We start from the raw sequence: 55,246 nt of genomic DNA, 5'->3' as shown, positions 1-55,246 counted from the left end.
GCCCGGACGGCGGCCGAGCTCGCGCAGTTCCACGGCCCAGGGGTCGGCGGCAGGGCGCCGGGCGTCGGGGGACGCGGCGCCGGGGCGGCGGTCGGCAGGTGCGGCAGGCATGTCGGTACTCGCGGTCGTCAGGGTGGGAGGGGATCCGGCCGGGCACGGACACCGGTGGTCGGACCAGCAACCGAGACTACCCGATCCCGCGCCGACGCCGTCCGGCCCTGGCGGGGTGCTGGAACGGCCACCCTCCACGGGCCCTCCGCCTGCGCGTGCGAGGCGTGGGGGAAGGGTGGCCCTCCTACGGCTCCCGCAGCGTCTCGCGGGCCTTCTCCACCGAGCGCAGCATCCGCTCGAGGGTGGTGCCGAAGTCGGCCAGCCGGGTGTCGACGTACTCGTCGACCTCGGCGCGCATCCGGTTGACCTCGGCGACGGTCTGCGCGCCGAGCTCGTCGGAGCGGGCGACCGCGCCGCGGTAGACCTCGGTCTCGCTGACCAGCCGCTCGTGCTCGGCCTGCGCGGCGGCGAGCACCTCGGCGTGCTGGGCCTGCGCGTCGGCGAGCACCGCCTCGTGGTGCGCCTGCGCCTCGGCGATCAGCCGGTCGGCCTCCGCCTCGGCCCGGGTCAGCAGGTCCTCGGCCTCGGCCTGGGCGCGGGCGAGCAGCTCGTCGCGCTGCCGCCGGGCGGTCCCGAGGACCTCCTCGCGCTGGCGGCGGGCCGAGGCGACCAGCCGGTCGGCCTCCTCGCGGGTGCGGCCGGTGAGCTGCTCGGCCTCGGCCTGCGCCTGCTCGAGGATCTCGGTGCGCTGCTCGACGATCGCGCCGGCCGCGTGCACCTCCTCGGGCAGGTTCTCCCGCAGGTCGTCGAGCAGGTCGAGCACCTGGTCGCGCGGCACCATGCACGAGCCGGACATGGGCACGCTGCGGGCGCTCTCGATGAGCCGGCTGAGCTCGTCGACGGTCTCGTAGAGCCGGTACACGACCTCGGTCACGGCTGCGCCCCGTCGTCGCGCTTGGCCAGCAGCCGCTCGAGGACCGCCTTGGGCACCAGCCGGGAGACGTCGCCGCCGAAGGTGGCGATCTGCTTGACCAGGCTGGAGGACAGGTGGCCGACCTGCGGCGCGGTGGGCACGAACAGCGTCTCGACGCCGGCCAGCTCGCGGTTCATCTGCGCCATCTGCAGCTCGTACTCGAAGTCGCCGACCGCGCGCAGGCCCTTGACCACCACCGGGATGTCGTGGCTGCGGCAGTAGTCGACGAGCAGGCCGCTGAAGCTGTCGACGACGACGTTGGGCAGCTCGGCGACCGCCTCGCGCAGCAGCTCCATGCGCTCGTCGACGGAGAACAGCCCGGCCTTGCCGGGGTTGACCAGGACGGCGACCACGAGCTCGTCGTACAGCGCCGCGGCCCGGGTGATGACGTCGACGTGGCCGTTGGTGACCGGGTCGAACGACCCGGGACAGACCGCTCGCCTCACGGGAGGCGACCGTACCGGAGCACGGCCTCCCCGTAGCGGCGGTCGCGGATCCCGGTGAGGGGTGTCGGCCACTCCCAGGGCTCCTCGCGGGAGGAGCGCTCGACGACGACGACCGCGTCCGGGGCGAGCCACTCCCCCGTGACCAGCGCGCTCAGCACGCCGCGCACCTCGTCGGCCCGGACGGCGTAGGGCGGGTCGGCGAGCACGAGGTCGAAGCGGGCCGGCGGCGCGCCGCCGACGACGGTGGGCACCGACCCCGCGACCACCCGTGCGCCGGGCAGGCCGACGGCGGCGACGTTGGCGCGCAGCACCGGCAGCACGCGCGGGCCGTTCTCGACGAGCACCACCTGCGCGGCCCCGCGGGACAGCGCCTCCAGCCCGAGCGCGCCGGAGCCGGCGTAGAGGTCGAGGACGGCGGCGCCGTCGAGGTCGAGCAGGGTGCCGAGGCTGTTGAACAGCCCCTCGCGGGCGCGGTCGCCGGTGGGGCGCACCCCGCTGGGCGGCACCTTCAGCCGCCGCCCTCCGGCCGCCCCGGAGATCAGCCGCGTCATGCCTTCTCGAGGTAGCCCGCGCGCTCGTCGGTGGCCAGGGCGGCGACCTCGGCGGCGAGGCCGGGGTGGTCGGCCAGCCCGCGCTCGGTGGCCAGCAGCGCGGTGGCCTCGGCGCGGGCGGTGGCGATGAGCTCCTCGTCCTCGAGCAGGGACAGCAGCTTGACGGTGGAGCGCCGCCCGGACTGCGCGGCGCCGAGGACGTCGCCCTCGCGGCGGGTCTCGAGGTCCACGCGGGCGAGCTCGAAGCCGTCGGAGGTGCCGGCGACGGCGGCCAGCCGCTGCCCGGTCGCCGTCGTCTCGCGGGCCTCGGTGACCAGCAGGCACAGGCCGCGGTGCTTCCCGCGGGCCACCCGGCCGCGCAGCTGGTGCAGCTGGCTGACGCCGAACCGGTCGGCGTCCATGACCACCATCACGGTGGCGTTGGGCACGTCGACGCCGACCTCGACGACGGTGGTGGCGACGAGGACGTCGACCTCGCGGGCGGCGAAGGCCCGCATGGTCGCCTCCTTCGCCTCGGGCGTCATGCGGCCGTGCAGCACCGCCAGCCGCAGCCCGGCGAGCGGCCCCTCGCTCAGCGCCTCGGCGACGTCGAGGACCGCCAGCGGCGGGCGCCGGTCGTCGCCGCCGCTCTCCTGCGGGGCGTCGGCCTCGTCGGGCTCGTCCTCGCTGCCGGTGTCCTCGTCGCCGATCCGCGGGCAGACGACGTAGGCCTGCCGGCCGGCGGCGACCTCCTCGCGCAGCCGCTCCCACGCGCGGTCGAGCCAGGTGGGCTTGTCGCTGACGGGGACCACCGAGCTGGCCACCCCGCCGCGGCCGCTGGGCAGCTGCCGCAGCACGGAGGTCTCCAGGTCGCCGTAGACGGTCATGGCGACGGTGCGCGGGATCGGCGTGGCGGTCATGACCAGCACGTGCGGCGGCCGGTTGCCCTTGGCGCGCAGCGCGTCGCGCTGCTCCACGCCGAAGCGGTGCTGCTCGTCCACGACGACCAGGCCGAGGTCGGCGAACTCGACGCCCTCCTGCAGCAGCGCGTGGGTGCCGACGACGATCCCGGCGCTGCCGTCGGCCACCGCGGCGCGGGCGGCGCGGCGGGGCGCGGCCTTGAGCGAGCCGGTGAGCAGCACGACCTTCGTGCCCGCGGGGTCGCCGTCCAGCTCTCCGGCGCGGGCCAGCGGGCCGAGCATGCCTGCGATGCTGCGGGCGTGCTGCGCGGCGAGGACCTCGGTGGGCGCCAGCAGCGCGGCCTGCCCGCCGGCGTCGACCACCTGCGCCATGGCCCGCAGCGCGACGACGGTCTTGCCGGAGCCGACCTCGCCCTGCAGCAGCCGGTGCATGGGGTGGTCGCGGGCGAGCTCGGCGGCGAGCTCCTCCCCCACCTGCCGCTGCCCCTCGGTCAGCTCGAAGGGCAGCGCGGCGTCGACGGCGTCGAGGAGTCCGCCGTCGCGGCGCGGGCGGGCGGTGCCCGGCTCCAGCGCCGCGGCCCGCCGGCGGGCGCCGAGGACCAGCTGCAGGACCAGCGCCTCGTCCCACTTGAGGCGCTCCTCGGCGCGCTCGACGTCCTCGTCGCTGGTGGGGCGGTGCACGTCGAGCAGGGCGGCGGGGAGGCTGAGCAGCCCGTGGCGGCGGCGCAGGTCCTCCGGCAGCGGGTCCTCGACGAACCCGAAGCCGCCGGAGGCGTCGAGCAGCAGCCGCACCGACTTCTGGATGACCCAGCTGGAGACGTCCTTGCTCGCCGGGTAGATCGGGATGAGCGCGCGGGCCCAGTCCTCGTCGTCGTCGCCGGTGATCAGGTGGAAGTCCGGGTGGGCGAACTGCTTGGTCCGGCGGTACTCGCCGACCGTGCCGGCGAACAGCCCCCAGGCGCCCTCCTCGAGCTTCCCGAACCTGCGGTTGAAGAAGACCAGCTGCATCTCACCGGCGCCGTCGCCGACGGTGACCTCGGTGAGCGTGCCGGGCCGGTTGCGCATCCGCCGGCTGGTCACGCGCCGGACCTGGGCGAGCACGGTCACGCGGTCGCCGACCTGCAGGTCGTCGAGCCGGGTCATCTCGCCGCGGCGGGCGTAGCGGCGCGGGTAGTGGCGCAGCAGGTCGCGGACGGTGCGCAGCCCCAGCGACTCGGCCATCGCCTTGGCCGTCTTGGCGCCGAGCACGCGCGCGAGGTCGGTGTCGAGGGTCACCGCCATCGGGCTACTCCACCCCCACCTGCAGGGGCAGGACCGCGCCGGCGTCGTAGCGGACGACCTCGACGGTCGGGTGGACGGCGGCCAGGTGCGCGCAGACGGCGTCACCGAGCGCGGCGTCCGGCCCGACGACGAGGGTGGCCATCTCGCCGCCGGCCGACAGCAGCCGGTCGAGCAGGTCGCAGGCCACCGCGGCGAGGTCGCGCCCGACCACCACGACGTCGCCCTCCGCCGAGCCCAGCGCGTCGCCGGGCCGGCAGAACCCGGCGCTGGTGAGCGCCTCCTGCTCGGCGACGGTGACCTCGGCCCAGCGGGTGGCCGCAGCGGCCTCGGCCATGGCGATGACGTCGTCGCCGAAGCGGCGGGCGGGGTCGGCCACGGCGATGGCCGCCAGGCCCTGGACCGGCGAGCGGGTGGGGACGACGGCGACGTCGCGGCCGGCCTGGCGGGCCCGTTCGGCCGCGCGGGCGGCGACCGGGGTCAGCGCGGGGTCGTTGGGCAGGACGACGACGTCGCCGGCGGCCGAGACGAGCAGCTCGTCGAGCAGCTCGTCCTCGTCGACGCCGTCGGGCCCGCAGGCGACCACGCGGACGCCCTCCCCGGAGAACAGCTGCGCCAGGCCCTCCCCCGGCACGACCGCGACGACGGCGCGGCGGCCGGGCACCGGGGCGGCGGGGCGGACGGGCGCCAGCGGGGTGACGGTGATCCGGTGCGGCCGGCCGGCCTCGATGCCGGCCTCGATGGCGCCGCCGACGTCGCTGGTGTGCACGTGCACGTTCCACTGCCGGCCGGTGGGGGTGTCGACGCCGACGAGGACGAGGCTGTCGCCGAGGGCGGCCAGCCGGGTCTGCAGGACGGTGACGGCGGCCTCGTCGGTGTCGGCGAGCAGGTACTGCACCTCGCTGCCGGGGCCCGGCGGCGGCTGGTGCGGCACGTCGGCGGGGTCGGCGGGGTGCGCCGGGCGGGGCACCAGCGGCGGTCGGGCGGGCTCGACGCCGGTGACGGTGGCGACCAGGGCGTCGAGGACGAGGCACAGGCCGGCGCCGCCGGCGTCGACCACGCCGGCGTCGCGCAGCGCGTCGAGCTGGCCGGGGGTGGCCTCCAGGGCCGTGCGGGCGCCGTCGGCCGCGGCGGTGACGACGTCGGCCAGGGCGGTGCGACCCTCGGCGACGCAGGCCACGGCGCACTCGGCTCCGGCGCGGGCGACGGTGAGGAAGGTGCCCTCCTCCGGGTCGGCGACCGCGGAGTAGGCGGTGTCGGCGGCCTTCTGCAGCGCCGCGGCCAGCGCGGGGCCGTCGGCGGGCTCCTGGCCGGCGAGCTGGTCGGACAGGCCGCGCACCAGCTGGGCGAGGATCGTGCCGCTGTTGCCGCGGGCGCCGAGGACCGCGCCGCGGGTGAGCGCGGTCCAGGCCGGCTCGCGCCCCCCGGCGGCGTCGAGCTCGGCGACCGCCGCCTGCGCGGTGAGGAGCAGGTTGGTGCCGGTGTCGCCGTCGGGCACGGGGAAGACGTTGAGGTCGTCGAGGCTGCGCCGTCCCGCGGACAGCGCGGCGACCGCGGCCCGGCACCAGCGACCGACCGCGGCGTCGTCCAGCGCCTGCAGCACGGCCGGAGGGTACCCGCGGGAACGGACGGACCCGGTCCCGTGGCGGAGCCGCTCCCCGTCCTCCCCCGACCTCGGCGACGGTTCCGCGGAGGAGCGGTTATGCTGGACGACGGTCTCGCGGTCGCCTCCTGTGCGCCGCCGTCTGAAAATCGATTCTCTGGGAGTGATCCACCGTGGCTGCCGTGTGCGATGTCTGTGGCAAGGGGCCCGGTTTCGGTATGTCGGTGTCGCACTCGCACCGCCGCACGCCGCGCCGTTGGAACCCGAACATCCAGTCGGTGCGGGCGCTCGTCGCCCCCGGCAACCGCAAGCGGATCAACGCCTGCACCTCGTGCATCCGCGCGGGCAAGGTCGTCCGCGCCTGATCGCCGGGCCTCCTGACCGGAGGCCGCCGCTCGCGAAGGACCCCGGAGGTCGCCGACCTCCGGGGTCCTTCGCGTGCGCGAGGGTCAGCGGGCGCCGATCCCGCGGGCGCGCGCCGCGGTGACCACCAGGTCCACCACCGTCCCCAGCGGCAGGGCCGTCCCGTCGACGACGAGGTGGTAGTGCCGGGCCGCCGCGGGGTCGCACCGGTAGAAGTGCCGGACGTAGGCCTCGCGGGTGGTGTCGTTGGCCTGGAGCTCCCGCCGGAGCTCCTCCTCGGGGCGGCCGTAGCGCGCCACCGCCGCCCGGAGGCGGGCCTCCGGCGGGCCGTCGAGCCGCACGTGGAGGGCGTCGGGCCGGTCGCGCAGCACCAGCGCCCCGCCGCGGCCGAGCACCACCCCGCCGGCGCCGTCGGCGATCTCGCGCAGCACCCGCTCGGTGTGCTCGCGGTAGGCCCGCTCGTCGGGCTGCGTGGTCGACGGCATGACGCCGCCGACCGGGTCGGGCATGGCCCCCAGCGAGGCCACCAGCCGCCACAGGCCGCGCACGACGCGCTCGTCGTTGGCCTCGGCGTCGTCCTGGGAGACGCCGAGCCGGCCGGCCACCTGCGCCGGGATCGCCCGGTCGTGGAAGGCCAGGCCGAGCCGCTCGGCGACGGCGGGACCGACCTCGGGGCCGCCCGCGCCGTAGGACGCGGAGATCGTCACGACGCCCACGGGCGCTCCTCCTCGTCGATCCGCCGGCCGAGGAACACCGCCCCGGCCTCACCGGCGTAGATGCCGTACCCCGGGACGGGCGTGTACCCCATCGCCGAGTACAGCGCGAGCGCCTCGGGCTGCCGGTCGCCGGAGTTGAGCACGACCGAGCGGTGGCCCGACTCGCGAGCGGAGCCCTCGAGCGCGGTGACGAGCACCTGGGCCAGGCCGCGCCGGCGGAAGCGCGGCACGACGTACACGCGCTTGACCTCCGCGACGGTGGGGTCGTCGCCTCCGGTGTGCCGGCGCCAGGCGCCGCAGCCGGCCGGCTCGCCGTCGACCTCGGCGACGAGGAACAGCCCGGCCGGCGGGACGAACTCGGCGGGGTCGACGACGGCGCCGTCCGGGCCGCCGTAGCGCTCCACGTACTCCTGCTGCACCCGGCCGACGAGGTCGCGGGCCAGCGGGTCGTCGTAGGGCACCGCGCGCAGCCGCGCGACCGACCCGTCGCGCAGCCGCACCTCAGCCGAAGTGGACATGCCCGGTCCCCTCCGCACCGACCGCTCCCGCGACCGCGGCCGCGGGCTCCCCGCTGACGGACACGCCCGGTTCCCCCTCCTCGACCCGCCCGATCGGCACCCACCCCTCCGGCAGCGCCGCGGACGGCGGGAAGGTCGCCAGCAGGGCGTGGTCCTCCCCGCCGGTGAGCACCCAGGCCAGCGGGTCGGCGCCGAGGGCCGCCGCCACCTGCTGCAGCGGACCGGGCGGCTCCAGGGTCGCACGCACCAGCGCGGCCCGGTCGACGTCCAGGACGACGCCGCTGTCGGCGGCCAGGTGCCCGGCGTCGGCGAGCAGGCCGTCGCTGACGTCGCACATGGCGGTCGCCCCGGCGTCGGCCGCGGCCGGCCCGGCGAGGTAGGGCGGGGTGGGGCGGCGGTGCGCGGTCACGGCGGCCAGGGGGCTGCTGAAGCCGCGGCGCAGCACGGCCAGCCCGCACGCCGACCAGCCCAGCCGCCCGGCGACGGCGAGCACGTCCCCGGGCCGCGCCCCCGAGCGCAGCACCGGCGCCCGGCCGCCGAGGTCGCCCAGCGCGGTGACCGACAGGACGACGGCGGCGCTGTCGGGGGCGGAGGCCACGGTGTCCCCGCCGACGACGGCGGCGCCCAGCGGCGCGCACTCGGCGGCCATCCCGGCGGCCACGCCCTCCAGCCACGAGGTGGGCGTGTCCGCGGGGCAGGCCAGCCCGACCAGCAGCGCGGTGGCGACCCCGCCCATCGCGGCGACGTCGGCGAGGTTCGCGGCGGCGGCCTTGTGCCCGACGTCCTCGGCCGAGGACCAGTCCCGGCGGAAGTGGCGGCCCTCGACGAGCACGTCGGTGGTGGCGACCACCCGGCCGTCGGGCACCCGCAGCACCGCGGCGTCGTCACCGGGGCCGACCTGCGCGACCCGCGCTGCGCCGGCGCGGGCGACCACCCGGGCGATGACGCCGAACTCCCCCACGACCCGCACGCTGTCGGCGGGGTCCTCGCGCGGCACCAGCGGACGGGGCCGTGTCACAGGCCACCCCGGGTCGCTGGGGTACGTTGCGCTCCGGTCCGTCTGCCGGTGGCAGGCAGCCACCCGCAGAGCCGTCCGAGGAAGGTCGTCCCGTGGTCCACGCCTACATCCTGATCCAGACCGAGGTCGGCAAGGCCGCCCAGGTGGCGTCCACGATCAGCGAGATCGCCGGCGTGACCAAGGCCGAGGACGTCACCGGCCCCTACGACGTCATCGTCCGCGCCGAGGCCGAGACCGTCGACGAGCTGGGTCGCCTGGTGGTCGCCCGCGTCCAGTCGGTCGACGGCATCACGCGCACGCTGACCTGCCCCGTCGTCAACATCTGAGCCGCTGAGCGAGGACACCCCCGCCCCGGACCCGGCGCCGGCGCCCGCGCGCGACCCGCTGCGCCGGCTGGCGCTGATCGCGACCGCCGTCGTCGTGCCGGTGCTCGTGGCGCTGCTGGTCCTGGTCCGGGTGGTCGGCGGCGACGACGAGGGCGACGAGCCGGTCGCCGACGTCAGCGGCGCCCCGACGCAGCAGCGCGCCGAGGACCTCCCGGTGCTGCCGGTCGAGGTCCCGCCGCCGACGCCGGAGGCCGACGCGCACTGCCCAGCGCTGATGTCCGGCCTCCCCCTCGACCTGACCGGGGAGCCGCAGCGGCTGGTCGACTCCGACACCCCCTACGCCGCCGCCTGGGGCGACCCGCCGATCGTGCTGGTGTGCGGCGTGCCGCAGCCCGCGGGCCTGGTCCCCGGCGAGGGGCTGCTGCAGATCGACCAGGTCACCTGGTTCGTCGAGCAGACCGAGGAGGCCACGACCTGGACCGCGGTCGACCGCGCCGCCTACGTGCAGGTGACCCTGCCGCCCGACGTCGACAGCGCCCCGGTCACCGTGCTCAGCGGCGTCATCGCCGACACGCTGCCGCCGCGCTGAGGCCGCTCAGGCGGCCGGGAGCCGCTCCAGCTGGGCCCGGACGGCGTCGTGCACCTCGCCGCCCGCGGCCTGCTCCGTGGCCGCCACGGCGGTCACCCCGACGCTGAACACCCCGTGCGCGCACCAGGCGAACGCCGCCGGGCCCGACAGCCCGGTCGCGGGGTCGACCTCGGCCACGGTGAGCAGGCTGCAGCCCTCGGGCAGCGACGACGGGTCGTGCTGCAGCACGCCCTCGTAGAGCTCGGCGTCGTTGCCGGCGAGGTCGCGCGCGTAGGCGGCGGCGCCGGCGGGGTCGGCGAACTGGTCGAGGAAGACGCTGGTGAGCGGGCCGGTCGTGGCGCCCCAGAAGCGCTCCCAGCCGTGCCGGTAGCCGTACTCGCGCAGCACCGCGCGCTCGCGGGCGGGGTCGTCGGAGTAGGTGGCCACGTCGTCGACGGTCTTGGCGCCGGCGGGGGGCTGCAGGTCGGCGTCGGCGATCCGCGGGAGGCCGGAGGGCACCTCGTCGAGCAGCAGCTCCCCGAGCTCCTCGACGCTCTCCGGCGTGGCCGGGGCGGGCGCGGGGGTGGCGCTGGTCGGCGTGCAGCCGATGGCCGGCACGAGCGACACCAGCCCGGCGAGGACGGCCGCGAGCCGGCCCGGGGTCACCGGGGTGTCCGCTGGTCCCCCGGCCGGCCCGCACGGGTCAGTGCGGAGGCGACCAGCCGGTCCACCAGCTCGGGGTAGGACACCCCGCTGGCCGCCCACATCCGCGGGAACATCGAGATGGGCGTGAAGCCCGGCATGGTGTTGACCTCGTTGACCACCAGCCGCTCACGGCCGTCGGGGCCGGTGCCGAGGAAGAAGTCCACCCGCGCCAGGCCCTCGCAGTCCAGGGCGAGGTAGGCGCGGCGGGAGGCCTCCTGCACCTTCCGCGTCTGCTCGGGCGTGAGGTCGGCCGGGACGTCGAACTCGACGGCGTCCTCGAGGTACTTGGCGTCGAAGTCGTACCAGTCGGTGCCCGGCTTGAGCCGGATCTCGGCCGGCAGGCTGGCCTCCGGCGGCCCGCCGGCGCGGCCGGCGAGCACGCCGCACTCGATCTCCCGGCCGGGCACGGCGGCCTCGACGACGACCTTCGGGTCGACGGCGGCCGCGGTGGCCACCGCCTCGGGGAGCTGCGCCCAGTCGGTGACCCGGGTGATGCCGATGCTGGACCCGGCACGCGAGGGCTTGACGAACACCGGCAGGCCCAGCCGCTCGCGGTCGGCGGCCGTGAGCAGGCCGGGGTCGGCCGACAGGGCACCCTCGGCGTCGCGGAGCACCACGTGGTCGCCCTGCGGCAGCCCGGCGGCGGCCAGGAGCTTCTTGGTGAACTCCTTGTCCATCGACGCGGCGCTGGCGAACACGCCCGACCCCACGTAGGGCAGCCCGCTCATCTCCAGCAGCCCCTGGATGGTGCCGTCCTCGCCGTAGGCGCCGTGCAGCACCGGGAAGACGACGTCGACCTCGGTGAGCGCCGGGCCGATCGCGGCGGCCGGCTCCAGCACGGCCAGCCCGCGCCCGGCGGGGTCGCCGACCAGCGACACCGCCGTCCCGCCGGTGACCTCGGGCAGCCGGCCGCCGTCGATGGCCAGCTGCTGGCCCTCGTCGGGGAGCACCCAGCGGCCGTCCCGGGCGATGCCGACGGGGACCACCTCGTAGCGCTCCCGGTCCAGCGCCGCCATCACGCTGCCGGCGCTGACGCAGGAGATGGCGTGCTCGGCGCTGCGCCCCCCGAACACGACCGCGACGCGCACCTTGCCCGTTCCGCTCATCGCGGCCGACCCTAGTCGACGGTCCCCGCGCGTCCTCCGGCTCCCGCGGGGCCGGCGTCCGCGTGGTGTGGGAACCTCGTCGGCGATGCGGGAGAACGCGGCCCCTCCGGTGGACCCCCGACCTCCGGCGACGACGGCGCACCAGGGGGACGGCGTTGCGCGCAGGCACCCGCTCCCGCTGCGGCTGGCCGGCGCGGCGGTGCACGCCTACACGGCGCTGGGCTCGGTGCTGGCGCTGCTGTTCGTGCTGGCCGCGATCGAGGGCGAGGTCGAGGCCGCGCTGTGGATCGGGCTGGCCGCGCTGGTGGTCGACGGCACCGACGGGATGCTGGCCCGCCGCGCGCGGGTCAAGGAGACGATCCCCTGGTTTGACGGCGCGCTGCTGGACAACATCGTTGACTACCTGACCTACGTCTTCGCCCCCGTCGTCCTGCTGTGGACCACCGGCGCGCTGCCGCACGGGCCGGCCGGCTGGGTGCTGGCCGCGCTGCCGCTGCTGGCGTCGAGCTACCAGTTCTGCCGGGTCGACGCGAAGACCGACGACCACACGTTCCTGGGCTTCCCCAGCTACTGGAACGTCGTCGCGTTCTACGCGGTCGTGCTGGACCTGTCGCAGGTGGCCGTGGCCGTGGTGCTCGTCGTCTGCTCGGTGCTGGTGTTCGTGCCGGTGCGCTACCTCTACCCGTCGCGGACCGAGGCGTTCTGGCAGGTGAGCATGGCGCTGACCGCCGTCTGGTTCGTGTCCTACGCCGTGCTGGTGGCCCAGCTGCCCGACCCGAACCCGTTCGTCGTCGCGCTGTCGTTCGTCTACGTCGTGTACTACCTGGCCTTCAGCGGCTGGCTCACCGCCCGCGCCGCCCACCGCCGCCGCCGGGACGCCCGCACCGCCCGGTGACGTGCCGGAACGGCCCTCCTGCGGGGGCCCGCGCCGAGCGGAGCGGGGCGTGGGGGTCCTCCTAGAAGGGGGCTCGGAGGACCAGCTCGACGTTGCGGTCGGCGGGCGTGCCGGCCAGCGGCGAGCCCAGGCCCGCGTACGGCACGTTGGCGGCCAGCTCGCGGTGCAGCGCCGCCAGCGCGGCGGGGTCCCCGGCGGCCGGGTCGTCGGCGGCCGGCGGCCGGGCGGGGCTGTCGTGGTCGACCATCGTGCAGACCAGCGAGAGGGTGCCGTCGCCGTTGTCGAGCAGCTCGACCAGCCGGGCCTGCCCGGGCCAGTCGACGACGGCGCACGTGGTCACCTCCCACAGCCCGCGCCCCGGCTCGTGCGGGTGCGCCCACGGCCGCACCTCGCTGACGTGCGTGTGCCCGTTGAGCCACAGCACGACGTTCGGGTACCGGTGCAGCAGCGCGAGCAGCTCGGGCGCGCCCAGCGCGGTGTCGCCCGTGGCCGGCTGCCCGCCGAGGGCGTCGGCGCGGGTGAGCGTGCCCGACCCGTGGTGCGAGAGCAGGACCACCAGCCGGTCGGCGTTGCCGGTGGCCACCCGCCCGCCGTCGGGACCGGGCGCCGACGACGACACCTCGCGCAGCCGCTCCTCCAGCCACCGCGCCTGCGCCGCGTCCACCGAGCCCGCGGCGCCGCCGGTGACCCGGGTGGTGTCCAGGCAGACGACGCGCACGCCGGGCAGCCCGTCCCAGGCGTAGTAGGCGGTGCCGTCGCGCAGGTTCTCCTCGGTGAACCCGTGGCCGGTCGGCGTCCCGCCGTCGGAGAGGTGCGCGGCGACGAAGGACCGGCGGTCGATGAAGCGGCGGTCGGCCACCGGCGTCACCGGGCGGGAGGTGGCGGTGGTGAAGACCTCGGAGCGGTGCGTGAACAGGTGCAGCGCGTCGTCCAGCGGCAGGGCGGGGTCGACGTCGACCGGCTTGCGCCCGGCGCCGAGGACGGCGGCCAGCGCGGGCGTGGGGACGCCGACGCCCTGGATGAGCGCCTCGTGGTTGCCGTGGCAGCCCAGCCACGGCAGCCGCAGCCCCTCGGCGGCGAAGGCGGCGAACGCCGCCTCCAGCAGCCCGGGGCGGGCGGGGAAGCCGAACCGCTCGTGGTGGACGCCGCCGTCGTCGTCGGGCCGCCAGAACAGGTCGTGCGGCCACCCGGAGGCCTGCACGCCGTCGTAGGCGGTCAGCCCGGCGCCGGGTGAGACCACTCCCCCGCGGAGGACGGCCAGGTACAGCTCCAGCTCGTTCCACTGCGCGTTGTCGATGGCGTCGCCGGTGGTGACCACCACCTGCAGCGGCTGCCCGGTCCGCGGCGCGCCGGCCAGGCCGTTGAGGGTGCGCACCAGCGCGTCGACGGCGTGCGCGGTCAGCGCCTCCTGCGGCCGGTGCATGGGCACGAGGGCGCGCATCCGCGGGTCGGCCTCGAAGCGGTGGAAGAACTCGAAGCGGGCCGGCGAGCAGACGTCGGCCAGCTGCAGGTCGGTGACGTGGGCGAGGCAGGCGACCGCCCGCACGCCCCGGCGCGGCGGCTCCCACGACGGCCCCACCAGCTCGCGGCGCACCCGGTGCGGCTCCCCGGCCGCCCAGGCGAGCGCCCGGTAGTCGCCGTCCCGGCCGGCGTGCAGCACGGGGCCGGCGGCGAGGACGCGGTCGAGGGTGGTGCGGCTCATCCCGTCAGACGGCGTCGAGCGCGGTGGTGAGGTCGGCGACGACGTCATCGGTGTCCTCGATGCCGCAGGAGAAGCGCAGGAAGCCCGCCGGGACCGCGTCCCCGCCCCACTGCGCCCGCCGGTCGACGGTGCTGTGCACGCCCCCGAAGCTGGTCGCCGCCGTCCACAGCCGGCTCGCGGCGAGGAAGCGCGACACCGCGGCCTCGTCGGCGAGCTCGGCCGAGACGACGCCGACCGGCCGCAGCATCTGCCGGGTGGCGAGCTCGTGCGAGGGGTCCGAGGCCAGCCAGGGCCACCGGACGCCGGTCACCGCCGGGTGGCCGGCGAGGACCTCGGCCACCGCCGCGGCGGTCTCCGCCTGGCGGGCCAGCCGCAGGTCCAGCGTGCTCATCGACCGGTGCCCGAGCCACGCGTCGAACGCGCCGGGCGTGCTGCCGGTGTGGTCACGCCAGCCCTTGAGCCGGTCGAACACCTCGCCGGAGGTGGTGCTCACGTGACCGAGCAGCAGGTCGCTGTGCCCGGTGAGCGCCTTGGTGTCGGCGCCCACGGTGAGGTCGGCGCCGAGCGCCAGCGGCCGCTGGCCGAGCGGGGTGGCGGTGGTGTTGTCGACGGCGAGCAGCGCGCCGGCCGCCCGCGTCGCGCGGGCCACCGCGGCGACGTCGCAGACGTCGAGGTGCGGGTTGCTCGGCGTCTCGAGGAGGACCATCCGGGCGCCGTCGAGGTCCCCGCGGGCGGCGACGTCGCCGATCCCGGTGGTGGGCACGTACTCCACCCGGACGCCGAGCCGCTCGAGCTCGTCGCGGGCGAGCAGCCGGGTCGCGTAGTAGCCGTCGGCGGGCAGCACGAGGCGGTCGCCGGCCGACACCAGCGCGGTCACCGCGGCGGTGACCGCGGCCATGCCGGTGGAGAACGCGAGGCACCGGCCGCCGTCGAGCTCGCCGACGGCGTCCTCGAAGGCGCGGAACGTGGGGTGCTCGGTGCGGGCGTAGGCGTCGGCGCCGTCGGCGCGCGGTGGGCGGTCGCCGAGGTGGAAGGGGGCGGCGAACACCGGCGAGGGGCGCAGCGGGGTGCCCGGAACCGGCGGGGCGTCGCCCGCCCGGACCGAGCGGGTGCCGTCGCCCCACCCGGCAGGGAGCGTCGTCACTCCGGCTCGGCCCGGGGGTGCGTCGTCACTCCGGCTTCGCTTCCCGACTCATGATCTCCTTCACCATCTGCGCGGCCGGCACGCCCTCGTGGCAGACCCGCACGACCGCCTCGGTCACCGGCACGTCCACGCCGTGCGCGCGGGCCAGGTCCAGCACCGGGCGGCAGCTCTTGACCCCCTCGGCGGTCTGCCGGGTGGTGGCCTGCACCTCCTCCAGCGACAGGCCCCGCCCCAGCTTCTCCCCGAACGTGCGGTTGCGCGACAGCGGCGAGCTGCAGGTGGCCACGAGGTCGCCCAGCCCCGCCAGCCCGGCGAAGGTCGAGGGCTCCGCGCCCAGGGCCACGCCCAGGCGGGTGGTCTCGGCCAGGCCGCGGGTGATCAGGGAGGCCCGGGTGTTGTCGCCGAAGCCCATCCCCTCGGCGATGCCGCACGCCAGCGCGATGACGTTCTTCACCGCGCCCCCGAGCTCGCAGCCGACGAGGTCGGAGTTGGTGTACGGCCGGAAGTAGACGGTGTGGCAGGCGGCCTGCAGCGCCGCGGCGCGGTCGGCGTCGGTGCAGGCGATGACGGTGGCGGCCGGCTGCTCCTCGGCGATCTCCCGCGCCAGGTTCGGCCCCGACAGCGCCGCCACCCGGTCCGGGCCGGCGCCGGTGACCTCGCAGATGACCTCGCTCATCCGCTTGGTCGTGCCGAGCTCGACGCCCTTCATCAGCGACAGCAGCGTCGCGTCCGCAGGGAGCAGCGGCGTCCACTCGAGCAGGTTGGCGCGCAGCGACTGCGAGGGGACGGCGAGCACCACGACGTCGGCGCCGTCGAGGGCCTCGGCGGCGTCGGGGGTCGCCGTCAGCGCGCGGGGCAGCGGCACCCCGGGCAGGTACTCGGCGTTCTCCCCCGTCTCGGCGATCGCCCGGGCCAGCTCCGGCCGGCGGGCGTGCAGGGACACCGTGCAGCCGGCGTCGGCGAGCACCTTGGCGAAGGTGGTGCCCCAGGAACCGGCGCCCAGGACGGCGGCGCGGGTGCCCCGCCCGAGGCGGTCCAGCTCGCTCACGCAGCGCTCCCCGGGAGGTCGCCGGGCAGCGACCGCCCCGGCCGGGGGGCGAACGAGGCGGGGGCCGGCTCACCCCGGAGACCGGACAGCAGGTCGCGCACCCGGCCCATGATGAGGTCGGTGGTCTCCCGGAGCAGGTCCGGGGTCAGCGGGCGGCCGGCGCGGACCTCCGCCCGCAGCGCGGACAGGTCGACCGGCTCCCCGACGGCGTAGTCGGCGGGCGCCCGGAGGCGCAGGTGCAGCTCCTTCGTGTGGTAGTCGTGCACCCGGTGCGGGCCCCACTGGGCCACCGGCAGCACCACCGCGTCGGTGGTCAGCGCCAGGCGCGCGACGCCGGTGCGCGCCTGCATCGGCCACCAGTCGGGGTCGCGGGTCACCGAGCCCTCGGGGTAGATCACGACGACGTTGCCCGCCTCCAGGTCGGCCGCCGCGGCGGCCAGGGAGCCGAGGGCGTCGGCGGAGCCGCGCGCCACGGGGATCTGCCCGGCGTGCCGGAGGATCTTCCCGACCACGCCCTTGAACACCGCCTGCTTGGCCAGGAAGTGCGGTACGCGCCCGTTGTCGTAGACCAGCCGCGCGCAGGCCAGCGGGTCCAGCACCGACACGTGGTTGGCCACCAGCAGCACCGGGCCGGTGCGCGGCAGCCGGTCGCCGTCCCGGTAGCGCAGCCGGAACAGCAGCGAGGTGAGCGGGTAGATCAGCAGGACCGCCAGCTTCAGCGACCACGGCAGCCGGCCGCGCTCGTGCAGCGCGCGCCGCTGTACCGCAGTGGTCCGGGAGGACTGCTCCTCGGTCACCGGCACCCCTCCGCTCGGTCGTGACGACCGGCACATGATCGACCCTCCGGCCGGTCCGGGTGCGCACCGGGGTCCTCCGGCGTCCGCGGCGGGCCGTGGCGGTGTGCTCACATGGTGCCCGTGCGGTGGTCCCTGGTCGTCCCGGCGAAGCGGCTGTCCGCGGCCAAGACCCGCCTGGTGCCGCTGACCGGCGGCGGTCCCGGGCTGCACGCGGACCTCGTGCTGGCGCTGCTGGCCGACACGGTCGCCGCGGCCCGCGCCTGCCCCGCGGTGGCCGACGTCGTCGTGGTGACCGACGAGGACCGCGCGGCCGCCACCGTCCGGGCGCTCGGCGCGCGCACGGTGCCCGACGAGCCCGACCGCGGGCTCAACCCGGCGCTCGCCCACGGGGCCCGGGCCAGCGGCGGGCACGCCGTCGCCGCCCTGTCGTCGGACCTGCCGGCGCTGCGGCCGGCGGAGCTGGCCGCCGCCCTGGCCGCGGCCGAGGCGGCGCCGCGCTGCTTCGTCGCCGACGCCGCGGGCACCGGCACCACCCTGCTCACGGCGGCCGGTGTGCCCCTGGACCCGCGGTTCGGCCGGGACTCCGCCGCCGCGCACGCCGCCGCCGGTGCGGTGCCGCTGGACGGCGACTGGCCGGGCCTGCGCCGCGACGTCGACACGCCCGCCGACCTGGCCGCGGCCGCGGGCCTCGGCGTCGGGACGGCGACGGCGGCGCTGCTGCCGCGGCTCCCGCGCCCGGCCGCCTGACGGGGACCGCGCACGGGCGGCGGCCGTCCCCGTGCGTGGGGCACGATGAGCGCCGTGGCAGCCGAGACGACGTCGCCGATCACCGGTCCCGAGACGCCCGCCCCCGCGGATCAGCCCCCGCTGCCCGCGGACCGCTTCCTCAACCGGGAGCTGTCCTGGCTGGACTTCAACGCGCGGGTGCTCGAGCTGGCGGAGGACGCGTCCATGCCGCTGCTCGAGCGGGTCAAGTTCCTGGCGATCTTCGCGGGCAACCTCGACGAGTTCTACATGGTGCGCATCGCCGGGCTGAAGCGGCGGCTGAGCACCGGGCTGACCGTGCGCTCGCCCGACGGGCTGACCATCCGCGAGCAGCTGGCCCGGGTCACCGAGCGCACCCAGGAGCTGGTGCACCGGCACGCCGAGTGCTTCGAGCGGGACGTCACGCCGCGGCTGGAGGCCGAGGGCATCCGGATCGTGCACTGGGACGACCTCGCCGAGACCGAGACGCGGCGGCTGCGCGAGTACTTCCGCGACCAGGTGTTCCCGGTGCTCACCCCGCTGGCCGTCGACCCGGCGCACCCGTTCCCCTACATCAGCGGCCTGTCGCTCAACCTCGCCGTCGTGGTGCGCGACCCGGAGACCGGCGCGCCGCGGTTCGCCCGGCTCAAGGTGCCCAACAACGTGCCGCGGTTCGTGCCGGTGGGGCCGGTCGACTCCCAGGCGACGTTCCTGCCCCTCGAGGACCTCATCGCCGCGCACCTGTCGCTGCTGTTCCCGGGCCTCGACGTGATCGACCACCACCTGTTCCGGGTCACCCGCAACGCCGACCTCGAGGTGGAGGAGGACCGCGACGAGGACCTGCTGCAGGCCCTCGAGCGGGAGCTCGCCCGCCGCCGGTTCGGCCCCGCGGTCCGGCTCGAGGTCACCGAGACGATGGACCCGCAGATCCTCGACGTCCTCGTCTCCGAGCTCGAGGTCAGCCCGCAGGACGTCGTCACCGTGCCCGGGCTGCTGGACCTGGCCTCGCTGTGGGCGCTGTACGACATCGACCGCCCCGAGCTCAAGGACGAGCCGTTCGTTCCGGCCACCCACCCGCGGCTGTCCGAGGGCGAGACGCCCAAGAGCGTGTTCGCAACGCTGCGCGAGGGCGACGTGCTGGTCCACCACCCGTACCACTCGTTCGCCACGAGCGTGCAGCGCTTCATCGAGCAGGCCGCCGAGGACCCGCACGTGCTGGCGATCAAGCAGACGCTGTACCGGACCTCCGGGGACTCCCCGATCGTCAACGCGCTGATCACCGCCGCGGAGCTCGGCAAGCAGGTGGTCGTCCTCGTCGAGATCAAGGCGCGCTTCGACGAGGAGGCCAACATCACCTGGGCCCGGTCGCTGGAACGGGCCGGCTGCCACGTCGTCTACGGCCTGGTGGGCCTGAAGACGCACTGCAAGACGGCGCTGGTGGTGCGCCGCGAGAACGGCGTCATCCGCCGCTACGTGCACATCGGCACCGGCAACTACAACCCGAAGACGGCGCGGCAGTACGAGGACCTCGGCATCCTCACCGCCGACCCGCGGGTGGGCGCCGACCTCACCGACCTGTTCAACGTGCTCACCGGCTACTCGCGGCAGACCACCTACCGGCAGCTGATGGTGGCGCCGCACGGGGTCCGCGCCGGACTGGTGGAGAAGATCCGCCGGGAGGCGCGGCACGCCTCCGAGGGCCGTTCGGCGGGCATCCGGTTCAAGGTGAACTCGCTGGTCGACGAGCGGGTCATCGACGCCCTCTACGAGGCCTCCCGCGCCGGGGTCCCGGTCGAGCTGTTCATCCGCGGCATCTGCGCGCTGCGCCCGGGTGTGCCCGGGCTGAGCGAGACGATCCGGGTGCGCTCGATCGTCGGCCGCTTCCTCGAGCACTCGCGGGTCATGGCGTTCGACAACGCGGGCGAGCCGGAGTGGTGGCTCGGCAGCGCCGACCTCATGCACCGCAACCTCGACCGCCGGGTCGAGGTGCTGCTGCGCGTGTGCGACGACACCGCCCAGCGGGAGCTGCAGGCGGTGTTCGACGCCGCCATGGCCCCCGGTGTGCGCTGCTGGGAGCTCGGCTCCGAGGGCCAGTGGACCCGCACCGGGACCCGGGACTACCAGGCCGCCCTCATGCACCGGGTGATCGAGCATGCCGGCTGAGCGGACGGCGGTCGTCGCGGCCGCGGGCGGGGTGGTGTGGCGGCCGGCCGCCGACAGCGGGGTCGAGACCGTCCTCGTGCACCGGCCGCGGTACGACGACTGGTCGCTGCCCAAGGGCAAGCTCGACGCCGGGGAGAACGCCCTCTCCGCCGCGGTGCGGGAGGTCGTCGAGGAGACCGGACTGCAGGTGGCGCTCGGCCGCCGCAGCCTGCGCACCCGCTACGAGGTCGCCGCCGGGCCCAAGCACGTGGACTACTGGCTCATGCGGGCGGTCGGCACCGAGCAGCCGTTCGAGCCCAACGACGAGGTCGACGAGCTGCGCTGGCTGCCGCTGGACGACGCCGCCGCGCTGGTCACCCACGAGCACGACCGGCGGGTGCTGGCCGACCTCGCCCGCGACGACGTCCCGCGGGGGCCGTCGCTGCTGCTGGTGCGCCACGCCAAGGCCGGCAGCCGCAGCGACTGGGACGGCCCCGACGACGAGCGGCCGCTGGAGTCCAAGGGGTGGCGGCAGGCGCGGCAGCTGGCCGACGTCCTGCCGGCGTTCAGGCCGGTCGAGCTGCTCAGCGCCGCCCGCGTGCGCTGCCGGCAGACCCTGGAGCCGCTGGCCGAGCGGACCGGCCTGCCCGTGCGCGACCTGCCGGAGCTCGGCGAGGAGGAGTTCACCGCCGACCCGCAGGCCGGCCTGGCCGTCGTCGAGCGGCTGCTGGAGCCGCGGGAGGGCGCCGGGGTCACGGTGGTGTGCAGCCAGGGCGGGGCCATCCCGTCGGTGCTGATGAGCCTCGGCGTCCGCTGGGAGGGCGTCGCCGGGCGGCTGCACCCGCCGGCGGCCAAGGGCAGCGTGTGGGCGCTGGGCGGCCGGCCCGGAGCGCTGCTGGCCGACTACTACCGCGACCTCGGCCCGGACCCCGACGCCCCCGAGTAGGGGCGCCGGGGCCGACGAAGGACCACCCCTCCCCCCACGCCCCGCGAGCTCGGCGCGGGCCCCTGGAGGGTGGCCGTTCCCTCACGTCACCTGGCGGGGAGCGCCCTCGGCAGCCAGGACGGGCGCTGCGCCTCGTAGGCCTCGATGTCGGCCAGGTGCCGCTCGGTGAGACCGACGTCGTCGAGCCCCTCCAGCAGCCGCCAGCGGATGTAGTCGTCGACCTCGAACGGCACCGTCGTGTCGCCGTAGGTGACCGTCTTCGCCTGCAGGTCGACCGTCACCGGCAGCGCCGGGTCCGCCTCGACCGCCTGCCACAGCGCCTCGACGTCGGCCTGCGGCAGGACGACGGTGAGCAGGCCGGACTTGGTCGAGTTGTTCCGGAAGATGTCGGCGAACCGCGAGCTGATCACGACGCGGAAGCCACCGTCGAGCAGCGCCCAGCAGGCGTGCTCGCGCGACGATCCGGTGCCGAAGTCGGGGCCGGCGACCAGGATCGAGGCGTCGGCGTGGTGCGGCTGGTTGAGCACGAAGTCCGGCTCGTTGGTGCGCCAGGCGACGAACAGGCCGTCCTCGAACCCGGTGCGGGTGATCCGCTTCAGGTACTCGGCCGGGATGATCTGGTCGGTGTCGACGGCGCTGCGCCGCAGCGGGGCCGCGGTGCCGGTGTGCGTGGTGAACGGCTGCATCTCAGACTCCTGCTGGGGTGGCGGGGCGGGTGGTCACACCGTCGCGGGGACGTCGGCCAGGTCGGCGGGAGCGGTCAGCCGGCCGGTGAGCGCGGTGGCGGCGGCCACGGACGGCGACACGAGGTGCGTGCGCCCGCCCTTGCCCTGCCGGCCCTGGAAGTTGCGGTTGCTGGTCGACGCCGACCGCTCCCCCGGCTTGAGCTGGTCGGGGTTCATGCCCAGGCACATCGAGCACCCGGCGCCGCGCCACTCGGCGCCGGCCTCGGTGAACACCCGGTCCAGGCCCTCGGCCTCGGCCTGCTGCTTGACCCCGATCGACCCGGGGACGACGAGCATCCGGGTGTTGGCGTCGATCCGCTTCCCGCGCAGCAGCTCGGCGGCGGTGCGCAGGTCCTCGATCCGGCCGTTGGTGCAGGAGCCGAGGAAGACCGTGTCCACCTCGATCTCGCGCAGCGGCGTGCCGGGGGTGAGGCCCATGTAGGCCAGCGCCTGCTCGGCGGCGCGGCGCTCGTTGTCGTCGGCGAAGTCGGCCGGGTCGGGCACCCGCCCGGTCAGCGGCAGGCCCTGGCCGGGGTTGGTGCCCCAGGTGACGAACGGCGAGAGCTCCGCGGCGTCGAGGACGACCTCGGTGTCGAAGACCGCGCCCTCGTCGGTGTGCAGCGTCCGCCAGTGCGCGACGGCGGCGTCCCAGTCGGCGCCCTGCGGGGCGTGCGGGCGGCCCTGCAGGTAGGCGAACGTCGTCTCGTCGGGGGCGATCATCCCGGCGCGGGCGCCGGCCTCGATCGACATGTTGCAGATCGTCATCCGGGCCTCCATCGACAGCGCCTCGATGGCGCTGCCGCGGTACTCGATGACGTGGCCCGCGGCGCCGTTGGTGCCGATGCGCGCGATGACGGCGAGGATGACGTCCTTGCTCGACACGCCCTCGGGCAGCTCGCCGTTCACCGTGACGGCCATCTGCTTCGGGCGGTACTGCGGCAGCGTCTGGGTGGCCAGCACGTGCTCGACCTCGCTGGTGCCGATGCCGAACGCCAGCGCGCCGAACGCCCCGTGCGTGGACGTGTGGCTGTCGCCGCAGACGATCGTCATCCCCGGCTGGGTCAGCCCGAGCTGCGGGCCGATGACGTGCACGATGCCCTGGTCGCGGTCGCCCATCGGGGCCAGCCGGATGCCGAACTCCGCGGCGTTCCTCCGCAGCGCCTCGACCTGCGCCCGGCTGACCGGGTCGGCGATCGGCGCGAGGACGTCGAGCGTCGGGACGTTGTGATCCTCGGTGGCCATGGTGAGCTCGGGGTGCCGCACGCGGCGGCCGGCGGCCCGGAGGCCGTCGAACGCCTGCGGGCTGGTGACCTCGTGCACGAGGTGCAGGTCGATGTAGAGCAGGTCCGGCTCGCCCGCGGCACTGCGCACGACGTGGGCGTCGTAGACCTTCTCCGCCAGGGTCTTCGGCACGGGGTCCCTCCCGATCGGGCCATCCCACGGTGGCGTCTCATTCTGTGGGATGGGAGTATCGCTGTGTGGGACAGCCTAACCCCGTCGCCGTTCTGGACAAAGCAGTGGCCATCCTCCGCGCCGTCGCGCAGGAGCCGGCGTCGCTCGCCGACCTCGTGACGCGCACCGACCTGCCGCGGGCGACCGCCCACCGGCTGGCCGTCGCGCTCGAGGGTCACCGGCTGCTGCGGCGCACGCCGGCGGGCACCTGGGCGCCCGGTCCCGCCCTGGCGGAGCTCAGCCACGGCAGCGCCGACCTCGCCCGGGTCGCCGGCCGGCACCTCGCGGCGCTGCGCGACGTCAGCGGCGAGAGCGCGCAGTTCTACGTGCGCGAGGGCGGGTCGCGGGTGTGCGTCGCCGTCGCCGAGCGGGCGCACGGGCTGCGCGACACGGTGCCGGTGGGCGCGCGGCTGCCCATGACGGCGGGGTCGGCGGCGCACGCGCTGCTGGCCTTCGCGCCGCCGGAGGAGGTCACGCCGCTGCTGCCGCAGGCGAGCTTCACCGCCCGCACGCTGCTCGACGTCCGCCGGCGCGGGTGGGCGCACAGCGTGGCCGAGCGCGAGGCCGGCGTCGCCTCGCTGTCGGCACCGGTGCGCGACCCGGCGGGCGCCGTGCTCGGCGCGGTGTCGATCTCCGGCCCGGTCGAGCGGCTGGGCCGCCGGCCGAGCCCCGAGGTGGTCGGCGCGGTCCTGGAGACGGCGGCGGCGATCGCCCGCGCCGCCTCCTAGGAGGGTTCTCCCCGGCGCCCGCGGGGCGGAGACTCCTCGCATGACCGCCACGGAGCCCCGGCAGCGCGGGCGGGCTCGGATCGCCGGGCCGGGCGAGGGCATCGGCCTGGACGAGCTGGCGCTGGCCACCCGCAACCACGGCCTGCCGCTCGAGGCGCTGCGCTACGACGTCACGCCGCCGGGCCTGCACTACGTGCTCACCCACTACGACATCCCCGCCGTCGACCCCGCCACCTGGCGGCTGGAGGTCACCGGCGCGGTCGAGCGGCCGCTGCGGCTGGACCTCGACGACCTGCGCCGGCGGCCGGCGGTCACCTCGCGGGTGCTGCTCGAGTGCGCCGGCAACGGCCGGGCCCGGCTCGAACCGCGCCCGGTCAGCCAGCCGTGGCTGCTCGAGGCCGTCGGCAACGCCGAGTGGACCGGCACACCGCTGGCGCCACTGCTCGAGGAGGCCGGCGTCGCCCCCGCCGCGGTCGACGTCGCCTTCACCGGCGCCGACCACGGGGTCGAGCGCGGCGTCGAGCAGGACTACGCCCGCGGCCTGCCGCTGGCCGAGGCGCTGCGGCCCGACGTGCTGCTGGTGTGGGCGGTGAACGGCGCTCCGCTGCCGCCGCAGCACGGGGCGCCGCTGCGGCTGCTGGTGCCCGGCTGGTACGGCATGGCGCACGTGAAGTGGCTGACCCGGGTCGAGGTGCTCGAGCACCCCTTCCGCGGGTTCCAGAACGCGACGGCCTACCGGCTGAAGACCGAGGCGCACGAGGCCGGCGTGCCGGTCACCCGGATCGCCCCGCGGGCGCTGGTGGCCCCACCCGGCTTCCCCGACTTCATGACCCGCGAGCGGTTCGTGCGGCCCGGCCCGGTGACGCTCACCGGCCGGGCGTGGTCCGGCCGCGCCCCGCTGACCGGCGTCGAGGTGAGCACCGACGGCGGGGTCACCTGGACCCCGGCCGACCTCGCGCCGGCCGACCCGGCGCACCCGCACGCGTGGCGGGCGTGGACCTGCGCCTGGGACGCGGAGCCCGGCGGGTACGAGCTGGTCGTGCGCGCCACCGACGCCGAGGGCCCGCAGCCGGTCGAGCAGCCCTGGAACCGCCAGGGCATGGCCAACAACCTCGTGCAGCGGGTGCCGGTCACCGTCCTCGACGACTGAGCCGGCGGGCCGCCGGCGGCCGGGATACGCACCGTCGCGTATTCCGCGCGGCTCGGCGCGGGCGGAACGTCGTGGTCCCCGGTCACCCACCGCCGGGTCGGCACATCCCAGGGACGGCCCCGTGCCGCACCCGGAGGGGCCTCCCGATGACCACCGCCACACACGGCCCGGCCGCCGCCTGGGCCGCCGCCCACCGCTCCCTGCTCGTCCTGTTCGCGATCGTGGCCACGCTCGCCGTCGCCGCGGCCGTCACCCTGACGGTCCTGCTGGCCACCGACGACGCGGTCCCGGTCGCGCCGTCGCCGGCGCCGGCCGAGGAGGCCTGCGTCCTGCCCGGCGCGATGACGGTCGCCCTCGCCAAGCCGTTCTGCTGACGGCCCGCGACCGGGCCGGCGCGGACCGGGTCAGCCGCCCCACCGCACCACCGGCTGACCCGGTCCCGGCCCGTACGGCAGGCACCGCGCGGCCGCCTCGGCGACGGTGTGCGTGCCGCACTTCTCCCGGATGTGCTCGGTGTGCTTGCGCACGGTGCCGACCGCGATGCGCAGCGCCGCGGCGATCTCCTCGGCGTACAGGCCCGCGCCGGCCAGGCCGAGCACCTCCCACTCGCGCGCGGTCAGCCGCGGCACGTCCGCCCGGCGGTGCTCGGCGTCCAGCCACAGCTCCAGCAGGTGCGGCCGGGCCAGCTCCAGCAGCCGCCGGTCCCGCTCGCCGAACGGGGTGCCGCCGGAGCGGAGGAACAGCAGCACGGGGGCCTGCCCGAGCGGCGCGCGCAGCGGCACCACGAGCTCGCCGGGCACGTCGGTGGTCACCTCGGGGTGCAGCGGACCGGTGCCGTCGCCCGGGTGGAGGTCGGCGGCGGACAGCACGCGGCGGAGGACGCGCTGGGACTGCGGCCCGACCAGCGGGGAGCGCAGCCGGCCGGAGGGGCCGGTCAGCGCGTCCTCGCCGGCGCGCTCGACGCCGCGCGTCCCGTCGGCCAGCACGCCCTGGACGACGACGGTCCGGAGGTCCCGGTGGTCGACCAGCCGGGCGGTCAGGTCGAGGTCGGCGGGGACCAGGCGCAGCAGCCCCTCGAGCAGCTCCCAGGGCAGCACCGGCCCGGGGTCGAGGGACCGCGCCGCCCGGAGCAGGGCGAGCAGCTCCTCGGCGTCCCCAGCGCGCAGGTGCCCCGTGGCCATGTCGGACCCCCCGTCGGCCGTGCCGGTCACGCTAGGCCGCCCGGCGGCGCCCACGGGATACGCACTCTGACGTATTCCGCCCGCCACGGCGGAGGCGCAGCGTCGTCCTCCCCGGGTGTGCCGAGCCCGGGTCCGCGCCTCAGGGGCGGCACGGCCGCACCCGGAGAGGGGCTCCTGATGACCGTGCCCGTCCACCACCCGGCCGGCGCGTGGGCCGCCACGCACCGCATGCTCATCGCCGTCATCGCCGTCGTCACGGCGGCCGTCGTCACCGTCGGCATCGTCCTGCTCGTGCAGCTGACCGGCGACGAGCCCGTCACCGGGACGACGCCCCCGGCCGCCCCCGCCGTCGAGGACTCCGGCGGGGTCCCGCCCTCCGTGGAGACGTGCACCAACCTGAACGGCCTGCAGTCCGTGGCCGCCGCGCTGCTCTGCTGAGCGGCGCCCGGGCCCGCCGTCCCTGGGGACGGCGGGCCCGGAGGTCAGTGCCCGGGGACCGTGCGTCCGCTGCCGTCGTCCTCGGGGTCCTGCCGGTCCGGCGGGGCCTCGACGACGATCGGGCGCAGCCGCGACCACAGCGCGAACGCGGCCGCGAACACGAGCATGGCGAGGCCGGCCCACAGGTTGGCGTTCACGTCGCCGGTCTTGTCCTGCTCGGCCGGCGAGTTGCCGAACAGGCCCATGAGGACCAGCACGACGCCGTAGAAGCCGATCAGCGCCGCGATGACGTTGCGGACGTCGAAGGCGCCGGCCGCGTGCTTGGTCCCGGTGGGGCCGGAGGTGCTGCTGCTCATGACCGTGCTCCTGACGTCAGCGGAAGATCACGTTGAGGACGACGACCATGACCAGCGCGATGCCGGCCAGCTTGGTCGGTGACTGGTACCAGGGCAGCCGGTGCGCGTCGGGGTCGGTCCGCTGCTCCTTCGGCGTCTCGGAGTAGACCAGCCCGGCGAGCTGGGCCACCGGCTTGGGCGCGGTGACCTGGCTGACCACGACGCTGACCACGATGTCGACGACGAAGGCGGCACTCGCGGCGACGAAGCTCGCGCCCTGGCCGCCGATCGGCAGGACGCCCAGCGACGCCGTCCCGAACGCGTCCTCGCTGAGGAACGCGACGGCGACCGCGGCCAGCGTCCCGGACACGAGGCCCGCCCAGCCCGCGGTCGGCGTCATCCGCTTCCAGAACATGCCGAGGATGAAGGTGGCGAACAGCGGGGCGTTGAAGAAGCCGAACAGCGTCTGCAGGTAGTCCATCAGGTTCGTGTAGCCCGACGCGATGATCGCCGTCCCGATGGCGGCCACGGTCGCGCCGACGGTCGCCCACCGGCCGACGGCGAGGTAGTAGCCGTCGGGCCGGTCCTTCTTCACGTACTGCTGCCACAGGTCGTAGCTGAAGACGGTGTTGAAGGCGGAGATGTTGGCCGCCATGCCGGCCATGAACGCGGCCAGCAGGCCGGCGAGCGCGACGCCGAGCAGGCCGTTGGGCAGGGTGTCGCGGATGAGCAGCAGGATCGAGTTGTTGTAGTCGAAGTCCGTGGCCGACGCCGCCCGGGCCTCGACCACCTCCGGGACCAGGACCGTGGCGATGATGCCCGGGACCACGACGATGAACGGGACGAACATCTTCGGGAAGGCGCCGATGATCGGCGTGCTCCGGGCCGCCGACATGGACTTGGTCGCCATCGCCCGCTGGACCTCGACGAAGTTCGTCGTCCAGTAGCCGAAGGACAGCACGAAGCCGAGACCGAACACGATGCCGATCACCGACAGGACGGGACTGCCGATCCCGGACAGCTCCGTGGCCGGCCACGAGGTGAGCTCCTCGCCGCGGCCCGAGTCGGTGACCCGGTCGATCAGCCCGCCCACGCCGCCGACCCGGTGCAGGCCGATGAGCGTCAGGGGCAGCAGCGCGGCCACGATGACGAAGAACTGCAGGACCTCGTTGTAGATGGCCGCCGACAGCCCGCCGAGGGTGATGTAGCTGAGCACCACGGCCGCCGCGACGATCAGCGACAGCCACAGCGGCCAGCCCAGCAGCGCCTCGACGATGGTGGCCAGCAGGTAGAGGTTGATGCCGGCGATGAGGATCTGCGCGACGGCGAAGCTCAGCGCGTTGACCAGGTGGGCGCCGGTGCCGAACCGGCGGCGCATGAACTCCGGGACGCTGCGGACCTTCGACCCGTAGTAGAAGGGCATCATCACCACGCCCAGGAACAGCATGGCCGGGACCGCGCCGATCCAGAAGTAGTGCATGGTGCTCATGCCGAACTGCGCGCCGTTGGCCGACATGCCGACGATCTCGACGGCGCCGAGGTTGGCCGAGATGAACGCCAGGCCGGTGACCCAGGCGGGCAGCGAGCGGCCCGACAGGAAGAAGTCCAGGCTGTCGGACACCCGCCGGCGGGCGGCGGCGCCGATGAGCAGCACCACGGCGAAGTAGGCGGCCACCAGCAGGTAGTCGACGAACCCCGCGTCCAGTCTCAGATCGTCCACTCGGGCCTCCCTCGGTTCGGGTCAGGACAGGCGGCGGGCCCCCGCGGAGGGGACCACGACGTAGGAGCGGGGGGCGCCGGCGCGCCCGGCGACGGCGGCGGCGACGTCGTCGACGGCCGCGGCGTCGACGAGCGCGACCGCGCTCCCGCCGAAGCCGCCGCCGACCATGCGCGCGCCGTGCGCCCCGGCGGCCAGCGCCGTCTCGACGATCGCGTCGAGCTCGGGCACCGACACCTCGAAGTCGTCGCGCAGCGAGGCGTGCCCGGCGGTGAGCACCGCGCCGACCTCCCGCGGGTCGCCGCCGGCGCGCAGCAGGCCGACGACCTCCTCGACGCGGGCGTCCTCGGTGACCACGTGGCGGGCCCGGCGCAGCAGCAGCGCGCCGCGCTCCGTGCCGTCGTCCAGCGGTGCGAGCGCGTCGACGCCGGTCACCTCGCAGAGCAGGCCGACGCCGAGCCGCCGGGCGGCCTCCTCGCACTCGCGGCGCCGGTCGCCGTAGCCGCTGTCGGCGTGGCTGTGGGTGGTGCCCGAGTCGACGACCAGCAGCGCCAGGCCGGCCGCCTCCAGGTCGAGGGGGACCTGCTCGCTGCCGCGGTCGCGGGTGTCCAGGTGCAGCGCGTGCCCGGCGGTGCACAGCACCGACGCGGACTGGTCGAGGATCCCGGTGGGCGCGCCGACGAAGTCGTTCTCCGCCCGCCGGGCGACGTCGACCAGCTCGTCCGGGCCGAGGTCGAGATCCAGCAGGTCGCGCAGGGCCACGGCGACGGCGCACTCCAGCGCCGCCGACGACGACAGCCCCGCGCCGGCCGGGACGTCGCCGTCGACCAGCAGGCTCAGGCCCCCGGGCACGGCCTCGCGCAGCTGGTGGACGACGCCGGCCGGGTAGCCGGCCCAGCCGCCGGGGGTGCCGGGCTCGAGCTCGGCGACCGCGACGTCGGCGTCGGCGCCGGGGTGCTGGGCGGAGACGAGGACCAGACGGCCGTCGTCGCGGCGGGCGACCGCGGCCCGGGTGGTATGCGGCAGCGCGACCGGCAGCACGTGCCCGCCGTTGTAGTCGGTGTGCTCGCCGATCACGTTGACCCGCCCGGGCGCGGCCCAGACGCCCTCGGGCGCGGCGCCGAACCGCTCGGTGAACGCGGCGGCGGCGCGGGCCGCGGCCTCCTCGTCGGTGGGCAGCTCGCTCACGGGACCACCACGTTCCGCAGCTGCTCGGCGACGTCCTCGGGGTTGGTGTCGGTGATGAACGCGCCCATCCCCGACTCGGAGCCCGCCAGGTACTTGAGCTTGCCCGGCGCGCGGCGCAGCGAGAACAGCTGCAGGTGCAGCCACCAGTCCTCCCGGCCGGTGCGCACCGGCGCCTGGTTCCACGCGGCGATGTAGGGCATCGGGGTGTCCATGCGGTGCGCGAAGCGGCCCAGGACGTCGAGGTAGACCTCGGCCAGCGCGTCCCGCTGCGCGTCGTCGAGGGCGGGCAGGTCGGGCACCCGGCGGGTGGGGAACAGCTGCACCTCGTAGGGCCAGCGCGCCGCGGCCGGGACGAAGGCCACCCAGTGCTCGTTCGCCGCCACCACCCGGGGGCCGGTGCGCTCGGACTCCACGACCTCGGCGAACAGGTCCCCGCCGGTCTCCTCGCGGTGCCGGCGCACCGAGGCGAGCACCTTCTCCACCCGCGGGGTCACGAACGGGTAGGCGTAGATCTGCCCGTGGGGGTGGGACAGCGTCACCCCGATCTCCTCGCCGGAGTTCTCGAAGCAGAAGACCTGCTCGACGCCGTCGATGCCGCCGAGCTCCGCGGTGCGGTCGGCCCAGACGTCGACGACCAGCCGCGCGCGGTCGCGGCCCAGCCCGGCGAAGTGCTGGTCGTGGTCGCTGGTGAACAGCACCACCTCGCAGCGGCCGAACCCGGGCCGCAGCTCGGCCAGCGGGGCGCCGGGCGCGATGGGCGGCACGTCGCGGTCGACGGCGGTGGACAGCGAGGGGAAGCGGTTCTCGAAGACGGCGACCTGGTAGTCGGCCTCGGGCACCTCGGTGGGCCGGCCGGGCCGCGACGGGCACAGCGGGCACTGGTCGGCCGGCGGCAGGAAGGTGCGCGTCTGCCGGTGAGCGGCGATCACCACCCACTCGCCGAGCAGCGCGTCCCGGCGCAGTTGCGAGTGGGTGCCGACGGGTGGCAGGTCGCGGGTGTCCTCGGCGACGCGGGCGGGCGTGCCGTCGGCGTCGAAGTAGACGATCTCGCGGCCGTCGGCCAGCCGTCGACTGGTCCGGATCACCGTGTCCGCCTCCGTTCCCGGCCCGGGATGGGGCCCTGGGAACGCTACGTCCGCTCACGATCATGGGCCACTCGGGGGGGGTCCCGGAACGGCGCAGGGCCCCCGGCCGGGTGGCCGGGGGCCCTGCGCGCTGTAGCCCCGAAGGGATTCGAACCCTCGCTACCGCCGTGAGAGGGCGGCGTCCTGGGCCGCTAGACGACGGGGCCGTGCGGTGGTGCTGGTCGTGCTGGTGAGGAGGTGGTGCTTCCTCGCTGGGGTACCAGGACTCGAACCTAGACTAACGGAGCCAGAATCCGTCGGGCTGCCAATTACCCCATACCCCAAGGTTTGGCGGGCACCTCGCGGCGCCGGGGAAGACGATACCCGACGTTCCCGGAGGCCGTGTCACCACCCCCCGGTCCGCGGGTCGCCCGCCGGGACGCGCAGGTCCTGCGCCCCGGTCAGGGTCTCGAACCGCAGCCGGCGGCGGGAGGCGGCCACGACCGCGACGTAGGCGCCCATCGACACGAGCGTGACCAGCAGGTACAGCAGCCCGACGCCGGCCGGGACCTCCTCCGTGGCGACGTCCTCGCCGAGCGTCCCGGCCAGGAGGAACACCAGCACGTTGTTGACCGCGTGCAGCACGATCGCCGCCTCGAGGCCGCCGGTGAGGAAGACCACTGCCGAGGCGGCCAGCCCGAAGGCGAACCGGTCGAGGAAGGTGACGACGTCGCCCGGCGCGTGGGCCAGGGAGAACAGCGCGGCGGTGACCACCGCGGCCACCACCGCGCCGGCACGCGGGTCGCGGATCCAGCCGGCGATCGCCTGGCTGAGGTAGCCGCGGAAGACGTACTCCTCGGCCGCCGACTGCAGCGGTGTGGTGAGGACCACGACCAGCAGCAGCCAGCCCAGGTCGTCGACCGGCCCGGTGACCTCGCCGTCGTCGAGCAGGTAGCCGAGGGTGACCGAGAGCGCGATGCCGACGCCGAGGGTGGCCAGCGCGCGCAGCGTGAGCGGCGCGAACAGCCGCCAGCGCAGGCGGGCGAGCACCGACGACGACCACCCCGGCGACATGCCGTGGGCGGCGACCCAGGCCAGCCAGACGATGGGGATCGCCACGATCAGCGAGAGGTTGGTGAGCAGCAGCACGCCGGGGTCGACCAGGTCGAGCAGCTGCAGGTCCGGGGTGACGCCGGTGAGGAGCACGGCGAGGACCACGACGAACGCGGCGACCCCGTAGGCGACGGTGAACAGCAGCAGGCCCAGCAGCGGCCGCCACCAGCCCCAGTCCCGCGCGCGCATCGCGAGCAGGTAGGGCTGCGGCTCGTCGTGCGGCGGCGTCCCGGGCGGCGGCGCGAGCGCGACGCCGGGCGGGAACGGCGCCGGCGGGTGGGGGGCGTGCGGGTGGGGGGCGTGCGGGTGGGGGGCGTGCGGGTGGGGTCCGGGCGGGAGCGGCCCCGGCGGCGGGAACGCACCGTGCCCGGCCGGGCCGTGCGGGCCCGGCGGCAGGGGCACCGGCCCCAGCGGCCAGGGCACCGGCCCGGGCCCTCCTCCCCCGGCCGGCGCCCACGGGGCCGCCCCGCCGCCGTACGGCGTGCCCGGGACCTGGGGCGGCGCCCCGTACGGGCCGGTGGGCGGCGGGCCGGTGTAGGGCTCGTCCTCCGGGGCCGGCGGGCGGTCCGGGGGCGGCGGTCCCCAGGGCGGGACGGTCACCCCGCCGTGTCCCCCGTCGTGCCCCCCGTCGTCGCCCGGGCCGCCGCCAGCCGGGCCAGGGTGCGCTCGCGGCCGAGCAGCTCGATCGACTCGTAGAGCGGCGGGGAGACCGTGCGGCCGCTCACCGCCACCCGCACCGGCCCGAACGCCTGCCGCGGCTTGCGGCCCAGGCCCTCGACGAGTGCGGCCTTGAGCGCCTGCTCGATGCCGGCGGGGCTCCAGTCGGCCAGGTCGCGCAGCGCGTCGGCGGCCGCGTCGAGCACCGCGGCGTCGTCGGGCCGCAGGTTCTTGGCCGCCGCGGCCGGGTCGATGGCCACCTCCTCGGTGAAGAGGAACCCGAGCAGGCCGACGGCGTCGGAGAGGACGACCGTCCGCTCCTGCGCCATCGGGGCGATCGCGCGCAGCACCCGGTCCTGCTCGGCCGTCGGCGGGTCGGCGACCAGTCCGGCGCCGGCGAGGAAGGGCACCACGCGGGCCACGTACTCCTCCACCGGCAGCTCGCGGACGTGCGTGGCGTTGATCGCCTCGGCCTTCTTCACGTCGAAGCGGGCCGGGTTGGCGCTGACCCGGGTGACGTCGAAGGCCTCGACCATCTCGGCGGTGGAGAACACGTCGCGGTCCTCGGCGATCGACCAGCCGAGCAGCGCCAGGTAGTTGGCGAAGCCCTCGGGCAGGAAGCCGCGCTCGCGGTAGACGTCGACGTTGGACTGCGGGTCGCGCTTGGACAGCTTCCTGTTGCCCTCGCCGGTCACGTAGGGCAGGTGGCCGAAGCGCGGGGTGCCACTGGCCACGCCGACGTCCTGCAGCGCCGCGTAGAGGGCGAGCTGGCGGGGGGTCGAGGGCAGCAGGTCCTCGCCGCGCAGCACGTCGGTGATGCCCATCAGGGCGTCGTCGACGGGGTTGACGAAGGGGTACAGCGGCACGCCGTTGCCGCGCACGAGGACGAAGTCGGGCACCGAGCCGGCGGCGAAGCGGACCTCACCGCGGACCAGGTCGGTCCACACCAGGTCCTCGTCGGGCATCCGCAGCCGCAGCACCGGGTCGCGGCCCTCGGCGCGGAAGGCGGCCTTCTGCGCGTCGGTGAGGAAGCGGTCGGCGTTGTCGTAGCCGAGCTTGGGGTCCTGTCCCGCGGCCAGCCGCCGCGCCTCGACCTCCTCGTTGGTGGAGAAGGACTCGTAGGCGTGCCCGGCCGCGAGCAGCTTCGCCGCGACCTCGCGGTAGACCTCGTGCCGCTCCGACTGCCGGTAGGGGCCGTGGGGGCCGCCGACCTCGGGGCCCTCGTCCCAGTCCAGGTCCAGCCAGCGCAGGCAGTCCAGCAGGTGCCGGTAGGACTCCTCGGAGTCGCGGGCGGCGTCGGTGTCCTCGATGCGGAAGACGAACGTGCCGCCGGTGTGCCGGGCGTGCGCCCAGTTGAACAGCGCGGTACGCAGCAGGCCGACGTGCACCATGCCGGTCGGCGACGGGCAGAACCGGGTGCGCACGGTGCTCGCCGGGGTGCTCGCCGGGGTGCTCGCCGGGGTGCTCATCGTGCGCCGCCCGCGGTGGAGGCGGTGTCGGCGCCGCTGACGGCGTTGGTCAGCGTGCCCAGGCCCTCGATCGAGCACTCGACCCGCTGGCCGGGCCGGATCGGCCCGACCCCGGCCGGGGTGCCGGTGAGGACGACGTCGCCGGGCAGCAGCGTCATCACCTGCGAGATGTAGCTGACCAGGGTGGGCACGTCGAACAGCAGCTGGCTGGTGCGCCCGGCCTGCCGCGGCTCGCCGTCGACGGTGCAGGTGATCTCCAGGTCGGCCGGGTCCTTGCCCAGGCCGCGCAGGTCGGTCTCGATCCACGGGCCGAGCGGGCAGAACGAGTCGAAGCCCTTGGCGCGGGTCCACTGCCCGTCGGCCTTCTGCATGTCCCGCTCGGTGACGTCGTTGCCGATCGTGTAGCCGAAGACGCTGCCCGGGACCTGCTCGGGCGTCAGGTTGCGCGCGCCGCGGGCGCCGATGACGACGGCGAGCTCGACCTCGTGGTGCACGTTGGTGCTGCCGGCCGGGATGCGGATGGCGTCGCCGGGGCCGATGACCGACGTCGAGGGCTTGAGGAACAGCAGCGGCCGCTCCGGGGCGTCGCCGGTGTTCATCTCCTTGACGTGGTCGGCGTAGTTCTTGCCGACGCAGACCACCTTGCTCGGCAGGATCGGCGACAGCAGCCGGACGTCGGCCTGCGCGTGGCGCTGGCCGGTGAAGGAGATGGTCCCGAACGGGTGGCCCTCGATCTGGGCGACCTGGCCGTCGCCGTCGAGGACTCCGAAGGACATGCCCGAGGGCGAGGCGAAGCGGACGATGCGCACGACGTCGAGGCTACTGACCCCGCGCCCACCCGCCGCCCGCCCTACGGTGACCGGGTGGCCTGCCGTCTGAGCGAGATCGTCGTCGACAGCCGGGACCCCGAGGCGCTCGCCGCCTGGTGGGCCGGGGTGCTCGGCTACCGGGTGCTCGGCCGCGACGACGACGGGGCGGTCGAGATCGGGCCCGAGGCCGGTTTCGGCGGCGCCGCCCCCACGCTGGTGTTCGCGCCGGTGCCCGACCCGGCGCCGGGCAAGCCCCGGCTGCACCTCGACGTCAACCCCACCGACCGCGACCAGGACGCCGAGCTGCAGCGGCTGCTCGACCTCGGGGCCACGCGCGCCGACGTCGGGCAGAGCGGCGGGGAGTCCTGGCACGTGCTCGCCGACCCGGAGGGCAACCCGTTCTGCCTGCTGCGCCGCCGTCTCGACCCGCTGTGACCCCGAGGAGAGTCCCGTGATCCTGATCGTCATCAAGTTCCCCGTCCGGCCGGACAAGATCGAGGAGTTCCGCGCGCACGCGGACGAGTACGCCGCCGCGGTCAACGCCGAGGAGGGCAGCCTCTTCTTCGAGTGGTCGCGCAGCGTGCTGGACCCGAACACCTTCGTCTGCATCGAGGGCTTCCGGGACTCCGAGGCCGGCGCCTCGCACGTGGCCACCCCGCACGCGAAGGCCGCCTTCGACTGGATGTCGGACCTCGTGGCCGAGCAGCCGCAGATCATCTACATCGACGAGCCGTCGGTGTCCGGCTTCGGCCCGATGGGCGAGGTGAAGCCCCGGCACTGACGCCCGACGGCGGACCGGTCGCGGGGCCGGAGGCCCCTGGCCGGGACGGCGTGGCGTGGCGTGGCGTGGCTCAGCGGAACGGGGGACGGCCTCCGGCCGCGGTGTCGGCCGGAGGCCGGCGACGGTGTTGACCCCGGCGCGGCGGCGGCGCGACAGTGAGCGGGCGACCCGCGCGCTCGCGGTGCTGACCCTGCTGGCGCTGCTCACCGTCGCGGTCGAGGCCACCGACGACCCGCACCCGCTGCTCGCCGTCGCCCTCGGGACGACGTACGCGGCTCACAGCCTGGTGACGTTCCCGTGGCTGGCCTGGCAGCCGGCCCCGCGCCGGTACTGGCTGACGGCCGGGCACGTCTGCCTGCAGCTGCCGCTCGGGGTCCTGCTGTTCGGCGCGGCGCACGCCGGCGTCGGGGCGACCCTCCTGCTGCTGGTGCTGGTGGCCCAGTGCGTGCTGCTGCTCCCCCTGCCCGCCGCCGCTGCGGTGACGCTGGTCGTGCCGCTGGTGCACCTCGGGATGGGGTGGGCCGACTTCGCCCGCAACGCGCTCGGGCTGCTCGGCGCCGCGGTGTTCACCGCCGTCGTGACCGCGCTGCTGCAGCAGGCGCAGCGGGCGCGGGCGGAGCTCGCCGAGGCCAACGAGCTGCTGCGCGGGTACGCCGCCCAGGCCGGGGAGCTCGCCACGACGCGGGAGCGCAACCGGCTGGCCCGCGACATCCACGACGGCCTCGGCCACCACCTGACCGTCGTCCAGATGCAGGTGCAGGCCGCCCGCGCGGTGCTGCCGACCGATCCGGCGCGCGCCGACGAGGTGCTCGCCAAGGCCCAGTCGCAGGCGAGCGAGGCGCTGGCGGAGGTGCGCCGGTCGGTGGCGACGCTGCGGGCGCCGGTGTCCCGCCCGCCCCTGCGCGTGGCGCTGGAGACGCTGACCGGCGAGGCCGCGGCCGCGGGGCTGCCGGCCACGCTCGAGGTCAGCGGGCCCGAGCGACCGCTGCCGGAGGAGACCGAGGAGTCGCTGTTCCGGTCGGCGCAGGAGGGGCTGACCAACGTGCGCAAGCACGCCGGCGCGACCTGCGCGCGGGTGACGCTGGTCTACGGCGGGGACGGCACCGTGCGGCTGGCGGTCCGCGACGACGGCCGCGGCATCCCCGACACCCCCGGGGACCGGCCCACCTTCGGCCTGCTCGGGGTGCGCGAGCGCGCCGCCCGGGTGGGCGGCCGGGTCACCGTGGGGCCGTGCGGCGGAGCAGGCACCGAGCTGCTGGTCGAGGTGCCCGGGTGAGCGCCGTCCGCGTGCTCGTCGTCGACGACCAGGCCCTGTTCCGGGAGGCGCTGGTCACCCTGCTCGGCGCGCGGCCGGAGGTCGAGGTCGTCGGCGAGGCCGGGGACGGGCACGAGGCGCTGGAGCGGGCGGCGGCCGTGCGTCCCGACGTCGTCCTCATGGACCTGCACATGCCGGTGCTGGACGGGATCGGCGCGACCCGCCGGCTGCGGGTGGAGCAGCCGCACGTCCGGGTGCTGGCGCTGACCACCTTCGACGACGACGAGGACGTCTTCGCCGCGCTCCGCGCCGGCGCGCTGGGCTACCTCCTCAAGGACGTCTCCTCCGACCGCCTGGTCGAGGCGGTGCTGTCGGCCGCCCGCGGCGAGTCGGTGCTGCAGCCGTCGGTCGCGGCCAAGGTGGTCGCCCGCTTCGCGCAGCTCGACGACGCCCCGCGACCGCGGCCCCAGCCGCTGGTCGTGCCGCTGTCCGACCGCGAGCTCGACGTCCTCCGGCTGCTGGCCGAGGGCCGCAGCAACCGGGAGATCGCGCGGACGCTGTACCTGGCGGAGGGCACGGTCAAGAACCACGTGACGAGCGTGCTGGGCAAGCTCGGCGCCCGGGACCGCACGCAGGCGGCACTGCGCGCCCGCGCGCTCGACCTGGTCTGAGGCCGGTCACGCCGGACCGTGACCGGCGGCCGTGACCTCCGGCACGTGGCGGGGACGGCACCGCGCCCGACCCTCTCCGGCATGACGACGCAGACCCCTCCCGGGCAGACCCCCACGCGCACCCGGCACACCTGGCACCTGGTCCGCCACTACCTGGAGATGGTCGTGGCGATGGTCGCCGGCATGGTGGTCCTCGGCCCGGTCGGGACCTGGCTCTGGCCGGGGCTCGACGACCGCGCCGACGTCCACGCGATCGTGATGGCGACCGAGATGGCGATCGGGATGGCCGCCTGGATGCGCTTCCGCAGGCACTCGTGGCCGGCGATCGCGGAGATGTCCGCGGCCATGTACGCGCCGTTCGCCGTCCTGCTGGTGCCGTACTGGACCGGGACCGTCTCGGCGCCGGCCCTGTTCACCGCCGGGCACGTGCTGATGCTCCCGGCGATGGCGCTGGCGATGTGGTGGCGCCTCGACGAGTACCACTGACCTCGTCGGCCCACCGGCCGACACCGCGACCAGGTGCCGTCCCGGCCTGCGCTGAGCCCACCCCCCGCGGCCTAACGGTGGCGGACGGCGTAGGTCAGCGCGTCGACCAGCGCGTGCCAGGAGGCCTCGACGATGTTGTCGTGGACGCCGACGGTGGTCCACTCCCCCACGCCGTCGGTGGTGTCGACGAGCACCCGGGTGGTCGCGCTGGTGCCGCCCTTCCAGCCGAGGATGCGGACCTTGTAGTCGGCCAGCGAGACGTCGGCCAGCCGCGGGTACCGGCTGACCAGCGCCTGGCGCAGCGCGTTGTCCAGCGCATTGACCGGGCCGTTGCCCTCGCCGGTGCTGATGATCCGCTCGCCGTCGACGTGGACCTTCACCGTCGCCTCGCTCATGACGACGCCGTTGGCCCAGTGCTCGACCGTCGTCCGGTAGCTCTCCAGCTCGAACAGCGGGGCGGGGGCGCCGGGCAGCTGGGAGCGCAGCAGCAGCTCGAAGGAGGCGTCGGCGGCCTCGAACGACCAGCCCTCGGCCTCGAGCACCTTGACCTGGTCCACCACCCGGCCGACGGCGTCGGCGTGCCCCTCGAGGTCGACGCCGAGCTCGCGGCCCTTGAGCTCCACCGAGGCGCGGCCGGCCATCTCGGTGACCAGGATGCGCATGTCGTTGCCGACGACGGCCGGGTCGAGGTGGTTGTAGAGCTCCGGGCTGACCTTGATCGCGCTGGCGTGCAGGCCGGCCTTGTGGGCGAACGCCGAGGCGCCGACGAAGGGCTGGTGGTCGTCGGGGGCGATGTTGGCCAGCTCAGCGATCGCGTGGCTGACCCGCTGCAGCTCGGCGAGGCACTCCGGGGGCACGACCGGCAGGCCCATCTTCGTGACCAGGTTGGCCACCAGCGCGAAGGTGTCGGCGTTGCCGGCCCGCTCGCCGTAGCCGTTGGCGGTGCCCTGCACGTGGGTCACCCCCGCCTCGACGGCGGCCAGCGAGTTGGCGACGGCGCACCCGGTGTCGTCCTGGCAGTGGATGCCCAGCCGGCCCTCCACCCGCGACCGGACGTCGGCGACCACCCGGGCCACGCCCATCGGCAGCATCCCGCCGTTGGTGTCGCACAGGACGCCGACCTCCGCGCCCGCGCCGAACGCGGCCCGCAGCACCGCCACGCCGTAGTCGGGGTCGGCGGCGTAGCCGTCGAAGAAGTGCTCGCAGTCGAGGAACACCCGGCGGCCGTGGGAGACGAGGTGGGCGACGGTGTCGGCGACCATCGCGAGGTTCTCCTCGAGCGTGGTCCGCAGCGCCTCCCGCACGTGCCGGACGTCGGACTTGGCGACCAGGCAGACCACCGGCGTCTCGGCGTCGAGCAGCGCGCGCACCTGCGGGTCGTCCTCCACCCGGACGCCGGCCTTGCGGGTGGCGCCGAACGCGACCAGGACCGCGTGCCGCAGCTTGAGCTCGCTGCGGGCGCGGGCGAAGAACTCGGTGTCCTTGGGCAGCGCCCCCGGCCAGCCGCCCTCGATGTAGCCGACGCCGATCTCGTCGAGCAGCCTCGCTGTGGCGAGCTTGTCGGCGACGGAGAAGCTGATCCCCTCGCGCTGGGCGCCGTCGCGCAGCGTGGTGTCGAAGACGTGGAAGTCGGTGCTGACGGCGGTCGGGCTGTCGGTGGCCACGGGTGCTCCCGGGGGGTCGACGGCGATCAGGCCCCTGACACGAGAAAGACCCCCCGGGTACGGAGGGTCTGCGCGCGGTCGGGGGTGCTGACCGCGCGCTAGGCGATGATGATCGTGCCGGACAGGTGCATCGCCGCGGAGTCTAACGCCGCCGACCGCACGCGGCGGTGCCCGGCCTCACCGTGCGGGGCGGGGCCGGGCACCGCACGGCGAGGTCCGTGCCGGTCCAGCTGCCGGTTCAGCCGCCGGCGAGGGCGGCCAGGCGGTCGCCGACCTCGGCGGTGCGGACCTGCGCCTGCGGGTCGCGGGTCGACAGGTCGAAGGCCACGGCGGCGTTCACCTTGCGGGCGAGGTCGGCGGAGCCGAGGTGCTCGAGCAGCAGGCCGACCGACAGCACGGTCGCCGTCGGGTCGGCGATGCCCTTGCCCGCGATGTCCGGCGCCGAGCCGTGCACCGGCTCGAACATGCTCGGGTTGGTGCCCGAGGCGTCGAGGTTGCCGCTGGCGGCCAGGCCGATGCCGCCGGTGACCGCTGCGGCGACGTCGGTGACGATGTCGCCGAAGAGGTTGTCGGTGACGATGACGTCGTAGCGGCCGGGGTCGGTGATGAAGAACATCGAGGCCGCGTCCACGTGCTGGTAGGCCACGGTGACCTCGGGGAACTCCGCCGACACCTCCTCCACCGTCCGCGACCACAGCGACCCGGCGTGGGTGAGCACGTTGGTCTTGTGGATCAGCGTGAGGTGCCGGCGCGGCCGCGCGGTCGCCCGCTCGAAGGCGTAGCGGACCACCCGCTCGACGCCGAAGGCGGTGTTCAGGCTGACCTCGGTGGCCACCTCGTGCGGGGTGTCGCGGCGCAGCACGCCGCCGTTGCCGACGTAGGGACCCTCGGTGCCCTCGCGCACGCAGAGCATGTCGATGGTGCCGGGGTCGGCCAGCGGGCTGCGGACGCCGTCGTAGAGCCTGGCCGGGCGCAGGTTGACGTGGTGGTCGAGCTCGAAGCGCAGCCGCAGCAGCAGCCCGCGCTCGAGGATGCCCGGCGGCACGCCCGGGTCGCCGATCGCGCCGAGCAGGATCGCGTCGTGCCCGCGCAGCTCCTCGAGCACGGAGTCCGGCAGCAGCTCGCCGGTCCGCTGCCAGCGGGCGGCGCCGAGGTCGTAGGGCGTCGTCTCCAGGTCGGGGGCGACGGCGCCCAGGACCTTGAGGCCCTCGGCCACCACCTCGGGACCGATGCCGTCCCCTGCGATCACAGCCAGGCGCATGACGACGACCCTAGGTCAGCGCGGGTCGAGGTCCGCGGAGCGGGCCTCGCGCGCCCCGATCCGGCCGGCGATGCCGGCGAGCAGGTCGGGGGCCACCGGGCTGTCGACGACGACCGCCATGAGCGCCTCGCCGCCGCGGGTGGTGCGGCTGACCTGCGCCCCGGCGATGTTGATCCCGGCCTCGCCCAGCGCCGCGCCGACGGTGCCGACGACGCCGGGCCGGTCGGTGTAGACGAAGAACAGCAGGTGGCCGGACAGGTCGAGGTCCATGTCGAAGCCGTCGACCTCGACCAGCTTGGGCACCTGGTTCTTGCCGAACAGCGTGCCGGAGACGCAGACCTCGCGGCCGTCGGCCATCGCGCCGCGCACCCGGACGAGGTTGCGGTAGTCGGGGCTGTCGAGGTCGCTGGTGAGGGTCACGTCCAGGCCGCGCAGCTGGGCCAGCAGCGGCGCGTTGACGTAGGTGACCTGCTCCTCGACGACGTCGGCGAAGACGCCCTTGAGCACGGCCAGCTGCAGCACCGAGTCGTCGAACTCGGCGAGCTTGCCGCGGACCTCGACGGTGACCGACTGGGCCAGCCCCCCGGCGACGGCGGTGAAGACCGTGCCCAGCCGCTCGGCCAGCGGCAGCCCGGGCCGCACGTCCTCGGCGACGACGCCGCCGGCCTGCACGTTGACCGCGTCCGGCACGAACTCGCCCTGGAGCGCCAGCCGCACCGAGTGCGCGACGGCGGTGCCGGCCTTGTCCTGCGCCTCCGCCGTCGAGGCGCCCAGGTGCGGGGTGACGACGGTGTTGGGCAGCGCGAACAGCGGGCTGTCGGTGGTGGGCTCGGTCGCGAAGACGTCGATGCCGGCGGCGCCGACCTGGCCCGAGCGCAGCGCGTCGGCGAGCGCGGCCTCGTCGACCAGCCCGCCGCGGGCGGCGTTGACGATGATCACGCCGCGCTTGGTGGTGGCCAGTTCGGCGGCGCCGATGAGCCCCAGCGTCTCCGGCGTCTTGGGCAGGTGGATCGTGATGAAGTCCGCCTCGCGGAGCAGCTCCTCCAGCGACACCATCCGGACGCCGAGCTGCGCGGCGCGGCCGGGTTGGATGTAGGGGTCGTACGCGATGAGGGTGGTGCCGAAGGCGGCCAGCCGCTGCGCGACGAGCTGGCCGATGCGGCCCAGGCCCACGACGCCGACGACCTTGTCGGTGACCTCGACGCCCATGAACTTCGAGCGCTGCCAGGCGCCCCGGCGCAGCGACGCGTCGGCCGCCGGGATCTGCCGGGCGGCGGCCAGCAGCAGGGCGACGGCGTGCTCGGCGGCGCTGACGATGTTCGACGTCGGGGCGTTCACCACCATGACGCCGCGCTCGGTGGCGGCGCTGACGTCGACGTTGTCCAGGCCGATCCCGGCCCGCGCGACGACCTTGAGGTTCGGCGCGGCGGCGAGGGCCTCGGCGTCGATCCGCGTGGCGCTGCGGATCATGACCGCGGCGGCGTCGGCCAGCGCCGGGAGCAGGGCGGACCGGTCGGCGCCGTCGACGTGGCGGATCTCGACGTCGTCGCCGAGCACCCCCAGCACGCTCGGGGCCAGCTCCTCGGCGATCAGGACGACGGGCGCGCTCGCGGTCACGGGTCCACAGCCTAGGGAGGCGGGTGTCCGGGCGGGGTCCCGCGTCCGGGCCGCCCGTGATCACCGGGCGGTGACGGTACGCACCAGCCGCCACGACACCCCCGCCGCGGAGGGAGGGCCGCTTGCCCTGCCGGGTGGCCCCCCCGCACGCTGGGCGCGACGCGCCGGGACGAGCCGGCGCCTCCGGAGGAGACCATGACCGACTTCAGCAAGGACAGCGGCGGGGCCTCGGCCTCCGGCCAGGGCCAGCCCCAGGACCCCTCGTACGGCCAGCAGTACGGGCAGCAGGGCCAGGGCCAGCAGGACTACGGCCAGCAGGACTACGGCCAGCAGTACGGGCAACCGGGCTACGGGCAGACCCAGCCGTACGGCCAGCAGGGCTACGGCCAGCAGGGCTACGGCCAGCAGGGCTACGGCCAGCAGTACGGCCAGCAGGACTACGGCCAGACCCAGCCCTACGGGCAGCAGTACGGCCAGTACGGGCAGCCGGCGCCCTACGGCCAGCAGTACGGCCAGTACGGCCAGGACGGCGTCCCGGCCAAGCCCGGCGGCGTCGTCACCGCGGCCGTCCTCGGCTTCGTGCTGGGGGCGATCGGCGTCCTGATCAGCCTGCTGCTGGTCTTCGCCGGCGCGGTGGCCAGCAGTGCCGGCGACGAGCTGGACAGCGAGATCCCCGGCTTCGGGTCGGTCGCCGGCGCGGTCGGCGGCGTGATCCTGGTCTTCGGCCTGGTCGCGCTCGTCTGGACCGTCGTCATGATCTGGGGCTCGGTGTGGGCGCTCACCGGGCGCAGCCGCGTGATGCTCCTGGTCGGCGGCTCCATCGCCCTGGCCTTCACCCTGTTCGGCCTGATCGGCAACCTCGCCGACGCCGACACCGCCGGTGCCGGAGGGATCGTCACCAGCCTGCTGTTCTTCCTGGCGGCGCTGGCGATCGTCGTGCTGCTGTCCATGAAGCCGGCCGCGGCCTTCTTCGCGGCACACCGCGCCCGCCGCGGTCGTTGAGTCCGTCCGTGGGGGGACGTCGCGTCGGCGGACCCCCGCGGACGCCAGCGAGCCCCTACACTCCGCCGCCGACCGCCGACAGGGCGGAGCCACCTCCAGGAGGAACCCGAGCATGACCAGCCCCAGCTTCGACAAGAACACGCCGCCGGGGGGTCAGCCCGGGTACGGTGCGCCCGGCGCCCAGCCCTACGGCCAGCAGCCCTACGGCCAGCAGCCCTACGGCGCCCAGCCCTACGGCCAGCAGCCCTACGGCGCCCAGCCCTACGGCCAGCAGCCGCACGGCGACCCGGCCCCCTACGGCGGCGGCTTCGGCGGCCCCTCCCCGTACGGCGGCGGCCCGGCCGGGCAGCGTCCCGGGCAGGTCACCGCAGCCGCGGTGATCGGCGTCGTCATCGGCGGCCTGGGCTCGCTGTTCGGCCTGCTCGCCGTCCTGGGGATCGGCGTGCTGTTCGCGCTCAGCCCGCTGCTCGGGATCATCACCCTGCTGGCGGTCGCCACGGCCGTCGTCGTGCTGGTCGGCGGCATCCAGGTGCTCACCGGCAAGTCGCCGCGGCTGCTGCTCCTCGGCAGCTACGCCTCGATCGGCATCCAGCTGCTGACGCTGGTCATCTCGCTGGCCGTCGGCGGCGGCTTCGAGTTCTCGGCGCTGCTCGGCTTCGTGCTGCCGGGCCTGATCGTCTTCTTCCTGCAGCAGCCGCAGTCCAAGCAGTACTTCGCCTCGCGCGGCCTGGCGTACTGACCTCCTCCGCACACGCAACGGCCCCCGCTGCCGGCAGGCAGCGGGGGCCGTTCGCGTCGCGGGACGCTACGAGCGGGCGGCGGTGCCGGTGTAGTCGTCGGAGGCCGACACCCAACTCATCAGGCCGCGGAGCCTGCGGCCGGTCTCCTCAATCGGGTGTGCCTCGGCCTCGGCGCGGCGGCGCTTGAAGTCCGGCGCCCCGGCGTCCTGGTCGGCGATGAAGGCCGCGGCCCACGAGCCGTCCTTGATCGCGGCGAGGACCTCCTTCATCGACTCCTTGACGCGGGCGTCGATGATCTTCGGGCCGGAGGTGTAGTCGCCGTACTCGGCGGTGTCGGACACCGACCAGCGCTGCTTGGCGATGCCGCCCTCGTACATGAGGTCGACGATCAGCTTGAGCTCGTGCAGGCACTCGAAGTAGGCGACCTCGGGCTGGTAGCCGGCCTCGGTGAGGGTCTCGAACCCGGCGGTGATCAGCGCGCTGGCGCCGCCGCAGAGGACGGCCTGCTCGCCGAACAGGTCGGTCTCGGTCTCCTCGGCGAACGTCGTCCTGATGACGCCGGCGCGGGCGCCGCCGATGGCCTTGGCGTAGGACAGCGCCAGCTGCAGGGCCTGCCCGCTCGCGTCCTGCTCGACGGCGACCAGGCAGGGCACGCCCTTGCCGTTCTCGAACTCGCGGCGGACGAGGTGGCCGGGGCCCTTGGGGGCGACCATCGCGACGTCGACGCCGGCCGGGGGCTTGATGTAGCCGAACCGGATGTTGAAGCCGTGGCCGAAGAACAGCGCGTCGCCGTCCTGGAGGTTCGGCTCGATCGACTCGCTGTACAGCGTCCGCTGCACGTGGTCCGGCGCGAGGATCATGATCAGGTCGGCCTCGGCGGCCGCCTCGGCCGGCGTGACGACCCGCAGGCCCTCGGCCTCGGCCTTGGCCCGGCTCTTGGAGCCCTCGGGCAGGCCGACGCGGACGTCCACCCCCGAGTCCCGCAGCGACAGGGCGTGCGCGTGGCCCTGGCTGCCGTAGCCGATGACGGCGACGGTGCGCCCCTGGATGATCGACAGGTCGGCGTCGTCGTCGTAGAAGATCTCGGCCATGCGGTGCGTGCTCCTTCGGTTGTTCTCGTGCGGGGGGTGCGGGGGCTAGGCGCTGCGGTCGACCGGGCGCAAGGTACCGGCGCCGCTCATCGCGCGCGGACCCCGGCCGAGGGCCACCGTGCCCGACTGCGCCATCTCCTTGATCCCGAGCGGGGCGAGGACGGCGAGCAGGGCCTGCAGCTTGTCCGGGGTGCCGGTGGCCTCGAGGGTCACGGTGTCGGTGTTGACGTCGACGACGCGGGCGCGGAAGAGCTCGGCGGTCTGCAGCACCGTCGTGCGCTCGGCCATCGGCGCCCGCACCTTGACCAGCAGCAGCTCGCGCTGGACCGCGGCGCCGCCGTCCAGTTCGACGATCTTGATGACCTCGACGAGCTTGTTGAGCTGCTTGGTCACCTGCTCCAGCGGCGCGGACTCGGCGTCGACGACGATCGTCATCCGCGACAGGTCGGGGTTCTCGGTCGGCCCGACGGCCAGCGACTCGATGTTGAACGCGCGCCGGCTGAACAGCGCCGAGACGCGGGCCAGCACACCGGCCTTGTTCTCGACCAGGACCGACAGGGTGTGGCGGGTCATCTGTGAAGAACCTGCTTCCGATTCGTCGTTCGGCCCCGTTCCAGGGGCCCGCCGCGGGCGTGCGAGTGGTGGGGAGGAACGGGGTCCTCCGTCAGACCTGGTCGTCGCCGAAGACCGGGCGCAGGCCGCGCGCGGCGAGGATGTCGTCGTTGCTCGCGCCCGCGGCGACCATCGGCCACACCTGGGCGTCGTGGCCGACGACGAAGTCGATGACCACCGGCGCGTCGTTGATCGCCATGGCCTTCTCGATCACGGCGTCGACGTCGTCCTTGGACTCGCAGCGCAGGCCGACGCAGCCCATCGCCTCGGCCAGCATCACGAAGTCGGGGATGCGCACCGGCTTGGGCCGGCCCTCGTCGTCCACCGGGTGCAGCTTGGTGTTGGAGTAGCGGCCCTCGTAGAAGAGGGTCTGCCACTGCCGGACCATGCCGAGGTTGCCGTTGTTGATGATCGCGATCTTGACCGGGATGCCCTCGATGGCGCAGGTGGCCAGCTCCTGGTTGGTCATCTGGAAGCAGCCGTCGCCGTCGATGGCCCAGACCGTGGTCTCCGGGCGGCCGTACTTGGCGCCCATGGCCGCGGGCACGGCGTAGCCCATCGTCCCGGCGCCGCCGCTGTTGAGCCACGTGCCCGGCTTCTCGTACCGGATGAACTGCGCGGCCCACATCTGGTGCTGGCCCACGCCGGAGGCGTAGATCGCGTCCGGGCCGGCGATCGTGCCGAGCCGCTCGATGACGTACTGCGGCGACAGCGAGCCGTCCTCGGGCCAGTCGTAGCCCAGCGGGTAGCGCGCCCGCCAGTCGTCGAGCTGGGCCCACCAGGCGGCGAGGTCGGGCGTGCGGCCGGCGGCGTGCTCGGCGCGCAGCGCGGTCACGAGCTCCGCGATGGTCTCCTTCGCGTCGCCCACGATCGGCACGTCGGCCCGGCGGTTCTTGCCGATCTCGGCGGGGTCGATGTCGGCGTGGACCACCAGCGCGCCGGGCGCGAAGGAGGACAGCTGGCCGGTCACCCGGTCGTCGAAGCGGGCGCCGAGGGCGACGAGGACGTCGGCCTTCTGCAGCGCGGTGACCGCGGCGACGGTGCCGTGCATGCCGGGCATGCCCAGGTGCTGCGGCGAGCTGTCGGGGAACGCGCCGCGGGCCATGAGGGTGGTGACGACCGGCGCCCCGGTGAGCTCGGCGAGCTCCGCCAGCTCCTCGGTGGCGCGGGCCTTGAGCACCCCGCCGCCGACGTAGAGGACCGGCCGGCGGGCACCGGCGATCAGCGCGGCGGCCTCGCGGACCTGCTTGCCGTGCGGGCGGGTGGTCGGCTTGTAGCCGGGCAGGTCCAGCCGCGGCGGCCAGGAGAAGTCGGTGGTCGCCTGCAGCACGTCCTTGGGGATGTCGACGAGGACCGGGCCGGGGCGGCCGGTGGCGGCCAGGTGGAACGCCTCCGCGATCCGCTGCGGGATCTCCGCCGGGTCGGTGACCAGGAAGTTGTGCTTGGTGATCGGCATCGTGATGCCGCGGATGTCCGCCTCCTGGAAGGCGTCGGTCCCGATCGCGCCGCTGGGCACCTGGCCGGTGATCGCGACGATCGGCACCGAGTCCATGTAGGCGTCGGCCAGCGGGGTGACCAGGTTGGTCGCGCCCGGGCCGGAGGTGGCCATGCAGACGCCGACCCGGCCGGTGGCCTGCGCGTACCCGGTGGCCGCGTGCCCGGCGCCCTGCTCGTGCCGGACGAGGACGTGCCGCACGCGCGAGTCGAACAGCGGGTCGTAGGCGGGCAGGATCGCGCCGCCCGGGATGCCGAAGACGACGTCGACGCCCACGGCCTCGAGCGAGCGGACCAGGCTCTGCGCGCCGGTGATGCCGGTCGCGGGCTCGGCGGCGGACTCGGCGATCGAGCGGGCCGTCGTCTCGACACCGGTGAGGGCCTCGGCGGCCTCTCGGGTGGCGGACTCGCTCGGGGTGCTGGTCATGCGGGGCGTCTCCTGTGCCGGACGGGCGGGACGGGCGTGCGGTTCCGGGTGTCTGCTCGGTGTCGCCCGGGTGCGGGGAGGCTCCCGGCTGTCCGCCGGGCCGGCCCCGCCCCGGGCCTCGTGCCAACAAAAAACCCCTCGTGCCGTGGGCACAGAGGGGCGTAGCGCGTCGGTCGGGCGACCGGCGCGCTAGGCGACTACGAGGAGCAGGCGGGCGGAGGTCACGCGGACACTGTGCGCCTCGACCGCCGCGACGTCAACCAGGCTGTCCCACACAGTGGACTCGTGTCGTCCGTCTCATGGGACGGCGACGGGGACCGGGCCGTCCAGCGGGGCGGGGTCGAAGGCGTCGACCAGCGCCGGCAGCGCGGGGCCGGGGACCGGCCGGCCGATCAGCCAGCCCTGCAGGAACCGGCAGCCGAGCGCGGTGAGGACGGCCATCTGCTCGCGGGTCTCCACGCCCTCGGCGACGACGTCCATGCCGAGCGTGCGGCCGAGGTCGACGACGCTGCCGACCAGCGCCGCGCCGCGCGGGTCGGTGTCGATGCCGGACACGAAGCCGCGGTCCATCTTCAGCACCTGCACGGGCAGCCGGGCGAGGTAGGCCAGCGACGAGTAGCCCTTGCCGAAGTCGTCGAGGGAGACGATGCAGCCCAGCGCGGACAGCTCGGCGAGCTCGGCCAGCAGCCGCTCGTCGTCGTCCATGAGGACGCTCTCGGTGACCTCGACCATCAGCAGGTGCGTGGGCAGGCCCGAGCGCTGCAGGGCACGGGTGACGTCCTCGACCAGGCAGCGGGCCTGCAGGTGGCGCACGGAGATGTTGACGCCGAGCTTGAGGTCGCGGCCCTGCTCGACGAGGCGGGCGTGCTCGGCGGTCGCCGTCTGCAGCACCCACCGCTGCAGCGGCACGATCAGCCCGTCCTCCTCGGCCAGGCCGATGAACTCCTCCGGCGGCACGGGGCCGAGCACCGGGTGGTCCCAGCGCACGAGGGCCTCGACGCCCAGGACGCGGCGCTCCGCCACGCCGGCGACGGGCTGGTAGACCACCCGCAGCTGGCCCCGCTCGATGGCGGCGGGCAGGTCGCGGGCCAGCCGGCTGCGGCGGGCGGACTCCTCCACCAGCGCCTCCCCCGAGGCCCGGACGCCGTTCTTGCCCTGTGCCTTGACCGTGCGAAGCGCGAGGTCGGCCTCCCGCACGGTCGCCGAGGCGTCGGCGCCGGCGACCACCTCGGTGACGCCGACGCTGGCCGAGGTGCGCAGCACCGGGCCGGCGCCCTCCGGGTCGCCGGGGGCGGCGTAGCGCTGGGTGCGGTCCAGCCGCGCGACCAGCCGCTCGGCCAGGGCCAGCGCCTCGTCGGGACCGGCGTCGACGACGAGGGCGAACTCGTCGCCGCCGAGGCGGGCGACCAGGTCCCCGGCGCGGGCCTCGGCGCGCAGCGAGTCGGCCACCTCGCACAGCAGCCGGTCCCCCGCGTCGTGCCCGGCGACGTCGTTGACCGCCTTGAAGCCGTCGAGGTCGAGCAGCAGCACGCAGGAGCGCCGGCCGCGGGAGGCCTGGGTCAGGGCGCCGTCGAGGGCGGCCATGAAGCGGGCGCGGTTGGGCAGCCCGGTGAGCGAGTCGGTGTAGGCCAGCCGCTCGAGCTCGCGCTGCCCGGCGCGGCGCTCGGTGACGTCGCGCAGGTGCAGCACCAGCCCGTCGCCGGACCGGCGGCCCGCCGCGGGGGCGGCGCCGGACACCTCGACGTCGCGCCAGGTGCCGTCGGCGGCGCGCAGCCGGCCGGCCGCGGGCAGGCCGTCGGGCGTGCCGTCGCGCAGGGCGGCGGAGACGCGGTCGAGCAGGTCCCGGTCCCCCGGGTGCAGCAGGCCGGGCAGCACCCGGCCGATCAGGTCCTCCTCCGCGACGCCGAGCCGCTCGGCGACCGGGCCGGTCGCGGGAGGTGACCCGGCCGGAGCCGTCGAGGACCAGCGTGACGGCGTCGCCGCTGTGCACCAGCGCGCGGAACCAGCCCTCGGTCCGCTCCAGGCGGCGGGTCAGGGCGGCGGCGTCCCGGGCCCAGTACAGCGTCCGCGCCGAGGTGAGGAGCACGAGCACGAAGGTCGCCGCGGCCTCGGCGGCGGGCAGCGGGCGGCCGGCGACGGTGCCGCCGGCGACCGCGAGCAGCGCGGCGGTGGCCGCGCCGTGGGCGAGCACGCCCCCGCGCAGGGGCAGCGTGCGGCGGCCGGCGTCGGCGACGGCGTGCGCGCCGGCGTCGGCCCGGGCGGCGCGCAGGCCGGCGGCGAGCACGGCCAGCCAGCCGAGCACGACGACCACACCCCATCCCGGGGCGGTGCCCGCCGACGTGCGGCCGAGCGCGCCGCCGACCGCGACCAGCGACATGGCGACGAAGGCGGCGAGCAGCCAGCCGGCGGCGCGGCGGCGGGCCTCGGGGACGGCGGTGAGGGTGACCAGGCCGATGCCGCACAGGAGCGCCCCGACCAGCGGGTGACCGGCCGCGATCAGGCCGCTGCCCGGCCCGCCGGTCCGGGCGACGAGGTCACCGAGCAGCACGCAGCCGAGCAGGGCGACGGCGACGGTGACGACGACGCCGTCGAGCAGCACCCGCGTGCCGAGCCGCCGGTGCGAGCGCGGCGGCAGCAGCAAGACGGCCGCCCCGACGGCGACCGGGACGCCGAGCAGCGTCGGGAGGTCCTCGACGCCGCCGGTGGCGAGGTCGCGACCGGGTGAGGCGAGGGCCAGGGCCTGGCCGAGCGCGAGCAGCGCGCCGGCGGCGGACAGCGCCCACCAGGGCCGGCCGGCGCGCCCCGGCATCCGGGCGGCACAGCGGGCGAGCGCCGCGGCCGAGGCGGCGGACGCCGTCCCGAGCGCGGCGGGCACCAGCCAGGCGGGCGCACCGGTGAGCAGGCCGGCGACGGTGACGACGCCGAGGACCGCCAGCAGGACCTGGACCGCCGGTGCGGCGCGGTCAGCCACGGCCGCCGGCCCGGACCGTGGAGGGCTCGACCGGCGGGACCGGGTCGGCCGAGGAGCCGACCAACCCCGGCCACAGCTGGCCGGCGCCGTCGCGCAGCAGCCGCACGAGGTCGGCCAGCGGCAGCGGGCGGGACAGCAGGAAGCCCTGCGCCTGGTCGACGCCCAGGCCGCGCAGCGCGCCGAGCTGGGCCGGCGTCTCGACGCCCTCGGCGACGACCTGCAGCCCCAGGGACCGGCCGACGGTGACGACCGCCTCGCACAGCGCGCGGCTCTGCCGGTCGCGGTCGACGCGGGAGACGAAGGACCGGTCGAGCTTGAGCACGTCGACCGGGAGCCGGGTGAGCAGGCCCAGTGACGAGGAGCCGGTGCCGAAGTCGTCCAGGGCCACGTGCACGCCCATCAGGCGCAGCGCCTCGGCGTCGACGGCCACGGAGTCCCCCTCGGCCAGCACGGTCGACTCGGTGACCTCCAGGACCAGCCGCTCGGGCGCCAGGCCGGAGGCGGAGAGCGCGCCGGCGACGTCGTCGACGAGGGTGCGCTCGGCCACGTGCGCGGCGGAGACGTTCATGCCGATCCGCAGGGGCCCGCCCCCGCCGGCGGGCAGCACGGCGGCGGCCGCGGTGATCTCCCGCAGCGCCCAGCGCTGCAGCTCCCCGATGACCCCGGCCCGCTCGGCGATCGGCACGAACTCCCGCGGCGGGACCTCCCCCAGCTCCGGGTGCCGCCAGCGCAGCAGCGCCTCGACGCCGGAGACCCGCTTGTCGGCCATCGACACCACCGGCTGGAAGGCCAGCCACAGCTCCCCGCGGCCGGCGGCGCCGGGCAGGTCCGCGCGCAGCCGGTCGCGGCGGGCGGCGGCCGCGCCGAGCGCCGGCGTCCAGCAGGTGGCGCGGGCCGAGCGGGAGGCCCGGGCGGCCGCGACCGCGAGCTCGGCGCGGGCGCCGACCTCGGCGGCGCCGGTCCCCGGCTCGACGACGACCACGCCGACGGCGGCGGTGAGGTCGAAGACGCCGGCGGCGGTGGTCACCGGCTGCTCGAGCACGGCCAGGCAGCGGTCGGCGAGCAGCGCGGCGGTGTCGCCGTCGCCCTCGGCCAGGACGGCGAAGGTGCCGCCGACGAGCCGGGCGACGACCTCGTCGCCGCGGACGGCGGCGCGCAGCCGGCGGCCCAGCTCGACGAGGACGGCGGCGACGGCGTCGCGGCCGGCGTGCTCGCGGACCTCGTCCAGGCCGGCGACCTCGAGGAGCAGGACCGCGGACCCGGCGCGGGCGGTCGCGGGCTCCAGGGCCGCGTCCCAGCCGGCCCGGTTGGGCAGGCCGGTGAGCGCGTCGGTGAACGCCAGCTCCTCCAGCGCCCGCTCCCGGGCCACCCGCTCGGTCACGTCGCGGCAGTGCAGCACCACCGAGGCGACCGCCGGGTCGGCGCGCAGGTCGGAGACGCTGGCCTCCAGGCAGCGCCGCGCGCCGCCCGCGTCGCGGACGTGCAGCGTCACCAGCCCGTCGGTGCCGGCGTCGGTGCCGGCGCCGGCGTCGGCACCGAGGACCCGGCGCAGCGCGGCGGCGTCCGCGGGCTCCAGGGTCCCGGGCCGGTTCGCGGCACCCGAGAGCACGTCGCGACCGAGGAGCTCCGCCGGCGTGGCGCCGACCAGCGCGGCCATCGCCGGCGAGACCCAGCCGACGCGCAAGCGGCCGTCGAGGACGAGGACGGCGTCGCGGCCGGAGTGCAGCAGGTTGCGGAAGTAGGCCTCGTCGCGGCGCAGCCGGGCGCCGCGACGGTGGTCCTCGTGGGCGGTGACCCAGCGGTGTGCGGCCGCCAGGCCCACGCAGGCCAGCGCCCCGGCGAGGGTGACCGCGGTCGGCCGGGTGCCCAGCGCCAGCGACACGACGACCAGCGCGACCACGGCCACCAGTGCCAGGTGGGGCAGCACCGACCGCAGCGGGTCGGTGCGGCCGTCGGCCGCGCGGCGGGGGACGTCGGGGCCGGTGCCCGGGTCGAGCAGGCGGGCGAGGACCAGCACCGCCAGGCCGACGACGACGGCCACGCGGGTGACCGGGACGACGTCGTGCGCGCCGAGCAGCGTCGCGGAGGTGGCGGCGCCGCGCGCGGCGCAGAGCAGGACCAGACCGCCCAGCAGCACCGCGGCCATGCGCCGGCGGTGCGCCTCGACCGCCCCGAGGACGGTGAGGCCGGCGGCCATGGTGGCGGCCGCGGCCACGACCGCGGCGCCGAGGACGAGCTGGGCGCCCAGGGACAGCGCCGACCAGCTGTTGCCCGGGCCGACCAGCAGGAACTGCATGACGGCGAGCGCGGCGACGCCGAAGAGGGCGAGCTCGAGCGTCGTCCGCGGGCAGGTGCGCCGCAGGCTGGACCGCTCGACCATGCCGAGCAGGGCCACGACCACGAGGACGTAGCCGGGGACCGTGGGCAGCCAGCGCAGCACCACCGCGGACAGCACGGGGTCCGGCCGGGCCGTGCTGGTCAGGACCAGGCCGAGGACGGGGAACAGCGCCGCGGCGGCCAGCACCCGCCACGGCGGGGCGGAGGGGTCGCCGGTCCGGCTCAGCGCCAGCAGCGCGAGCGCGGTGAGCAGCCCGGCCAGGCCGGTGACGGCGTCGGAGACCGGGTCCAGCGCGGGCACGGCGACCGCCAGGGCGCACGCCGCCGCGGCCGGCACGGCGCACGCCAGCAGCCACCCGATCCGCCTGTCCACACCGGGGGTGTCGGCAGCGGCGCCCCCCGGGGACAGGCCCCGGGGAGCGCCCTCACCCCATCGGGGTGCCCGCGGTCAACCGCAGATCGCGCCGTTCGCCGCGGAGCCGACCAGCTTGGCGTACTTGCCGAGGACGCCGGTGGTGTAGCGCGGGGGCAGCGGCGCCCAGCCCGCGCGGCGGCGGGCCAGCTCGTCGTCGTCGACCAGCAGGTCCAGGGTGCGGGTGGTGAGGTCCAGCCGGACCGGGTCGCCGTCGCGGACCAGCGCGATCGGGCCGCCCTCGGTGGCCTCCGGCGCGACGTGGCCGATGCACAGGCCGGTGGTGCCGCCGGAGAACCGGCCGTCGGTGAGCAGCAGGACGTCCTTGCCCAGGCCCGCGCCCTTGATCGCGCCGGTGACGGCGAGCATCTCGCGCATGCCCGGCCCGCCCTTGGGCCCCTCGTACCGGATGACGACGACGTCGCCGGCCTGCAGCGTGCCCTCGGTGACCGCGTCCATCGCGCCCTGCTCGCCGTCGAAGACCCGGGCGGTGCCCTCGAAGACGTCGCGGTCGAAGCCGGCCGACTTCACCACGGCGCCCTCGGGCGCCAGCGAGCCGCGCAGGATCGTCAGGCCGCCGGACCTGTGGATGGGCTGCGCCATCGCGTGGATGATCGCGCCGTCGGGGTCCGGCGGGGCGATCTCGGCGAGGTTCTCCGCCATGGTCTTCCCGGTCACGGTGAGCGTGTCGCCGTGCAGCAGTCCGGCGTCGAGCAGCGCGCGCAGGACCACCGGGACGCCGCCGATGCGGTCGATGTCGGTCATGACGTACCGGCCGAAGGGCTTGACGTCGGCCAGGTGCGGCGTGCGGTCGCCGATCCGGTTGAAGTCGTCGAGGGTGAGCTCGACCTGCGCCTCGTGCGCGATGGCCATGAGGTGCAGGACGGCGTTGGTGGAGCCGCCCAGCGCCATGACCACGGTGATCGCGTTCTCGAACGCCTCCCTGGTCATGATCTGCCGCGCGGTGATGCCCTTCCGCAGCAGGTTGACGACGGCCTCGCCGGAGGCGACGGCGAAGGCGTCGCGGCGGCTGTCGGGCGCCGGCGGGGCGGCGCTGCCGGGCAGGCTCATGCCCAGCGCCTCGGCGACGCTGGCCATGGTGTTGGCGGTGTACATGCCGCCGCAGGAGCCCATGCCGGGGCAGGCGGCGCGCTCGACGGCGGCCAGCTCGTCCTGGGTGATCAGCCCGCGGGCGCAGGCGCCGACGGCCTCGAAGACGTCGATGATCGTCAGGTCGTCGCGGTCGCCGAGCCTCCCCGGCAGCGTCGAGCCCGAGTAGAGGAAGACGCTGGCGAGGTCCAGCCGGGCGGCGGCCATGAGCATGCCCGGCAGGGACTTGTCGCAGCCGGCGAGCAGCACCGAGCCGTCGAGCCGCTCGGCGAACATGACCGTCTCCACCGAGTCGGCGATGACCTCGCGGCTGACCAGCGAGGCGCGCATGCCCTCGTGGCCCATGGAGATGCCGTCGGAGACCGAGATGGTGCCGAACTCCAGCGGGAACCCGCCGGCGGCGTGCACGCCCTCCTTGGCCCGCTTGGCCAGCCGGTCCAGCGAGAGGTTGCACGGGGTGATCTCGTTCCACGACGAGGCCACGCCGATCTGCGGCTTGTCCCAGTCGTCGTCGCCCATGCCGACGGCGCGCAGCATGGCCCGGGCCGGGGCCTTGGTGATGCCGTCGGTCACCTCGCGGCTGCGCGGCTTGACGTCGGCGGTGGTGCGGGGGTCGTCCACGGTCGTCACGCCCGCGAGCGTAGGCGCGGTGCCGGGGCGCTCCCAGACGCCGTCGATACTGGTACCGACACCACCACCCGGGAGCCGCCGTGTCCGCCACCGCCCGCCGGGAGCTCGGCGAGTTCCTGC

At 75.7% G+C, this 55,246-nt stretch carries 54 protein-coding genes, 2 tRNA genes and 1 pseudogene (2 of these 57 only partly in view); 20 read left to right on the top strand and 37 right to left on the bottom strand.

Going from position 1 to position 55,246, the window contains the following annotated elements; all coding sequences use genetic code 11:
- The 6 genes from ACI8AK_RS16385 to ACI8AK_RS16360 form a co-directional block, all read right to left on the bottom strand.
- On the bottom strand, positions 1–111 hold the start of the coding sequence (locus tag ACI8AK_RS16385) for a YceD family protein (protein ID WP_387993223.1). 516 nt of this gene lie to the left of the window's left edge; only the first 111 of its 627 coding nucleotides appear in the window; it begins with the start codon at positions 109–111; the stop codon falls past the left edge of the window.
- Between the two features lie 184 nt (positions 112–295).
- Positions 296–985: a hypothetical protein gene (locus ACI8AK_RS16380; protein ID WP_387993226.1), complete on the bottom strand. Its 690-nt coding sequence runs from the start codon at positions 983–985 to the stop codon at positions 296–298.
- The gene (coaD, locus tag ACI8AK_RS16375; RefSeq protein ID WP_456902617.1) at positions 982–1,470 is read right to left on the bottom strand and encodes a pantetheine-phosphate adenylyltransferase; all 489 of its coding nucleotides are present in this window, start codon (positions 1,468–1,470) and stop codon (positions 982–984) included. The genes ACI8AK_RS16380 and coaD overlap by 4 nt, the downstream gene beginning before the upstream one ends.
- Entirely contained in the window at positions 1,467–2,021 is a 555-nt protein-coding gene (gene rsmD, locus ACI8AK_RS16370) for a 16S rRNA (guanine(966)-N(2))-methyltransferase RsmD (RefSeq protein ID WP_456902616.1), read from the bottom strand. The genes coaD and rsmD overlap by 4 nt, the downstream gene beginning before the upstream one ends.
- Positions 2,018–4,201, bottom strand: coding sequence for an ATP-dependent DNA helicase RecG (gene recG / locus ACI8AK_RS16365; RefSeq protein ID WP_387993235.1), 2,184 nt, complete (start codon positions 4,199–4,201; stop codon positions 2,018–2,020). The genes rsmD and recG overlap by 4 nt, the downstream gene beginning before the upstream one ends.
- 4 nt (positions 4,202–4,205) lie before the next feature.
- The gene (locus ACI8AK_RS16360) at positions 4,206–5,801 is read right to left on the bottom strand and encodes a DAK2 domain-containing protein (RefSeq protein ID WP_456957111.1); all 1,596 of its coding nucleotides are present in this window, start codon (positions 5,799–5,801) and stop codon (positions 4,206–4,208) included.
- 173 nt (positions 5,802–5,974) lie between these two features.
- On the opposite strand from ACI8AK_RS16360, the gene rpmB reads away from it, so the two are divergent.
- Entirely contained in the window at positions 5,975–6,166 is a 192-nt protein-coding gene (gene rpmB, locus ACI8AK_RS16355; RefSeq protein WP_073421792.1) for a 50S ribosomal protein L28, read from the top strand.
- 84 nt (positions 6,167–6,250) lie between these two features.
- Here rpmB and ACI8AK_RS16350 read toward each other — a convergent pair whose 3' ends face one another.
- From ACI8AK_RS16350 to ACI8AK_RS16340, 3 genes are read right to left on the bottom strand one after another with little or no spacing between them, the layout of a single operon-like run.
- Positions 6,251–6,880 (bottom strand): cytidylate kinase-like family protein, encoded by a 630-nt coding sequence (locus ACI8AK_RS16350; RefSeq protein ID WP_456957109.1) that lies wholly within the window; start codon positions 6,878–6,880, stop codon positions 6,251–6,253.
- Positions 6,868–7,398, bottom strand: a complete 531-nt coding sequence (locus ACI8AK_RS16345; protein ID WP_387993245.1) for a GNAT family N-acetyltransferase — start codon at positions 7,396–7,398, stop codon at positions 6,868–6,870. The genes ACI8AK_RS16350 and ACI8AK_RS16345 overlap by 13 nt, the downstream gene beginning before the upstream one ends.
- The gene (locus ACI8AK_RS16340) at positions 7,382–8,416 is read right to left on the bottom strand and encodes a thiamine-phosphate kinase (protein WP_387993248.1); all 1,035 of its coding nucleotides are present in this window, start codon (positions 8,414–8,416) and stop codon (positions 7,382–7,384) included. Before ACI8AK_RS16340 ends, ACI8AK_RS16345 begins: the two co-directional genes overlap by 17 nt.
- 92 nt (positions 8,417–8,508) lie before the next feature.
- On the opposite strand from ACI8AK_RS16340, the gene ACI8AK_RS16335 reads away from it, so the two are divergent.
- Positions 8,509–8,742 (top strand): Lrp/AsnC ligand binding domain-containing protein, encoded by a 234-nt coding sequence (locus ACI8AK_RS16335; RefSeq protein WP_091212468.1) that lies wholly within the window; start codon positions 8,509–8,511, stop codon positions 8,740–8,742.
- Between the two features lie 94 nt (positions 8,743–8,836).
- A complete protein-coding gene (locus ACI8AK_RS16330; RefSeq protein ID WP_387993251.1) occupies positions 8,837–9,331 on the top strand; it encodes a DUF3515 domain-containing protein in 495 nt (164 codons plus the stop codon).
- 6 nt (positions 9,332–9,337) lie between these two features.
- Here the strand turns inward: ACI8AK_RS16330 and ACI8AK_RS16325 are convergent, their stop codons facing one another.
- Complete coding sequence (locus tag ACI8AK_RS16325) at positions 9,338–9,976, bottom strand: hypothetical protein (RefSeq protein WP_456957108.1); 639 nt, start codon at positions 9,974–9,976, stop codon at positions 9,338–9,340.
- Positions 9,973–11,121 carry a D-alanine--D-alanine ligase family protein gene (locus ACI8AK_RS16320; protein ID WP_387993257.1) on the bottom strand — a complete coding sequence of 383 codons (1,149 nt, stop codon included), beginning with the start codon at positions 11,119–11,121 and terminating at the stop codon, positions 9,973–9,975. Before ACI8AK_RS16320 ends, ACI8AK_RS16325 begins: the two co-directional genes overlap by 4 nt.
- A gap of 109 nt (positions 11,122–11,230) precedes the next feature.
- Between ACI8AK_RS16320 and ACI8AK_RS16315 the strand changes: the two genes are divergently transcribed.
- On the top strand, positions 11,231–12,016 hold the full coding sequence (locus ACI8AK_RS16315) for a CDP-alcohol phosphatidyltransferase family protein (RefSeq protein ID WP_456957106.1): 786 nt from the start codon (positions 11,231–11,233) through the stop codon (positions 12,014–12,016).
- 61 nt (positions 12,017–12,077) lie between these two features.
- Here ACI8AK_RS16315 and ACI8AK_RS16310 read toward each other — a convergent pair whose 3' ends face one another.
- From ACI8AK_RS16310 to ACI8AK_RS16295, 4 genes are read right to left on the bottom strand one after another with little or no spacing between them, the layout of a single operon-like run.
- A complete protein-coding gene (locus ACI8AK_RS16310; RefSeq protein ID WP_456957104.1) occupies positions 12,078–13,718 on the bottom strand; it encodes a TIGR03767 family metallophosphoesterase in 1,641 nt (546 codons plus the stop codon).
- Between the two features lie 4 nt (positions 13,719–13,722).
- Positions 13,723–14,862, bottom strand: coding sequence for a cystathionine gamma-lyase (locus tag ACI8AK_RS16305; protein WP_387993265.1), 1,140 nt, complete (start codon positions 14,860–14,862; stop codon positions 13,723–13,725).
- A gap of 25 nt (positions 14,863–14,887) precedes the next feature.
- Positions 14,888–15,910, bottom strand: a complete 1,023-nt coding sequence (locus ACI8AK_RS16300) for an NAD(P)H-dependent glycerol-3-phosphate dehydrogenase (RefSeq protein WP_387993268.1) — start codon at positions 15,908–15,910, stop codon at positions 14,888–14,890.
- Positions 15,907–16,707, bottom strand: coding sequence for a lysophospholipid acyltransferase family protein (locus tag ACI8AK_RS16295; protein WP_387993271.1), 801 nt, complete (start codon positions 16,705–16,707; stop codon positions 15,907–15,909). Before ACI8AK_RS16295 ends, ACI8AK_RS16300 begins: the two co-directional genes overlap by 4 nt.
- A gap of 111 nt (positions 16,708–16,818) precedes the next feature.
- Between ACI8AK_RS16295 and cofC the strand changes: the two genes are divergently transcribed.
- Genes cofC through ACI8AK_RS16280 form a run of 3 tightly spaced genes read left to right on the top strand, consistent with a single transcriptional unit; the run spans position 16,819 to position 20,539 of the window.
- On the top strand, positions 16,819–17,454 hold the full coding sequence (gene cofC, locus ACI8AK_RS16290) for a 2-phospho-L-lactate guanylyltransferase (protein ID WP_456957102.1): 636 nt from the start codon (positions 16,819–16,821) through the stop codon (positions 17,452–17,454).
- Positions 17,455–17,508: 54 nt separating this feature from the next.
- A complete protein-coding gene (locus ACI8AK_RS16285) occupies positions 17,509–19,614 on the top strand; it encodes an RNA degradosome polyphosphate kinase (RefSeq protein ID WP_456957101.1) in 2,106 nt (701 codons plus the stop codon).
- Positions 19,604–20,539, top strand: coding sequence for an NUDIX hydrolase (locus ACI8AK_RS16280; RefSeq protein WP_387993280.1), 936 nt, complete (start codon positions 19,604–19,606; stop codon positions 20,537–20,539). Before ACI8AK_RS16285 ends, ACI8AK_RS16280 begins: the two co-directional genes overlap by 11 nt.
- Before the next feature lie 86 nt (positions 20,540–20,625).
- Here the strand turns inward: ACI8AK_RS16280 and leuD are convergent, their stop codons facing one another.
- Positions 20,626–21,225, bottom strand: coding sequence for a 3-isopropylmalate dehydratase small subunit (leuD, locus tag ACI8AK_RS16275; RefSeq protein ID WP_387993283.1), 600 nt, complete (start codon positions 21,223–21,225; stop codon positions 20,626–20,628).
- A 33-nt stretch (positions 21,226–21,258) separates the two neighbouring features.
- A complete protein-coding gene (leuC, locus tag ACI8AK_RS16270; protein ID WP_456902608.1) occupies positions 21,259–22,677 on the bottom strand; it encodes a 3-isopropylmalate dehydratase large subunit in 1,419 nt (472 codons plus the stop codon).
- A 104-nt stretch (positions 22,678–22,781) separates the two neighbouring features.
- On the opposite strand from leuC, the gene ACI8AK_RS16265 reads away from it, so the two are divergent.
- From ACI8AK_RS16265 to ACI8AK_RS16255, 3 genes are all read left to right on the top strand, one after another.
- Positions 22,782–23,444 carry an IclR family transcriptional regulator gene (locus ACI8AK_RS16265; RefSeq protein WP_456957099.1) on the top strand — a complete coding sequence of 221 codons (663 nt, stop codon included), beginning with the start codon at positions 22,782–22,784 and terminating at the stop codon, positions 23,442–23,444.
- Positions 23,445–23,484: 40 nt separating this feature from the next.
- On the top strand, positions 23,485–24,594 hold the full coding sequence (locus ACI8AK_RS16260) for a sulfite oxidase (protein ID WP_456957097.1): 1,110 nt from the start codon (positions 23,485–23,487) through the stop codon (positions 24,592–24,594).
- Positions 24,595–24,740: 146 nt separating this feature from the next.
- On the top strand, positions 24,741–24,968 hold the full coding sequence (locus ACI8AK_RS16255) for a hypothetical protein (protein ID WP_456902606.1): 228 nt from the start codon (positions 24,741–24,743) through the stop codon (positions 24,966–24,968).
- Between the two features lie 30 nt (positions 24,969–24,998).
- Here the strand turns inward: ACI8AK_RS16255 and ACI8AK_RS16250 are convergent, their stop codons facing one another.
- Positions 24,999–25,775, bottom strand: a complete 777-nt coding sequence (locus tag ACI8AK_RS16250) for a helix-turn-helix domain-containing protein (protein ID WP_387993296.1) — start codon at positions 25,773–25,775, stop codon at positions 24,999–25,001.
- Between the two features lie 177 nt (positions 25,776–25,952).
- On the opposite strand from ACI8AK_RS16250, the gene ACI8AK_RS16245 reads away from it, so the two are divergent.
- Positions 25,953–26,213 (top strand): hypothetical protein, encoded by a 261-nt coding sequence (locus tag ACI8AK_RS16245; protein WP_387993299.1) that lies wholly within the window; start codon positions 25,953–25,955, stop codon positions 26,211–26,213.
- Between the two features lie 44 nt (positions 26,214–26,257).
- On the opposite strand, the gene ACI8AK_RS16240 is transcribed toward ACI8AK_RS16245, so the two are convergent.
- From ACI8AK_RS16240 to ACI8AK_RS16200, 9 genes are all read right to left on the bottom strand, one after another.
- Complete coding sequence (locus ACI8AK_RS16240; RefSeq protein WP_387993302.1) at positions 26,258–26,569, bottom strand: hypothetical protein; 312 nt, start codon at positions 26,567–26,569, stop codon at positions 26,258–26,260.
- A gap of 16 nt (positions 26,570–26,585) precedes the next feature.
- Entirely contained in the window at positions 26,586–28,268 is a 1,683-nt protein-coding gene (locus tag ACI8AK_RS16235; RefSeq protein WP_387993305.1) for a sodium:solute symporter family protein, read from the bottom strand.
- 21 nt (positions 28,269–28,289) lie between these two features.
- Complete coding sequence (gene galK / locus ACI8AK_RS16230; protein ID WP_456902605.1) at positions 28,290–29,453, bottom strand: galactokinase; 1,164 nt, start codon at positions 29,451–29,453, stop codon at positions 28,290–28,292.
- Entirely contained in the window at positions 29,450–30,538 is a 1,089-nt protein-coding gene (gene galT, locus ACI8AK_RS16225) for a galactose-1-phosphate uridylyltransferase (RefSeq protein WP_456957095.1), read from the bottom strand. Before galT ends, galK begins: the two co-directional genes overlap by 4 nt.
- Before the next feature lie 133 nt (positions 30,539–30,671).
- A tRNA-Glu gene (locus ACI8AK_RS16220) sits at positions 30,672–30,744 on the bottom strand.
- A 45-nt stretch (positions 30,745–30,789) separates the two neighbouring features.
- Positions 30,790–30,861 (bottom strand) — tRNA-Gln (locus ACI8AK_RS16215).
- A gap of 61 nt (positions 30,862–30,922) precedes the next feature.
- On the bottom strand, positions 30,923–32,053 hold the full coding sequence (locus ACI8AK_RS16210) for a CPBP family intramembrane glutamic endopeptidase (RefSeq protein ID WP_456957093.1): 1,131 nt from the start codon (positions 32,051–32,053) through the stop codon (positions 30,923–30,925).
- A 173-nt stretch (positions 32,054–32,226) separates the two neighbouring features.
- Positions 32,227–33,756, bottom strand: a complete 1,530-nt coding sequence (gene gltX / locus ACI8AK_RS16205) for a glutamate--tRNA ligase (protein WP_456957092.1) — start codon at positions 33,754–33,756, stop codon at positions 32,227–32,229.
- The gene (locus ACI8AK_RS16200; RefSeq protein ID WP_387993320.1) at positions 33,753–34,565 is read right to left on the bottom strand and encodes a fumarylacetoacetate hydrolase family protein; all 813 of its coding nucleotides are present in this window, start codon (positions 34,563–34,565) and stop codon (positions 33,753–33,755) included. Before ACI8AK_RS16200 ends, gltX begins: the two co-directional genes overlap by 4 nt.
- 54 nt (positions 34,566–34,619) lie before the next feature.
- Here ACI8AK_RS16200 and ACI8AK_RS16195 point away from each other — a divergent pair, with 54 nt between their 5' ends.
- From ACI8AK_RS16195 to ACI8AK_RS16175, 5 genes are all read left to right on the top strand, one after another.
- Positions 34,620–35,000 (top strand): VOC family protein, encoded by a 381-nt coding sequence (locus ACI8AK_RS16195; protein ID WP_456957090.1) that lies wholly within the window; start codon positions 34,620–34,622, stop codon positions 34,998–35,000.
- A gap of 16 nt (positions 35,001–35,016) precedes the next feature.
- Positions 35,017–35,346 (top strand): putative quinol monooxygenase, encoded by a 330-nt coding sequence (locus ACI8AK_RS16190; protein WP_387993326.1) that lies wholly within the window; start codon positions 35,017–35,019, stop codon positions 35,344–35,346.
- Positions 35,347–35,470: 124 nt separating this feature from the next.
- A complete protein-coding gene (locus ACI8AK_RS16185) occupies positions 35,471–36,622 on the top strand; it encodes a sensor histidine kinase (RefSeq protein WP_456957089.1) in 1,152 nt (383 codons plus the stop codon).
- Entirely contained in the window at positions 36,619–37,272 is a 654-nt protein-coding gene (locus ACI8AK_RS16180; RefSeq protein ID WP_456957087.1) for a response regulator, read from the top strand. Before ACI8AK_RS16185 ends, ACI8AK_RS16180 begins: the two co-directional genes overlap by 4 nt.
- Before the next feature lie 81 nt (positions 37,273–37,353).
- Complete coding sequence (locus tag ACI8AK_RS16175; RefSeq protein ID WP_387993334.1) at positions 37,354–37,758, top strand: hypothetical protein; 405 nt, start codon at positions 37,354–37,356, stop codon at positions 37,756–37,758.
- A gap of 71 nt (positions 37,759–37,829) precedes the next feature.
- Here the strand turns inward: ACI8AK_RS16175 and cimA are convergent, their stop codons facing one another.
- The 3 genes from cimA to serA all read right to left on the bottom strand — a co-directional run bounded on the left by cimA (position 37,830) and on the right by serA (position 42,300).
- A complete protein-coding gene (cimA, locus tag ACI8AK_RS16170) occupies positions 37,830–39,422 on the bottom strand; it encodes a citramalate synthase (protein ID WP_387993337.1) in 1,593 nt (530 codons plus the stop codon).
- 238 nt (positions 39,423–39,660) lie between these two features.
- Positions 39,661–40,683, bottom strand: coding sequence for a 3-isopropylmalate dehydrogenase (locus tag ACI8AK_RS16165; RefSeq protein WP_387993340.1), 1,023 nt, complete (start codon positions 40,681–40,683; stop codon positions 39,661–39,663).
- A 15-nt stretch (positions 40,684–40,698) separates the two neighbouring features.
- Positions 40,699–42,300, bottom strand: a complete 1,602-nt coding sequence (gene serA / locus ACI8AK_RS16160; RefSeq protein WP_387993343.1) for a phosphoglycerate dehydrogenase — start codon at positions 42,298–42,300, stop codon at positions 40,699–40,701.
- A 195-nt stretch (positions 42,301–42,495) separates the two neighbouring features.
- Between serA and ACI8AK_RS16155 the strand changes: the two genes are divergently transcribed.
- Both ACI8AK_RS16155 and ACI8AK_RS16150 read left to right on the top strand, forming a co-directional pair.
- A complete protein-coding gene (locus ACI8AK_RS16155; RefSeq protein ID WP_387993346.1) occupies positions 42,496–43,302 on the top strand; it encodes a hypothetical protein in 807 nt (268 codons plus the stop codon).
- A gap of 112 nt (positions 43,303–43,414) precedes the next feature.
- Positions 43,415–44,041 (top strand): hypothetical protein, encoded by a 627-nt coding sequence (locus tag ACI8AK_RS16150; protein ID WP_387993349.1) that lies wholly within the window; start codon positions 43,415–43,417, stop codon positions 44,039–44,041.
- 66 nt (positions 44,042–44,107) lie between these two features.
- On the opposite strand, the gene ilvC is transcribed toward ACI8AK_RS16150, so the two are convergent.
- The 5 genes and pseudogenes from ilvC to ACI8AK_RS16125 form a co-directional block, all read right to left on the bottom strand.
- A complete protein-coding gene (gene ilvC / locus ACI8AK_RS16145; protein WP_387993352.1) occupies positions 44,108–45,133 on the bottom strand; it encodes a ketol-acid reductoisomerase in 1,026 nt (341 codons plus the stop codon).
- A gap of 45 nt (positions 45,134–45,178) precedes the next feature.
- A complete protein-coding gene (gene ilvN / locus ACI8AK_RS16140) occupies positions 45,179–45,706 on the bottom strand; it encodes an acetolactate synthase small subunit (protein ID WP_387993355.1) in 528 nt (175 codons plus the stop codon).
- Positions 45,707–45,797: 91 nt separating this feature from the next.
- Entirely contained in the window at positions 45,798–47,666 is a 1,869-nt protein-coding gene (locus ACI8AK_RS16135; RefSeq protein ID WP_456957086.1) for an acetolactate synthase large subunit, read from the bottom strand.
- A 297-nt stretch (positions 47,667–47,963) separates the two neighbouring features.
- The gene (locus ACI8AK_RS16130) at positions 47,964–49,298 is read right to left on the bottom strand and encodes a putative bifunctional diguanylate cyclase/phosphodiesterase (protein WP_456957118.1); all 1,335 of its coding nucleotides are present in this window, start codon (positions 49,296–49,298) and stop codon (positions 47,964–47,966) included.
- An 18-nt stretch (positions 49,299–49,316) separates the two neighbouring features.
- A pseudogene (locus ACI8AK_RS16125) lies at positions 49,317–49,568 on the bottom strand (PAS domain S-box protein); the annotation flags it as partial.
- A gap of 277 nt (positions 49,569–49,845) precedes the next feature.
- Between ACI8AK_RS16125 and ACI8AK_RS16120 the strand changes: the two are divergent.
- On the top strand, positions 49,846–50,391 hold the full coding sequence (locus ACI8AK_RS16120) for a hypothetical protein (protein WP_456957084.1): 546 nt from the start codon (positions 49,846–49,848) through the stop codon (positions 50,389–50,391).
- A gap of 238 nt (positions 50,392–50,629) precedes the next feature.
- On the opposite strand, the gene ACI8AK_RS16115 is transcribed toward ACI8AK_RS16120, so the two are convergent.
- Positions 50,630–53,347, bottom strand: coding sequence for a putative bifunctional diguanylate cyclase/phosphodiesterase (locus ACI8AK_RS16115; RefSeq protein WP_456957083.1), 2,718 nt, complete (start codon positions 53,345–53,347; stop codon positions 50,630–50,632).
- A gap of 75 nt (positions 53,348–53,422) precedes the next feature.
- Positions 53,423–55,126 carry a dihydroxy-acid dehydratase gene (gene ilvD, locus ACI8AK_RS16110; protein WP_456957081.1) on the bottom strand — a complete coding sequence of 568 codons (1,704 nt, stop codon included), beginning with the start codon at positions 55,124–55,126 and terminating at the stop codon, positions 53,423–53,425.
- A gap of 80 nt (positions 55,127–55,206) precedes the next feature.
- On the opposite strand from ilvD, the gene ACI8AK_RS16105 reads away from it, so the two are divergent.
- A protein-coding gene (locus ACI8AK_RS16105; protein ID WP_387992640.1) for a helix-turn-helix transcriptional regulator crosses the window boundary here: on the top strand, positions 55,207–55,246 show its start. 797 nt of this gene lie beyond the right edge of the window; the window shows 40 of its 837 coding nt (coding positions 1–40); its start codon is at positions 55,207–55,209; its stop codon lies off the right edge, out of view.

It is taken from the genome of Geodermatophilus sp. SYSU D00867 (genome assembly GCF_054050315.1).
This window is presented reverse-complemented; position numbering and strand designations above follow the sequence as displayed.

Excerpts from the sequence above, each read along its gene's own strand:
- rsmD (WP_456902616.1), bottom strand. The coding sequence starts at position 2,021 with ATGACGCGGCTGATCTCCGGGGCGGCCGGAGGGCGGCGGCTGAAGGTG.
- recG (WP_387993235.1), bottom strand. The coding sequence starts at position 4,201 with ATGGCGGTGACCCTCGACACCGACCTCGCGCGCGTGCTCGGCGCCAAG.
- ACI8AK_RS16345 (WP_387993245.1), bottom strand. The coding sequence starts at position 7,398 with ATGTCCACTTCGGCTGAGGTGCGGCTGCGCGACGGGTCGGTCGCGCGG.
- ACI8AK_RS16320 (WP_387993257.1), bottom strand. The coding sequence starts at position 11,121 with ATGAGCGGAACGGGCAAGGTGCGCGTCGCGGTCGTGTTCGGGGGGCGC.
- ACI8AK_RS16310 (WP_456957104.1), bottom strand. The coding sequence starts at position 13,718 with ATGAGCCGCACCACCCTCGACCGCGTCCTCGCCGCCGGCCCCGTGCTG.
- cofC (WP_456957102.1), top strand. The coding sequence starts at position 16,819 with ATGGTGCCCGTGCGGTGGTCCCTGGTCGTCCCGGCGAAGCGGCTGTCC.
- ACI8AK_RS16280 (WP_387993280.1), top strand. The coding sequence starts at position 19,604 with ATGCCGGCTGAGCGGACGGCGGTCGTCGCGGCCGCGGGCGGGGTGGTG.
- leuD (WP_387993283.1), bottom strand. The coding sequence starts at position 21,225 with ATGCAGCCGTTCACCACGCACACCGGCACCGCGGCCCCGCTGCGGCGC.
- ACI8AK_RS16260 (WP_456957097.1), top strand. The coding sequence starts at position 23,485 with ATGACCGCCACGGAGCCCCGGCAGCGCGGGCGGGCTCGGATCGCCGGG.
- ACI8AK_RS16255 (WP_456902606.1), top strand. The coding sequence starts at position 24,741 with ATGACCACCGCCACACACGGCCCGGCCGCCGCCTGGGCCGCCGCCCAC.
- ACI8AK_RS16250 (WP_387993296.1), bottom strand. The coding sequence starts at position 25,775 with ATGGCCACGGGGCACCTGCGCGCTGGGGACGCCGAGGAGCTGCTCGCC.
- ACI8AK_RS16245 (WP_387993299.1), top strand. The coding sequence starts at position 25,953 with ATGACCGTGCCCGTCCACCACCCGGCCGGCGCGTGGGCCGCCACGCAC.
- ACI8AK_RS16240 (WP_387993302.1), bottom strand. The coding sequence starts at position 26,569 with ATGAGCAGCAGCACCTCCGGCCCCACCGGGACCAAGCACGCGGCCGGC.
- gltX (WP_456957092.1), bottom strand. The coding sequence starts at position 33,756 with ATGAGCACCCCGGCGAGCACCCCGGCGAGCACCCCGGCGAGCACCGTG.
- ACI8AK_RS16175 (WP_387993334.1), top strand. The coding sequence starts at position 37,354 with ATGACGACGCAGACCCCTCCCGGGCAGACCCCCACGCGCACCCGGCAC.
- ACI8AK_RS16165 (WP_387993340.1), bottom strand. The coding sequence starts at position 40,683 with ATGCGCCTGGCTGTGATCGCAGGGGACGGCATCGGTCCCGAGGTGGTG.
- ACI8AK_RS16155 (WP_387993346.1), top strand. The coding sequence starts at position 42,496 with ATGACCGACTTCAGCAAGGACAGCGGCGGGGCCTCGGCCTCCGGCCAG.
- ACI8AK_RS16150 (WP_387993349.1), top strand. The coding sequence starts at position 43,415 with ATGACCAGCCCCAGCTTCGACAAGAACACGCCGCCGGGGGGTCAGCCC.
- ilvC (WP_387993352.1), bottom strand. The coding sequence starts at position 45,133 with ATGGCCGAGATCTTCTACGACGACGACGCCGACCTGTCGATCATCCAG.
- ilvN (WP_387993355.1), bottom strand. The coding sequence starts at position 45,706 with ATGACCCGCCACACCCTGTCGGTCCTGGTCGAGAACAAGGCCGGTGTG.
- ACI8AK_RS16135 (WP_456957086.1), bottom strand. The coding sequence starts at position 47,666 with ATGACCAGCACCCCGAGCGAGTCCGCCACCCGAGAGGCCGCCGAGGCC.